We start from the raw sequence: 57671 nt of genomic DNA on the forward strand, positions 1-57671 counted from the left end.
TGGCATGGGTGAAACCATCACTGGAAAAACACATATCCGTCCCAGCCAACAAAATCTGTGAGAAGCCTGCTGCAATGGCAAAAGACAATGCCGTATTGGTTACAGTGGGGCCTGCGGAGTTGAAATTAGTTACGTTGAGCTGGCTATGCCAAGGAAACCTTACTCCGAGATACATGCTGGGGCCATGCCATTGACCCAGCAACTTAGGTGCTACATGATAGGAATTAACAAACACCACTGAGGAAGGCCACAGCAACATTTCTTTGCTGACATCAAAACTATCATCAAATGGATCGACAGATACCACCACATCAGGCACCAGTCCCACTTGTTGCAAACGCCGGGCGATACGAGATACCGCAATCACTACCAGATTTTCCCGATGAGTTTGCACCCAACCCAAGCAGTTATCCAAAGAAGGTCCGCCAGCGAGAATGACGCAACTACAATCTCGGAAAATACCTTCCAATCCTTGAGCTGGCAAGCGGTTTTCACATACATTCTGCATCTGGCGGATCACGAAATGCTCACTGCCCAAAGTCACCTTATTGTAAAATGAAAGACGCTCCATAGTTGCGTGACTGTCATACTTGAGCTTATGGTAGGCTGGAAAATGTTCGAAACGAGCTCCGAGTGACTCAAAGAATTTCAGTTTATTCTTGTAGATAAACTTCATCAGCTGGAAATCATCCAGCCTTTCTTGCCACTCATCTGCGCTGAATATCACTACTTTAGGATCTGTCGAAGTATCCACCTTGGCACGGATAACATCCACTAACTCGGGCAATTCGATGAAGAAGAATACAGAATCATCTTTCTTACGGTGTTTGAGCACATAATCCACCAGTAGCCCAGAATCTGTTCCTATTATGACGTTGAAACAATCCTCATCCCACAACTCTTGCTCAAAATGCCCCTTAAACACGGACGCCGAATCATAGCGATCAAAAGCAATCTGATTCACTTCAAACAGATAACTTTCACCATAAATATTGGTGCAAAATTCCAACTGCGCCTCTTGCGTTGCTTGCTGCATTAATTATTTGTCCTTCTGTCTCAATAACAGTGTCAAGGCAGTGTTTATCCTTTGGCAACTATAAGTTGGGCCAGTTGAAAATCCATCCAGGTATCTATGTCTACCGAGTTTTCCTGGTGCATTGGAAAGCCGTACACGTCTGGCTCCAGAAACAACTGCTGCCGTTCACGCAACGACTTGATGTCATATAGATAGATAGCACCATTGAAACGATAGTACTGAGGCAAATCCTGGCTTCGCAAACCTGCGATCTCCGGACGAAGAAAACCTTCAAGGGAGCCTGACTCCGGTAAGGTGTTTGCCCATAATGGTGGATGTTCACAGGGGCTTATGGAAACTACCCCTTTGGCTTGTTTTTCAATAAACAGCTCAATCGCACCTTCAATGTCAGCCACTCCACGCAGGGGCGAAGTGGGCTGCAATAACAAAAGACAATCGTAATATTCGCCATCTGTTGCTAATGAGTCTATTGCATGCAATATCACCTCCATTGAGGAAGTGGTATCTCCAGAGAGTCTCTCTGGACGCATAAAAGGTACTTTTGCCCCATGATTCAATGCTACTTGGGCTATTGACTCGCTATCGGTACTGACCACCACGTCATCCACATTTTGTGAGCCGAGCGCCGCATCTATGGTCCATGCCAACAGCGGCTTCTCTCCCAAAGGTAGGATATTCTTATTCGGTAAACGCTTACTTCCGCCCCTCGCGGGGATAAGCGCCAAGATCCGAGGTTTATTTGTCATGCTCAAATCCCCAACCTGACTATATCTGCCTGGGCACGGTCGAAATCATCCAAGCGCCCTATATCAAGCCAGTATTCGTGTATGGGGAACATGAGTACATCTTGCTCTTTAGCCAATGCCTGTTCCAACAAAGTCGGCATATCTATGCGGGTGCCAGGCAGCACTGTCTCAACCAACGCCGGGGACAATACATAAATACCGGCATTTACGAAGAAGCGCTGTATTGGCTTTTCTTCCATGGACAGTATCTTGTGACCTTTGCCATTAATGACACCAAATGGCACTTGATACTCATACTCACGTACACACATGGTGGCGGTAGCGTTGCTTTCATTGTGAAAGGCCAGTAGACGCTCAAAATCGACGTTGGTCAGTATGTCACCGTTCATCATGATAAGCGGTAGCTTAGGTAAATCCTCAGGAAGAAGTCCCAAGGCACCTGCCGTGCCTAGAGGCGAGTCTTCTTGTACATATTCAATCTTAACGTTCCAGCGACTACCATCACCAAAATAATTTTTTATCAATTCCGGTTTATAAAAAACTGAGATATAAAAATTAGTAAATCCAGCTCGAATGAAACTGAGGAGAATTGTTTCAAGTATCGGTCTGCCCCCAACGCTCAACATCGGCTTGGGATAGTTGTCGGTCAAAGGTCTGAGTCGTGTGCCAAATCCCCCCGCCATCAGGAAAACGGGATTGTCATAATGGTTATGTTCCGTTACTGATTTGAGGGTGCGCAAATCCACTACTACCTTGTCTCGCAACAGTGGAACAGAGCCTATACTTCTTGACTCCATTAGGGCCGCCAGCGCCTTTTTCGATGTACCCCAAGATGCTGTTACCGGGTTTCGGAACATGATTTCACTGACGGGGGAAGTTAATGGTACATTTCGTAATAGTCCACGACGTATATCACCGTCTGTAATAGTGCCGAGCAGATGCTTGCTCTCATCGACTACCAGCACCAATCGGAAGACCTCATTGTTGAGTATTTCAATGGCCTCAAGAATGGTCTGTTGCGGCGAAATCAAAGATCTTTCCCAACTGTTGTCCATGTAAACTCCTCGTAGAGGTATCCAATCCAGCGCAAACCAGGAATACTAAATTTTGACGCTATTCATAAAGTTAAAATTTAGCAAATTTCGCGCCAGCTTACATTAAGTACGACCAAAGATGAGCGCAAAGCCAGCTAAAGTAATTCCCCAAAGATGCGAGGTCAGATAAAAAATGGTATTTTCTCATTTCACTTTCAAGCATTACACGTACCAAGGTCTAATTTTTGAATACGACGCACAGTTATATTCCGCTCGACCAATACCGCCGCAAATGGATCTTCAATCACAAGGATCTGCCCGTCAGCGATGAAGACAAGGCCAGGATCCGTCCCCTGGATGACAAGAGCGCCATGGTGGTGTGGAAGGAGCTGGTCAGCAATCAAAGCAGCCATGCTGAACAATTTGGCAAGGGTGATTGGCAGACACGGGCCAAGACCTGGGTCAAAACCGATTTCTGGCAGTCTGCCTGGGATTCGGAAGCCGCCGAATTGCCAGCAATGCTGGCGGAGTTTATCCATTGGCCGGACGATACCCGGGTGTATTTCTGTTATGAAAAATATCAGGTAATAGAGACCTGCTGGGACGTATACCGCCGCAACTGGAAATGCTTCCTGTTTTTCGATGATGGTCCCCTGCTGCTGAGTGACAGCGCCAAACAGGCGGTGTGGTTCGAGCAATCGGGCAAGTATCATCTGGGCACCCGCCCCTGAATCCGGCTTGAACCTGAGCCACCGAAAGGACATTTCATGAAATTTTGCTTTGCCATACTCTTGGCTCTGGGGCTGTGCGCGTCGCTGCCGACCCAGGCCACCACAACCCCTTACGAGATAGGCGGGATCTCAATTCCGACCGAACTGACCCAACAGGGCATCCCATTGCAACTTAACGGCGCCGGCGTGCGCAGCAAGTTCTTTATGGATCTTTATGTGGGCGGCCTTTACCTGCCAAACAAGGCCGATACCGCCGCCAATGCCTTACAGCAACCGGTTGCGGCTGTGAGTTTGCACATTATTTCCGGCCTTATCACCGCCGACAAAATGCGCGCCGCCATCAGCGAAGGATTCAATGAGGCAACCGCTGGCAACACAGAGGCGATCCAGGCCGATATCAGCCGCTTTATGGGCTTGTTTGAGGAAGAAATAAAGGAAGGGGATCAGTTTCTGCTTTATACCAGTAAGGAAACCGGGGTCAGTGCCTATAGAAACGGCCAGCTGCAGGACACCATCGCCGGAGAGGCCTTTCGCCAGGCCTTGCTGAACATTTGGCTGGGTGACGCACCGGCCCAAGGCAGCCTTAAAAAGGCCATGCTGGGACGCTGACACTCAAGCACCATGCCCATCGCGGCCATGGTGCTAAATAGATTGAACGGATGTTGGCAGCGATAGCGGCTCAGCCGCGTTAGGGTGTTAGAAGCGATAGCCCAGATGCAAGGCGCCCGCCGGATAACTGTCCAGTTCCCTGACCCTGTTGGGCTCACTCAACTCCAATTCGGGGTTAATAAAATACCCCAGATAGGCATTGAGATTGAAACCCATACCCAGTTGCCAACCCAGGCGGACAAAGCTGCTGGTTTCTGTCAGTTCCAAGGTCTGTTCATTGGCCCCCACCAAAAAGCGTTCGGTACGGTAGGCTGCCCCCAGGCCCAATTCCAGCCCGGGTGACATGCGGTAGCTGAATTCAATCCCCGCCGGACCGCTGAATCCCGTCTGGAATGGGTTGGCCACCCGCCATTTATCACTTAATTGCCAATTGATAACCAGATAAGGGATGGTTCTCACCTCGTTGATATCATTGAGATAAGCAATACCAAAACCCAGGATGTTACCGGAATCAAATCTGTGTACTGCGGCGCCGACAACTCCGTAGCTGGCCGCATCAGCCGCAGATACCTCATCGCTGTAGGCGTATTGCAGTTGCGGAGTCAGCATCACACTCCAGTGGCGATTGAGGTTATAAGTCAGACTGATAGCCGCACCATAGCGTGTGGCTGAATCGAATTGGGCGGCAGTCAATGCGGGGTCTGTGGCAACACTGTCCGCCGCTCCGGAAAAATCCCAGTCCAGTTTATCGGCCCCCAGGCGCAGTCCCAGCCCCCAAGTGTCGTCCAGTTGCCAATTGGCCCTGGCTCCCAGGAGATAGCTTTGGCGACCAAGCTCGCCACCGCCCTGCAGATCCGCATCGGCCGTATCTATGGCGGTCAAACTCAGGCTATAACTGTCGCCCCGACCTTCCCCGGCCAACACCCAGTGACTGGCAGACAGACACCCGAGTGCCAGCAATGCTGCGAACTTTTTCATCCAATGTCCTTAATGCCATCATCAAAAGCGCAAGTATAACCACAGCTTAATCCAGGCGGTGGGCCCGGAGAAACAACTCAGCACTCTGAATGCAATACTGCCTGTGCTCCTGTTCAAGCTCCCCGGTATCCAGCCCCAGCTCCTTTCTGAGCCGCAGTTCGCCGAACAACATTAAACAGAAACGGATGGCTGCCTGGCGCTTGTTGCCAAAGCTATAACGTCCATGGGTCTCAACCCGGGTAAAAAATTCCACCAGCAGGCCCAACATGTGCTCCGGGCCGGCATCAAAATACAACTGTGCCGTGTCGGGATGGCTTTCTACCTGAGAAACACAGGCACGATAGACAGTGATGGCGTCGTCGCTGACTATCAGTTCCCCAAAATGAACCGCAAACAGGGTCAGGGCCTTTTCCGGCTGCGCCGCATCGGCAAGCAACACATCCGTCAGCTGATACACCACACATTTGGATTCAATGGAAGCCACAAAAAGATCATCTTTACTGCCAAAATGAGCATAGACGGTTTGCTTGGATACACCGGCTTTTTTGGCCACCTCGTCCATGCTGGTGTTGGGAAATCCCTGGCCGCAAAACAAGGCTATCGCCGCCTCAAGGATCTGGGCGCGCTTCTGTTCGCTGCGACTCATGGGGGCTTCTTTGGCTGCCATGCACAACTCCGGTATGGGTGGTAATTTCTGCATTGAACCACAAATTAGACTAGACAGTCCAGTCTGACCACCATAGACTGGGTTGGCTGACCTTATACTGGCAGGGTTGGCTCGTTTTCAGGATTGTCGAACAGGATAAGCGCCCATGGATAGACTCAGCCGTTCCCGCCGTATTCACTCAATCTCAGTGCTGCTGGGTTTGGCCCTGCTTGCCGGTTGCGACGGTGACCCCGACAGCAAACAGTCCAAACAGCTCCCAAGCGTAACCACCCAGGTGCTTGAAGCCCAAAACCATTATGAACAGACCCTGGAATTCAGCGGCACTGTTCGGGCTGGTAACACCACGGGGGTCGGTTTTGAGCTCGGCGGCAAACTGAGCCAGCTGATGGCCGACTCCGGTGACAAGGTGCAGGCCGGTCAGGTATTGGCCAGGCTGGATACCCAGCTGTTGGACGCGGAACTCAGGGAACTGGAAGCCAGCCTGGCCCAGAACAGCGCCGATCTCGCCCTGGCGCAGGCAACCTTGAAGCGCAGCGAAACCCTGAATGAAAAGGGATACGCCTCGGGCCAGCAGCTGGATGAATTGCGCGGCCAATTGGCCAGCCTCGAAGCCGGTCGCGCCCGTTTACAAGCCGCCAGAGATGCCATCAAACTCAAACTCGACAAGTCCAGTCTGATAGCCCCCTTTGAGGGCACTATCTCCATTCGTCACTTTAACCTGGGCGAAGTCCTGCCACAGGGGCAGCCGGTATTTACCCTGATCCAAAGTGGCAATCCCCAGGCCCATGTGGGGGTACCGGCGGAGCTGGCCCGCAGCCTGAGTGTCGGTTCAGCTTTGGATGTCCGCGTTGGCAACACCCATTACCAGGCCAGGCTTGAAGGGATCAGCGCCGCCCTCAATCCCCTGACCCGCACCGTGGGTCTGCGCCTGGCACTGCCCGGCGATGTGGCCCTGCTCAATGGTGAAATTCTCTATCTCAACCTCAGCCAACAGATAAATACCCCCGGCTACTGGGTGCCCATGTCGGCCCTCACCGATGGCCTGCGCGGTCTGTGGAACCTGTACGTGGTGGTCAGAAATGACCAGGGGGAATACCGGGTCGAACGCCGGGACGTGGAAATCCTCTACACAGACAAGGACAGGGCTTATCTGACCGGTGCCCTCGGCGACAAAGAGGCCTACATTCCCCAGGGCCTTCATAAACTGGTGGTTGGCCAGCAAGTCTCCCCCATCAGCCAACTCGCGACGAGGTAAGTCATGATCAAGGCCTTTGTCGAAAACGGCCGCCTGGCGGCCCTGCTGATCGCTTTGTTGATCGTGGCCGGTCTGGGGGCCATCCACAGCCTGCCACGGATGGAGGATCCCCATATCACCAACCGCTTCGCCTCGGTGATAACCCAGTATCCCGGCGCCCCCGCCGAACGGGTTGAAGCCCTGGTGACCGAGGTACTGGAAAACCAGCTCCGTCGTCTCGAGGAACTCAAGCTTATCCAGTCCACCTCCAGGCCGGGGATCTCGGTTATCCAACTGGAGCTGAAAGACGATGTGATGGAAACCGATCCCGTCTGGTCCCGCGCCCGGGATCTGCTTGCCGACAGCCGCCAGGCCCTACCCGGTGGCGTCAACAACCCTTTGCTTGACGATCAGATAGGTTACGCCAATACCGCCATATTGGGTCTTGCCTGGCGCGGAGACTCGCAGCCCAGGCTGGATATTCTCGGCCGTTATGCCAAGGAATTGCAAAGCCGGCTGCGCCTCTTGCCCGGCACCGACTTTGTGCGCCTGTATGGCGAGCCTGCCGAAGAAATTCTGGTGGAACTGGATGGGCGCAAAATCAGCCAATTGCAGCTAACCCCGGGCGCCATAGCCCAAATCCTCAGTGCGGCAGACAGCAAGATTGCCGCCGGCGAGCTGCACAATGATCAATTTCGCGCCCTGGTGGAAGTGTCCGGTGAGCTGGATTCCCAGACCCGAATTCGCCAGGTGCCGCTCAAGGTCGATGCCCAGGGCGAAATCGTGCGCCTGGGCGATGTGGCCAGCATCAGCCGCCAACCCAAGAGCCCTGCGGCAACCGAAGCGCTGCTGCGGGGTGAACAGGGGGTGATGGTTAGCGCCCGCATGCTCAACAACACCCGGGTAGACCAATGGATGGCCCAGGTCCGGGAAACCGTGGCCAACCTAGAGGCAGGTATGCCGGCCAACGTGGAAATCCAATGGCTGTTTGAGCAGGAAAGTTACACCAGTACCCGACTGGGGGAGCTGGCAGTCAACCTGTTACAGGGCTTCGCGATCATATTGCTGGTACTGATGCTGACCCTGGGTCTGCGCAACGCAGTCATAGTGGCCCTGTCCCTGCCGCTGACGGCGCTGTTTACCCTGGCCTGCATGAAATATATAGGTCTGCCCATACATCAGATGTCGGTCACGGGTCTGGTGGTGGCGCTCGGGATCATGGTGGACAATGCCATTGTGATAGTCGATGCCATTTCCCAACGCCGCCAGGCGGGACAGGGGAAACTGCAGGCCGTAACCGAAACACTCAAGCACCTCTGGTTGCCGCTGGCGGGCTCAACCATTACCACCATACTCGCCTTCGCCCCCATAGTCTTGATGCCGGGCGCCGCCGGTGAATTCGTCAGCGGTATCGCCATTTCGGTGATGTTTGCCCTGCTGGGTTCATATCTGATTTCCCACAGCCTTATCGCCGGCCTCGCCGGCCGTTTCAGTCCCAGTCACGAGCACGACTCGGTATGGGCCCACGGCGTGCGTATGCCCAAACTCGCCAGTCGCTTCAACGCCACCCTAGTCCTGGCGCTGAAACGCCCTGTCTTCAGCGCTTTGGTCATTGGCCTGCTGCCGCTGCTGGGCTTTCTTGCCGCCGGACGCATGACGGAGCAATTTTTCCCGCCATCGGACCGGGACATGTTTCAGATTGAGCTGCATCTTGCCCCCCAGGTCAGCCTGGCCCGCACCCGGACCGAAGTGGAAAAGCTCGACAAGGTGCTGGAAGAAACCGATGGCATAGAGCGCATAGACTGGGTTGTGGGCGGCAATATTCCCTCCTTCTACTACAACATTACCCAGCGCCAGCAGGGGGCAAGCAACTATGCCCAGGCCATGGTCAAGACCCGGGATTTTCGCAGCGCCAATCGCCTGATCCCCGAATTGCAGCGCCGCTTTGACAGCGAATTCCCGGCGGCCCAGATCCTGGTCCGCAAGCTGGAACAGGGGCCGCCGTTCAATGCTCCGGTGGAAATGCTGGTCTACGGTCCGTCACTGGAACAGCTCAATGAACTGGGCGAACAGGTACGGGCGATTTTGGCCAGCCATCCGGATGTGATCCATACCCGCAGCACCCTGAGTGCAGGTGCCCCCAAGGTCTGGCTGGAAGTGAATGAGGACGCGGCGCTGCTCAGCGGCCTGTCGCTGTCGGACATAGCCAATCAGGTGCAGATGGCCACCAGCGGCCGCAGTGGTGGCAGTTTGGTGGAGCAGACCGAGTCATTGCCGGTGCGGGTGCGTTTGGATGACAGTCACCGCCAGCAGCAACAGGACTTGGGTGAGCTGCAACTGGTATCGGGTGCCGCCGGCGGTATTCCGCTGTCCGCCCTGTCCAGCAGCCATTTAAGCGTCAGCCGCGGCGCCATCCCCAGACGCAACGGTCAGCGGGTCACCACCCTGGAAGCCTATATTCGTGCCGGCGTACTGCCCGGCAAGGTGCTGGCCGATATACGTGCCGAAGTGGATGCCCTGCCCCTGCCACCTGGCTACCGCATTGAGGTGGGCGGTGAGAGCGCCAAACGCAACGAAGCGGTCGGCAACCTGTTGTCGAACATAGTGCTGGTGATCACCCTGCTGCTGGCGACCCTGGTGTTATCGTTCAACTCCTTCCGCCTAACCGGCATTATCTTGCTGAGCGCAGTGCAATCGGCGGGGCTGGGGTTGCTGGCTGTGTACCTGTTCGACTATCCCTTCGGCTTTACCGTGATCATTGGCCTGCTGGGCCTGATGGGATTGGCCATTAACGCCGCCATAGTGATACTCGCCGAACTGGAGGATGTGCCCGAAGGCCGCGCTGCCGACAATGATCTGATAGTACGGACCGTCGCCAGTTGCACCCGCCATATCAGCTCCACCACCATCACTACAGTGGGGGGCTTCCTGCCGCTGATCATTGCCGGAGGTGGCTTCTGGCCGCCCTTCGCCATCGCCATCGCCGGTGGTACGGCCCTGGCAACCCTGCTGTCACTGTTATGGGTGCCGGTAATGTACAGGTTATGGATGCGCCCCAAGGCCCAGCCACTGTTGTGCGCCGAGGCCTGAGTCTGCTCAAGATAAGGAAAAGGCGCTCGATGGCGCCTTTGCTTCTATTGTATGGCTTTCAGATCAGGCCCCGGCAGCGGGCAGCAAAAAGCCGGAGATAAACTCCGGCTTCCCGACCATGGATGTCAGTGCCCCTTGGACACCAAAATACGATACAGCTTGTCTTTCAACTCGGCCCGTTCCAGTTTGAGCGTACCGAAGTGCTCATCTGTGGTGGGGACCTTATTGAGTTCCAGACCACGAATTTTGTGGTCCAGTTGGTGATAGCGTTTTGACATGCCCATAAATTCAGGATCGGTGGATTTCAGATCCTGAATAACCGCACTGTATTCAGGAAACTCTGTAGACAGAAGATGCTTTTCACCCAGCATGCATGGCCCTCCCTTGGTTAATTTGCAGCCATAAATTAACCATAATCCCTGTCGGCCACATTGGCAAATTCACCCATGCAACTTGCTGCAATTCCCGTCTAAAAAGGCGACTTTAGCCGCCATTGCGCCACAAAAAAGCCGCTTCATTTGAGCGGCCTTTTTTAAGAGTCACAGCCTGTCAAAGGCCAGGGCGGCATCCAGCGCCAACAGCAGTTCCCCCTTGCGGCTGCGGGCCACCTGCTGCCAATGGCAATCCGTGATGGCCCCTTCCAGGGCATACAGCAGGTTCAGATTGGGCTTGTGCCCCAGTCGCTGCAATCGCAGCATGACATTAATGGCCCCCAACTCCCGCAACTGTGCCAAATTGCAGACACCCACCTCAGCCAGCAGGGCCGCCGACTTGGGCCCCAGATTGCGACAATCAACTATGGCTGTCATGGCGAAGCGCAGGCTCAGTCGGTTTCCGTTTTGCGATCCATGTTCTCGGTATGCTCAAGCCACAGGGCGTTGATGATACCAAAGGCACAGGCCAGCAATACGCCCAAAATCCAGGTGAAATACCACATAGGGCCTCCTAGTAAAGTGATGTCTTATTGGAATCGATAAACTGGCGATTAAGCCGGCCATACATTTTCAAATAGGTCCAAGTGGTATAGCTCAGCACTATGGGCACAAACACCATGGCGGCCAGAGTCATAACTGTCAGACTGGTGGCGCTGGCGGTCGCATCCCACATGGTCAGGCTGGCGTTGGGCACCAGTGACGAGGGCATCACAAACGGGAACATGGCGGCGCCGCAGGTCAGGATCACCCCGCTACTGGCCATTGAACTGGCCAGGAAAGCCAGACCGCTGCGATTAAGCAGGCTCGCCAAAACCACCAACAGCGGCATAAAGAGTCCCAGGGCCGGAAATATCAGGGTCAGCGGCCAGCTCTGGTAGTTGGCCATCCAGGCACCGGTCACGGTTGCCACCGTCTTGTTGAGCGGATTGGAGGCGGCGCCGTGATCAAGCACAGAGGTCAGCACGTAACCGTCTATACCATTGGCCACCCAGAAACCGGCGGCGGCAAACAACAGCATAAGCACCAGGGCTACCGCCACAGAAACCTTGGCTGCGCGAACCCTGAGTTCCCCTTCGGTCTTCATCTGCAACCAGGCCGAGCCCTGCATCATGAACATGGAAACACAGATAACACCTGACAACAGGCCAAAGGGATTGAGCAGCCCCAGCAAACCGCCGTGATAGGTGGCGCGCAGGTATTCATCGAAGTCGAAAGGGACGCCCTGCAACAGGTTGCCAAAGGCCACGCCTATGATGAGCGGCGGCACAAAGGAGCCGATAAACAGCGCCTTGTCCCAGGACTTGCGCCAGCGGGGATCTTCAATTTTGGAGCGATAGTCAAAGCCTACGGGGCGCAGGAACAACGCCAGCAGCACCAGCACCATGGCGAGATAAAAACCGGAGAAGGACACGGCATACACCATGGGCCAGGCGGCAAACAGGGCGCCCCCTGCGGTAATGAGCCACACCTGGTTACCGTCCCAGTGGGGGGCGACCGAGTTGATCATGATGCGCCGCTCTGTGTCATCTTTGCCAATCACGGGCAGCAGCATACCCACGCCCATGTCAAAGCCATCGGTAACGGCAAAGCCGACGAACAATACGCCAATGAGCGCCCACCAGATAAATCTTAATGTCTCGTAATCAAACATAGGTCAATCCTCAACTCAGGCCTTGTGGGTCTCGAAATGGTAGCGGCCGGTTTTCAGGCTGCTGGGGCCCAGGCGGGCAAACTTCTGCATCAGGAACACTTCTATCACCAGCAGCACAGTGTAAAACAGACTGATGGAGATAATGCTGAACCAGATATTCCCCGGCGTCAGGCTGGAAGCGGACATAAAGGTCGGCAGCACCTCGGAAATGGTCCAGGGTTGGCGACCGTATTCGGCCACAAACCAGCCACACTCTATCGCCAACCAGGGCAACGGCAGGCTGAACAGCGCCGCCCGCAGCACCCACTTGTTTTCTTCAATCCGATGGCGGGTGCTTTGCCAGAAGGCGGCGGCAAACACCAGCAACATAATCATCCCAAAGCCCACCATAACGCGGAAACTCCAGAATACAGGTGCTACCCGGGGAATGGAGTCCAGGGCCGCGGCCTTGATCTGCTCTTCACTGGCATCGACTACCTTGTCGGTGTAGCGTTTGAGCAACAGGCCATAGCCGAGATCGCCCTTGGACGCCTCGAATTGTTCGCGCAGTTCCGGCGAAGTATCACCGCCGCGCAGGCGCTCCAGCATGGCGTAGGCCTGCATACCGTTACGAATGCGCAGTTCGTGGCCAGCGATAAGATCTTTAAGGCCAATCACTTCTTCATCCAGTGAGCGGGTGGCGATAATGCCCATCGCATAGGGGATCTTGATGGCGTAATCTGTGTGCATTGTGTCCTGGTTGGGCAAACCCGCCAGGGTAAAGGCCGCCGGTGCCGGCTCGGTATGCCACTCGGCCTCAATGGTGGCCAGTTTGACTCTCTGCACCTCACCTACGGTGTAACCGGATTCGTCACCCAGCACTATCACAGACAAGATGGACGCCATACCGAAACTTGCAGCTATGGCGAAGGAGCGACGGGCAAAAGGCAAATCGCGCTTCTTGAGTATGTAATAGGAACTGATGGCCAGTACGAACATGGCGCCGGTCACGTAGCCTGATGCAACTGTATGGACGAATTTCACCTGAGCCACAGGGTTGAACAGCACCTCTGCGAAGCTGGTCATCTCCATGCGCATGGTTTCATAGTTGAACTCGGCGCCCACGGGGTTTTGCATCCAACCATTGGCCACCAGGATCCACATGGCCGACATATTGGTGCCCAGGGCCACCAGCCAGGTCACGGCCAGATGCTGGCGCTTGCTGAAACGATCCCAGCCAAAAAAGAACATGCCGACAAAGGTGGACTCCATAAAGAAGGCCATCAGGCCCTCAATGGCCAGCGGCGCCCCGAACACATCGCCCACATAATGGGAGTAATAGGACCAGTTGGTACCAAACTGGAATTCCATCGCCAATCCTGTGGTCACCCCGAGGGCAAAGTTAATGCCGAACAGCTTGCCCCAGAACTTGGTCATGTCCTTGTAGATGGGGTTATCCGTCATCACATAGAGGGATTCCATGATGGCCAGCAGAAATGCCATGCCGAGGGTCAGGGGAACAAACAGGAAGTGATACATGGCCGTCAGCGCGAATTGCAGGCGCGATAGCTCGACAACCTCTTCAACTATCATCAGAGACTCCTTTAATGACATCTCCCCGGGAGACATCAGGTCATACCGTGCAGGATTGGGGGCATAAGTGCCACAGCGCCGCCGAGTGATACCTGGAAACCTGCGTTACTTGGAAAGGCAACCCGACTCATTAGCTTATTTATCAATCTCTTAATTAAATAAGCCCCATTGGCGACAGCGAGTTTATACCACCGCAAATTGATCCAGATCAATGTAAGGTGATTTTTTATGCCAAATTTGCGGACCACAGCACGTTTGCGCAGACAGGCCTTGACCGCAGCTGTTGGCCATGGCCACGCCGGTTGAGGAACATAGGAACTACAGCATTAATAGCAGATTATTCACTAATTATGCTCTAACCCTGAATTTTCATTAAATTCGATACAACTTCATTAAAATAGATAAGCATTTAGAATGACAAATAACACTAAAAAATCTCAACGCGTTATTTTTAAATGGTTTTTTTTCGTACACATAAAAACACCACATATCATTGATTAGTTTTTCTTATATTTAATTCAAGTTTTTCTCGTTTGAAGCGAAGATTGGCTGCGGCTAATATATGCCCAGTGTTAAGGAGACGGTTTTTATTGCCATCTGTGCTGTAGGCGCAACCCAACTCCGCGTGATTCAACAATTTTTGTGGAGAAGCCCAAATGAAAAACTTACTCGATCGTCTGGTTAACCGCTATAAGCGTGTCTTTGTTGAACTCTACACAGCCAAGGAGCTGTAAGAGTAAAACTTTCCCTTTTGAAGTGATTTATTGTTTTGTTAGCGCAAAACCGCCCCGGCCCACCCCGGGGCTTTTTTTTTGCTTGCGCAGCAAGCTTCCCGCCCACCTAATTACAGATCAGCAAGCAATAAAAAAGGAGCACCGAGGCGCTCCTTTTTTATTGCTAAAGACAATTAGCCGCTTTTGATTAGCCTATCTTGACCCGGGCGTTGCGGAACATGCGCATCCAGGGGCTGTCTTCACCCCAGTTGTCCGGATGCCAGGAGTTGGCCACGGTACGGAATACCCGCTCAGGGTGCGGCATCATGATGGTGACACGGCCGTCCAGAGTAGTAATACCGGTCAAGCCGTTTGGCGAGCCGTTGGGGTTCTGCGGATACTGGGTTGCTACCTGGCCATGGCCATTCACATAACGCAGGGCTATGGTGCCTGTGGCTTCGGCGCGGGCCAGGGCCTCGGCATTGGCAAACTCGGCAAAACCTTCACCGTGGGACACGGCGATTGGCATGCGAGAGCCTTCCATGCCGCTGAAGAACAGCGATGGGCTCTGCTGCACTTCCACCAGGCTGAAGCGGGCTTCAAAACGCTCGGAGCGGTTACGCACGAAGCGCGGCCAGTGCTCTGCACCAGGGATGATGTCTTTGAGGTTCGACATCATCTGACAGCCGTTACAGACCCCGAGGGCAAAGCTGCTGTCGCGCTCGAAGAAGCGGCTGAACTCGTCGCGGGCACGGCCATTGAACAGGATGGACTTGGCCCAGCCCTCACCGGCACCCAGCACGTCACCGTAGGAGAAGCCACCACAGGCCACCAGGCCCTGGAACTGCTCCAGACTGATGCGGCCCGAGAGTATGTCAGACATGTGCACGTCGTGGGCTTCAAAGCCGGCGCGGTCGAAGGCGGCCGCCATCTCCACATGGGAGTTCACGCCCTGCTCACGCAGGATAGCCATCTTGGGCGCCACGCCCTTGAGTATATAGGGTGCAGCCACATCTTCACTGGGGTCGAAGCCCAGCTTAACTGTCAGACCCGGCTCATCGGCGCGCTGCTTGAGTTCGAACTCTTCGCGGGCACACTCAGGGTTGTCGCGCATGGCCTGCATGCGATAGGTGGTCTCGGACCACAGGGTGCGCAGGGCCACGCGGCTGTTGCTGTATACGGCACGCTCACCGTCACGGATGCTGATCTTGTCTTCGTTGACCAGCTCGGCAACCTGATGGCAGGCCACACCGGCGGCGCCATAGGCAGCTATGATGGCATCGGCATCGGCCTTGGCCACCTGGATAACACCACCCAGCTCTTCGTTGAACAGGCGCTCCAGAACCGTGCCAGGCAGTGCTGACAGGTCGATATCCAGACCCGTGTTACCGGCGAAGGCCATTTCCACCAAGGTGGTGAACAGACCGCCGTCACTCTTGTCGTGGTAGGCCAGCAGCTGACGGCTTGCCACCAAAGACTGGGTCACTTCGAAGAAACCGCGCAGGCTGGCGGCATCGTCGAGATCCGGTGCCACATCACCCAGCTCACCGTAGACTTGGGCCAAGCAGGAGCCACCGAGGCGGGCCTTGCCCTTGGCGAGATCGGCCAGCAGCAGCACGGTTTCACCCTTGTCGCTGCGCAGCTCGGGCGTCACTGTATTGCGCACATCGCGCACCGCACCGAAGGCGGAGATCACCAGCGACATGGGCGCGGTTACAGTCTTCTGCTCACCGGCCTCTTCCCAGGCGGTCTTCATGGACATTGAGTCCTTGCCCACGGGAATGGTCAGTTGCAGCTCTGGGCACAGCTCTTCGCCCACGGCCTTGACCGCTTCGTAAAGACCCGCGTCTTCACCGGGGTGACCGGCGGCAGACATCCAGTTGGCTGACAGCTTGATACGCTTGAAGGAACCAATATCGGCACCGGCTATGTTCATGATGGATTCAGCCACCGCCATGCGGGCAGAGGCGCCGAAGTCCAGCAACGCCAGCGGAGTACGCTCGCCCATGGACATGGCTTCACCGGCATAGGTGTCGAAGGTGGCGGCGGTCACGGCGCAGTCGGCCACGGGCACCTGCCATGGACCCACCAGCTGATCCCGGGCCACCAGACCTGTCACGGTGCGGTCGCCAATGGTGATCAGGAAGGTCTTGTCGGCCACGGTCGGCAGGTTCAATACCCGCTTGACGGCTTCATCCACCGTGATGGCGTCCTGGTTCAGCGCGGGCGATACCGCCTTCTTACTGACCACGTCACGGCTCATCTTGGGTGGCTTGCCCAGCAGCACTTCCAGCGGCAGGTCGATGGGCTTGTTGTCGAAATGGGTATCGGACAGGCTCAGGTGACGTTCTTCGGTCGCCTCACCCACCACGGCAAAAGGTGCGCGCTCGCGCTCACAGATGGCGGCAAAGCGCGGCAGATCTTCGGCGGCCACGGACAGCACATAGCGTTCCTGGGACTCGTTACACCAGATCTCCAGCGGGCTCATGCCGGGCTCATCGGAAGGCACGTTGCGCAGCTCAAAGCGACCACCGCGACCGGCATCGTTCACCAGCTCAGGGAAGGCGTTTGACAGACCGCCGGCGCCCACGTCGTGGATAAATTGGATTGGGTTCTCGTCGCCCAGCTGCCAGCAGCGGTCGATCACTTCCTGACAGCGGCGTTCCATTTCCGGGTTTTCACGCTGCACTGAGGCAAAATCCAGATCTTCGCTGGATTGACCCGAGGCCATGGAGGAGGCGGCGCCACCACCCAGACCAATGTTCATTGCCGGGCCACCGAGGACGATAAGCTTGGCGCCGAGGGAGATCTCGCCCTTCTGCACATGCTCTTCACGTATGTTACCCAGACCACCGGCCAACATGATGGGCTTGTGGTAACCACGCACTTCGACGCCGTTATGGCTGCTGACCTGCTGCTCATAGGTGCGGAAGTAACCCAGCAGAGCGGGACGGCCGAATTCGTTGTTGAAGGCGGCGCCACCCAGTGGGCCGTCGATCATTATGTCCAGGGCGCTGACGATACGCTCGGGCTTGCCGTAGTTGCCTTCCCAGGGTTGCACGAAACCGGGGATCTTGAGGTTGGACACGCTGAAGCCTGTCAGACCGGCCTTGGGCTTGGAGCCGCGACCCGTTGCGCCTTCGTCACGAATTTCACCGCCTGAGCCTGTGGCCGCACCCGGATAAGGGCTGATGGCGGTCGGGTGGTTGTGGGTTTCCACCTTCATCAGGATGTGCATGGGTTCGGTGTGATAGTTGTAAACACCGTCAGGGTCGGGGAAGAAACGACCGGCCACTGAACCTTCCATCACGGCGGCGTTGTCCTTGTAGGCGGACAGCACGTGATCCGGAGTCTTCTCGAAGGTGTTTTTGATCATCTTGAACAGCGATTTTGGCTGCACTTCGCCGTCTATGGTCCAGTCGGCGTTGAAGATCTTGTGACGGCAATGCTCAGAATTTGCCTGGGCAAACATCATCAGCTCGACGTCGTTGGGGTTGCGTCCCAGGCGGACAAAGTTTTCCACCAGGTAATCGATTTCGTCTTCCGCCAGGGCCAGACCCATGTCGCGGTTGGCGACTTCCAGGGCACGGCGGCCCTCACCCAGGATATTGACGCTGGTGAAGCGGGCGGGTTCGGTACGGGCGAACAGCACTGTGGCAGACTCGAAGCTGTCGAGCACCACTTCCACCATGCGATCGTGCAACAGGCCCTTGAGCTGCTTTTGCTGCTCGGCGCTGAGCGCATCAGCCTCAACGTAATAGGCCACACCACGCTCGAGGCGTTTTATCTTGCCAAGACCGCAATTTTGGGCGATATCTGTTGCTTTGGAGGACCAGGGGGATATGGTACCGGGGCGGGGAGTCACGAACAGCAGTTGACCTGTGGGGGCATGCGCTTCAATGGCAGGGCCGTAGGTCAGGATCTTGCCAAGCTGCTCGGTTTCATTGGCGTCGAGCGACTCGCTAAGATCGGCCAAATGAACGTATTCAGCGTAGATTTGGCGTACCGGAAGCGCTGCTTGTTGACAGGCCTCCATCAGCTTTTGCACCCTAAACGCCGAGAGTGCAGGGGCTCCGCGGATGATCTCCATCACGTCTATTCACCTTATTTTTTATAATTACAGGGTCAGAGGTGGCGCTATTATAGGGAAATGTGCCCCGTAAATCACCTGCAAAGGAGTGACAAAACAGTGTTTCTCCTGTGGCGGCTGGGACCTGAGAAAGACTTTTAGCAGGCTGTTCAGCCACACCTCAGCCATGGACGCTTAAAATCGGGTTCAACTTGCCGTTCAGTCTCTGCCGAACTGGCTAATTAACAAGGCTATTTTATTGAAATGCATAGATATTGGCTTATCTCATCCCTGCTGCTGATGCTGAGTGCCTGTCAGCCGGCGGAGCATGAGCCAATGCCGGTGGAACCCGAACCCCGGCAGGAACTCAGGGTTGGCACCCTCTATGCCCAGCAGATTTACATGAGCTCGGGTCAAGGCCTCAGCGGCTTTGACTATGAAATGGCGACCCGCTTTGCCGATTATCTGGCGCTGCCGCTCAATATGAAGGCCTATTCCAGCAGAAGTGAGCTGTTCGATGCCCTCGCCCGCGGCGAGCTGGACATTATTGCCGCCGGAATGACAGAAACCCCCGTTCGCCGCGATCGCTTCCGTATGGGGCCACCGCTGTATTATGTCAACGAGGTGGTGGTTTATCGCGAAGGCAGCCCGGAACCCTTGAGCGTCAACGAACTGAGCGGCCAGATCACAGTGGTGGCCGACTCCGCCTTTGTCGAAAGCCTCACCCGCTTGCAACAGAGCCATCCCGAACTGCAGTGGGAACAGGCCGCAGACAAGGACAACGACGAACTGCTGGCCCAGGTGGCCCAGGGGGATCTCAAATACACCCTCAGTCATTCCACCAGCTTACAGATTAACCGTCGCTTCCTGCCTGAGCTGCGGGCCGGACTGGTGCTGGCCGAGCATCAGCCCGTGGTCTGGCTGCTGTCAGCCACAGGCACAGACGAGCTGATGAGCAAGCTGCTGAGTTTCTGGCACCAGGAGCGCCGGGCCGGCACCCTGGATCACCTGAACGAGAAATACTTTGGCCACGTCAAACGCTTCGACTATGTGGACACCCGCGCCTTTATCCGCGCCATAGATGCCAAGCTGCCCCGCTATCGGCCCTTGTTCGAGGCCTACGCCGGCGAACTGGATTGGCGCAAATTGGCCGCCACCAGCTATCAGGAATCCCACTGGAATCCCAATGCCCTCTCTCCCACAGGCGTGCGCGGCATGATGATGCTGACCCTGAATACCGCGGCACAGCTGGGAATAGACAACCGATTGGATCCCGAGCAGAGCATTCGCGGCGGTGCCGCCTACCTTAAAGATCTGCTGACCCGCCTGCCGGAGTCGATTCCCGAGAATCAGCGGATGTGGTTTGCCCTGGCGGCCTACAACATAGGCTTGGGGCACCTTGAGGATGCCCGCAAATTGGCCGAGGCCCAGGGACTCAACCCCAGTGCCTGGCGTGATGTGAAACAAACCCTGCCCTTGCTGCAAAAACGCAAATACTATCAGGGCACCCGTTACGGCTACGCCCGTGGCGGCGAAGCGGTGCATTACGTGGACTCCATCCGCCGCTACTATGATACCCTGGTGTGGCTCGACAACCAGAATAGCCCGGAGCAACCGCTGGCCCAGGAAACGCCCCCGGACAGCGATACCGTAACGGACCAGGTCACGGCCCCCAAATAGTCCCCAAAGACAATCCTTTGGGGACAAATACCCTCAGAGATCAAATTTCCCGCTTATCTGCCCAAGAAACAGCCAGGCAGCGCTTTGCCACCCTATTGCCAGTAACGGCCGTCGCTGTTAATGTTTTTAAAACAGAGAATTCTGAAAAACACCCTAGTGGTCACAGGGACCCGGGAAAAAGGAGTACCCCAAATGAAACGCAAGATATTCAACAATGCCGCCGCGCGGCGCCGCACAGTGCTGAAGGCCCGTCACAAACAACTGCTCAACCGTCAAAAGCTGTTCTTCAACTTCATCCAGGCCGAGGACTGATCAGTCCTGCGGTTTCGCCGCCTGTTTCAAGGCTTTTTTCTCCTGCCGGCGACGCCGAAAAAACTCACTCAGCTGCGCCGAGCATTGCTCGGCCAGGACGCCGGCGCTGATCTCCACCTGATGATTGAACGCCGGGTGCTGCAACAGGTTAACCACGGTTCCCGCCGCCCCCGTCTTCTCATCCCTGGCACCAAACACCAACCTTTGGATGCGACTGTGCACCATGGCACCGGCACACATGGCGCAGGGTTCCAGGGTCACATAAAGCGTGGTGCCCAGCAGGCGGTAGTTATCCAGTAACCTGCCCCCCAGGCGTAAACACTGCATCTCGGCGTGGGCGCTGGGATCGTTAAGGCCTATGTTGTGATTGAAGCCAGTGGCAATCAGCTCACCATCCTTCACCAACACCGCCCCCACAGGCACCTCCCCCTCGGCCTCGGCCAAGGCGGCCTGAGCCAGCGCCTGACGCATCCAGTGTTCATCATCATCTATTGGGTTCAAGCTAAATCCTGTCGATTCTGTCGATTCTGTCGATTCAAAAAACGGGGCGCCCATTATAGCCAGTCACCCTGCCAAGCCGCAAAAAGAAAGGGTGTCATACGTATCTGTCCAACTCCAAACGAGCAACCAGAAATTAAGTACTCACTGCCACATTTTACTCAGGTAACACCCTTGAATTTAAACTAATTAAATCTGCCAAACCTATACACCGATTTCCCCGTTCCGATGCTGCCGAGGACGTTGCTGAAAATGGCGTGGCAAGGCATGGATGCCGAAGCAGCGTCAGTCGAATCAGGGATGAGCGTCTGACGCGTTAGCCAATTTTCAGCATAAGGGCGAGGGGCTGTCAGCATCGGTGGGGTGTCCTTGGGGATGCAAGGGGTATTGGACAAGCAATACCCCTTGCCCGGAGGTGGGCTGGAAGGCCGCGACTTTGAAGTTCTTAAACAGACTAGGTAGTCACATGCTGGTATTGCAGGGTGGAAATAGACCTGATAAAAAATAAAGCCCATGATTTCATGGGCTTTATTTCATCTAACTCAGGCTAATTGCGACAATGGAATAACCCGCAATTATTCCCACTCAATGGTCGCTGGTGGCTTACCGGAGATGTCGTACACCACGCGGGAGATACCGTTGATTTCGTTGATGATACGGTTGGAAACCCGACCGAGGAAATCGTATGGCAGGTGGGCCCAGTGGGCGGTCATAAAGTCGATGGTTTCCACCGCACGCAGGGACACAACCCAGTCGTACTTACGACCATCGCCCATCACACCCACGCTGCGTACCGGCAGGAATACGGTGAAGGCCTGGCTGACCTTGTTGTACAAGTCGGCCTTGTGCAGTTCTTCGATGAAGATGGCATCGGCGCGGCGCAGCAGGTCGCAGTATTCCTTCTTCACTTCACCCAGCACCCGCACACCCAGGCCTGGGCCGGGGAATGGATGACGGTAGAGCATGTCGTAGGGCAGACCCAGTTCCAGACCTATGCGGCGCACTTCGTCCTTGAACAGTTCACGCAGCGGCTCCACCAGACCCAGCTCCATATCGTCCGGCAGACCGCCGACGTTGTGGTGAGACTTGATCACGTGGGCCTTGCCTGTGGCACTGCCGGCGGATTCAATCACGTCCGGATAGATGGTGCCCTGGGCCAGCCACTTGGCATTGACGCATTTTGAGGCTTCTTCGTCGAAGATTTCCACAAATACGCGGCCGATGATCTTGCGCTTGGCTTCGGGGTCATTTTCGCCCTTGAGCGCGTCGAGGAAGCGGGCTTCGGCATCCACATGGACTATGTTGAGACCGAAGTGGTCACCGAACATCTCCAGCACCTGATGGGCCTCGTTGAGACGCAACAGGCCATTGTCGACAAACACGCAGGTCAGCTTGTTGCCGATGGCGCGGTGCAGCAGCATGGCGGTCACGGAGGAATCCACACCACCGGACAGGCCGAGGATCACTTCATCGTCACCCACCTGGGCCTTGATGCGCTCGACCGCATCTTCGATGATGGAGGCAGGTTGCCACTTGGCATCACAGCCACAGATATCCAGGGTGAAGTGTTCCAGCATGCGCTTGCCCTGACGGGTGTGGGTCACCTCGGGGTGGAACTGCACGCCGTAGAATTTCTTGTCTTCGTTAGCCATCACGGCAAAAGGACAGGTTTCGGTCTTGGCCACGGCCACGAAGCCCGCAGGGATTTCCGATACCTTGTCACCGTGGCTCATCCACACGTCCAGCAGCGGTTTGCCGGAGTCGGACAGGCCGTCTTCGATGTGGCGCAGCAGGGCGCAATCGGCCAGCACTTCCACCTGGGCATAACCGAACTCGCCCTCACCCACGCCCTGGATAACCTTGCCACCGAGCTGCTCGCTCATGGTCTGCATGCCGTAGCAGATCCCCAGCACAGGCACTCCGGCGTTGAACACGTACTCGGGGGCGCGGGGGGAATTGTCGGCGGTCACAGACTCGGGGCCACCGGCCAGAATGATACCGTTGGGGGCGAATTCACGGATCTGGGCCTCGGTCACGTCCCAGGCCCAGAGTTCGCAGTACACGCCGATTTCGCGGACACGGCGGGCGATCAGCTGGGTGTACTGGGAGCCGAAGTCGAGGATCAGTATCTTGTGCTCATGAATATTGCTCATGGGTAACCTTTATCTCATCGTTAAGCGAATTTTTTGGCCGGACCCACAAGCATGGGCCAGACCAACAGGTACAGCAAGGGCGACTCTGGGCCGCCCTTGTTATTGTCAGCCGCCGGTACGGTAGTTCGGGGCTTCCTTGGTAATGGTCACGTCGTGCACGTGGGACTCGCCCATGCCGGCGGAGGTCACCTTGACGAACTGGGCCTTCTCACCCAGCTCCTTGATGGTGGCGCAACCGGTCAGGCCCATGCAGGAACGCAGGCCGCCCATGTGCTGATGGATAATTTCCTTGAGCTTGCCCTTGTAGGGTACACGGCCTTCGATGCCTTCGGGTACCAGCTTGTCGGCGGCGTTATCGCTCTGGAAGTAGCGGTCGGAAGAGCCCTGGCTCATGGCGCCAAGGGATCCCATACCACGGTATGACTTGTAGGCACGGCCTTGATACAGCTCGGTTTCACCCGGGGCTTCGTCGGTACCGGCAAACATGGAGCCGGCCATCACCACTGAGGCACCGGCGGCCAGCGCCTTGGCCAGATCGCCGGAGAAGCGGATACCGCCGTCGGCAATCACAGGGATGTCCAGGTGCTTAACGGCAGCGGCGGCATCGGATACGGCGGTGATCTGCGGTACGCCCACACCGGTCACGATACGGGTGGTACAAATAGAGCCGGGGCCAATACCCACTTTCACCGCATCAACACCGGCTTCCACCAGTGCCAAGGCACCTTCGGCAGTGGCCACGTTGCCACCTATGATTTGCAGATTGGGATGTCTTGCGCGGGTATCACGGATACGCTGCAGCACGCCTTCGGAATGGCCGTGGGAGGAGTCAATCAGCAGCACGTCCACACCGGCCTTGACCAGGGCATCGACACGCTCTTCGTTGCCGGCGCCGGCACCGACAGCAGCACCGACGCGCAGACGACCCAATTCGTCCTTACAGGCGTTGGGTTTGCGCTCGGCTTTTTCGAAATCTTTAACTGTGATGAGACCCTTGAGACGGAAATTGTCATCCACCACCAGCACCTTCTCGATGCGGTTGGCGTGCATCAGCTTCTGCACTTCGTCGAGCTTGGTGCCTTCAGGCACAGTCACCAGACGCTCTTTCGGTGTCATGACCTCAACAACCTGGAGGCTCCAGTCGGTCACGAAACGCACGTCACGACCTGTGATTATGCCCACCAGTTCATTGGCCTGGTTTACCACGGGATAACCGGCAAAGCCGTTGCGCTCTGTCAGTACCTTGAGCTCGGCCAGGGTAGTTTCCGGTGTCACTGTCACGGGTTGTTGTACCACACCGGCTTCGTAGATTTTGACCTTGCGGACTTCTTCGGCCTGGGCCTCAATACTCATGTTTTTATGGATAAAGCCAATACCACCTTCCTGGGCCATGGCGATCGCCAGGCGTGCCTCGGTCACAGTGTCCATGGCAGCAGACACCAGAGGTATATTGAGCTCGATTTTTTTGGTCAGACGAGTTTTGAGGATCGCGGTATTAGGGAGTACGGTGGAGTGCGCTGGCACCAATAACACATCGTCAAAGGTAAGCGCTTCTTTAATCAAACGTAGCATTGCAACATCTCCCCATGTGTAGGATATAAGAGGTGAAATATTGCGGCGGCATTATACCTTGCAAGCTGGCACTGGTAAATGGAAAATACATAAAAATTCGCGTTTGTCCGGAAAAATCCATGCAAGTCCCTAAAAACTCGATTTATACCGTTTCCCGCCTCAATGGCGAGGTACGGCAATTGCTGGAAGGACAGCTGGGCAAGATCTGGCTCAGCGGCGAGATCTCCAATTTCTCCGCCCCCGCCTCCGGCCACTGGTATCTGACATTGAAGGACAGCCAGTCGCAGATCCGCTGCGCCATGTTCAAGGGTCGCAACGGCGCCGTCAGCTTCCGGCCCCAAAACGGCCAGCAGGTGATAGTTCACGGCGGGATCAGCGTCTACGAACCCAGGGGCGACTATCAGCTGCTGCTGGACGCCATGTTACCGGCCGGTGATGGCCTGTTGGCCCAGCAATACGAGGCGTTGAAATTAAAGCTGGCCAGTGAGGGCCTGTTTGCCGCCACCACCAAAAGGCCGCTGCCGGCCCATGTGCAGCGCATAGGGGTTATCACCTCCCCCACAGGTGCCGCCATCCGCGATGTGCTCAATGTGCTGAAACGGCGCGATCCGTCTCTTGAGGTGATCATTTATCCCACAGCCGTGCAGGGCACAGGTGCCGACAAGGAGATTATCCGCGCCATAGAGCTGGCCAATCAGCGGCTCGAGGTAGACGTACTGCTGCTGACCCGGGGTGGTGGCAGCCTGGAAGATCTCTGGTGCTTCAACAGCGAAGCGCTGGCACACGCCATCTACAACAGCGCTTTGACAGTCGTCAGCGCCGTTGGTCATGAGGTGGATACCACCATCGCCGACTATGTTGCCGATGTGCGCGCCCCCACCCCGTCCGCCGGTGCCGAGCTGCTGTCCCAGGATCAGGACTACAAACGCCAGCGCCTGAGCGCCCTGCTGGCGCGCCTGGGACAGGGCTGGCGCCATTACCGCTTGTCAAAGGCCGAACGCCTGGCAAGGCTTCAGGCAAGGCTCGACAGACAGGATCCCAAGCGGGCTCTGGAGCGGCAGATGCAGCGGGTGGATGAGCTGGCACTGCGGCTGGAAGCGGCCCTTGAGCGCAAACTCGCCCATGCCACCCTGACACTGGAGCGCCTCGGAGCCCGTCTGAGCCGTCAATCCCCCGCCCAAAAGTTGGCCCTGGCACGCCAGCGCCTTGGCTATCTCGACAACCGCTTGCATGATGCCATGGCGGACGGCCTTGCAGACGCCAAACAGCGGCTGGCGGCCAATGCCCACAGATTGGAGAGCGTAAGCCCCCTGGCGACCCTGTCACGGGGTTATTCCATCACCAAGGACAGCGAGGGCCGGGTGCTGGAGCAGGCGCAGGACGGTGCCGTTGGTGAGCTTATTCACAGCCGGCTCAGACAGGGGACCCTGGTATCCCGCATCGAGGCTATTGACCCCGAGGCGAACTCAAACGGCTAAAACTTCCCATAAACGGACAATTTCGGGTTTCAGAAAACAAAACGCCAGGCACTGCCTGGCGTTTTACTGTTTGTGGTACGAAGCGCGGGGCCCGGATCAGGCCTTTTTGTTTTTAATGTGGGTCATCATGCGCTTGCGGCGACGCTCCTGACTCAGGGTCAGCTTTTCCACCTTGCCTTCGAAGGGGTTGTCCCCTTCCTGGAAGCGCAGCTGGATGGGCGTACCTATCACCTTCAGCGAACGGCGATAGTAGTTCATCATGTAACGCTTGTAGGAGTCCGGCAGCTTGCTCACCTGGTTGCCGTGCACCACCACGATCGGCGGGTTGTAACCACCGGCGTGGGCGTACTTGAGTTTCACCCTGCGACCGTTGACCAGCGGTGGCTGGTGATCGTCCTGGGCCATCTGCATGATGCGGGTCAGCATTGAGGTGCTGACGCGGCGGGTAGCGCTGTCGTAGGCCTCTTCGATGGACTCGAACAGGTGACCCACGCCGGTGCCGTGCAGGGCGGAGATAAAGTGAATACGGGCAAAGTCGATAAAGCCCAGACGGCGGTCCAGTTCGGTCTTGACCCTGTCCTTGATATCGTTGTCTATGCCGTCCCACTTGTTGACCGCAATAACCAGGGCGCGACCGGCGTTGAGGGCAAAGCCCAAGAGGCCCAGATCCTGCTCGGCAATACCTTCGCGGGCATCGATAACCAGCAGCACCACGTTGGCATCTTCAACCGCCTTGAGGGTCTTGATCACAGAGAACTTCTCAATGACCTCGTGCACCTTGGCACGGCGACGCACACCGGCGGTGTCGATGATGATGTACTCACGTCCCTCGCGCTGCATCGGGATATAGATGGAGTCGCGGGTGGTGCCGGGCTCGTCGTATACCACCACCCGCTCTTCACCCAGAATACGGTTGGTCAGGGTCGATTTGCCCACATTGGGCTTGCCTATGATGGCCAGCTTGATGGGCAGGTCCTGCAGGCGCTGCTGCTCGGCCTCGGCCTCTTCCTCTGTGTACTGACGCTCGTCGGCTTCTTCCTCGACCTCACCGTCACGGCTGATCCCCATAGCCTCGGCATAGGGCGCCAGGGCATATTCGATCATATTGGTCACGCCACGGCCCTGGGCGGCAGCCATCTGATACACCTCACCCAGGCCCAAAGACCAGAACTCGGCACAGGCGGAGTCGGCATCTATGCCATCAACCTTGTTGGCCACCACGAAGGTGGTTTTCTCGCGGCTGCGCAGATGCTGGGCAATGGCCAGATCGGCGGCGGTCAGACCGGCACGGGCGTCGGTCATAAACAGCACCACATCCGCTTCCTCGATGGCTGCGAGGGATTGCTCGGCCATCTTGGTTTCAATGCCTTCTTCTGTGCCGTCGATACCGCCGGTGTCCACCACGATAAATTCATAGCCGGACAAAAACGCGCGGCCGTACTTACGGTCGCGGGTCAGGCCCGGATAGTCAGCAACCAGCGCATCCCGGGTACGGGTGAGACGATTGAACAGGGTCGATTTGCCCACATTGGGACGACCCACCAGGGCCACTACAGGGATCATGTTTTTGCCTCTATTACAAACTTTTCAATAAAAAGCCCCCGGAAGCACTTCCAGGGGCTTGGCAAGGTTCAACCTTGACTTAAGGAAGTGTGACTATGGCCACCTTGCCGCTGCGGCCCTGGACATAAATCTTGTTGTCCACCACCAGCGGTTGGCCATACAGGCCGCTGCTGTCTACCTCGATGCGACCCACCAACTTGCCATCGGCACGGTCGATAAAGTGCAGATAGCCTTCGAAATCACCAACCACCAGGTAATCACCGAACACCTCAGGTGATGTCACGGCACGGTTGCTGAGCTCTGAGTTGCTCCACATTTCCAGACCGTTGCGCCTGTCGATGGCGTAGATGCGGCTGTGGTCATCCACCAGATACAGTTGCACCCCGGAGCTTGCCAGCTCGTTGAAGCTGGAATACTTGCGGGTCCACACCACACGGCCAGTGCGGGCTTCCATGGACACCAGGTTACCGTTATAGCTGACAGCGTACAGGTTATCACCTATCAGCAGCGGGGTCATATCCACGTCGGCCATGCGGCTGAATTCGTTGCCACCGCTGGGGCTGTAGATGGCCTGTTCCCAGGCGGGCTGACCGTTTTGCTTGATAACCACGGCCACCTTGCCATCGGCGGTGCCGACAAAGAAGCCACCACCTTCATAGGCTGCGGCACCTGTGCCACGCAACGTCAGATTCGGCAGACCGTTATCATAGCTCCAGACCTTGGCGCCTGTGTCTATGTTGAAGGCCTCAAGGGCACCGGCGCCGGTATTCACCACCACCAGATCCTCGGCCACGGTCGGTGCCGACAACAACTCGCCTCCGGCCAGGGCATACCACACCACCTCGCCGGTATTGGCATCCAGGGCACCCAGAAGGCCGCTCTCGCCGCCAATGAACACCTTATTCTGGGCCACAGTGACACCGGCCGCCAGACGGGCGCCCTTGTTCTTGGCCAGCACATTGTCACGGAACAGTTCGCTGAAATCCTGGGACCAGACCTTGTCACCGCTGGCCTCATCAAAGGCCGTCACCTCACCGTAGCGATCGGCAACAAATATTTTGCCGTAACGCACTGCAGGGCGCAGGCGGGAGTAATAGTCACCAACACCACTGCCGACCTTTTCATCCCAGTTGATCTGGGGGAAAACGGTGGCATTGATTTCCTTGAGCTCACTGACGGGCTCTTCTTCCACATCGTTGGAAGAACAGGCCGACAGGGCAGCCAGGCTCAGCCCGGCTACGAGCAGGTTTTTGCACCAAGACTTCATCGGCCCTTCCTTATGCCTGATTCAGGTTGTCGAGCTTCATACGCAGCATGGGTGACGCACCCACACCGCTCTTGTCCAGCGCGCTCTGATAAGCGGCCTTGGCCTTGTCGTTCTCGCCCTGGCGAGCCAGGAAATCACCCTTGAGTTCTTCACGCTGGGCTTCGAAGGCAGGCACAGTTACCGCATCCAGAGTGGTCAGCGCCGTGGCCAGCTGGCCTTGCTCGGCCTGTACCCGCGCCAAACGCAGGGTGGCCACCATGGCCAGCTCACCGGCGGCCTTGTTGGCAATCACTTGCTTGAGCAGTTCTTCGGCCTTGGTGTAATCCTTGGCATCCACAGCAGACTTGGCCATCATCAGCGACAGCAGGGTTTCATAACCGGCCTGATCGTGCTCGGCCTTGAAGTTTTCGGCGGCCTTGAGCATGGCGGCTTCATCACCGGCCTGACTGATGGTTTCAAATGCCTGACTGGCGGACTCGGCCTTGGCCAGTTTCATGTCGGAATAAGTATTCCAGCCATAGAGGCCACCCAGGCCCACCACGGCGCCCACCAGGATAGAGGTACCGTATTCCTTCCAAAACTGCTTTATCGCCTCGACCTGTTGTTCTTCGGTGCTATAAATATCCACGCGCACGTCCTCTTGTTGTTATCAGCGCTTGCCTGTGCAGTGCTAGATCAAATTCTTCAGATAATCGGCCAGGGCTTCACGGGCCACCAGCTGTTGTTCGTTGTCATTGCGCAGCGGTTTGACCGCCACCTGGCCCTGGGCCAGTTCGCTCTCCCCGACAATCAGGGCGAACGCTGCGCCGCTCTTGTCGGCGCGCTTGATTTGCTTCTTGAAGTTTCCACCGCCGCAGTGGCTCATGATGCGAGCCCCCGGCAGCGCGTTGCGCAGCTCCTGGGCTATGCGCAAGGCTTCAACCTCACAGTCACTTCCCATGGCGGTCACATACACATCCACTGCCGCCGGAATGTCCTTGGTCAACTCCAGGGTTTCCAGCAGCAGCACTATGCGCTCCAGGCCCATGGCAAAACCCACGGCAGGGGTGTCTTTGCCACCCAGCTGGCCCACCAGACCGTCGTAACGACCGCCGGCAAGCACAGTGCCCTGGGCACCCAGGCTGTCGGTGACCCACTCAAATACTGTGCGGTTGTAATAGTCCAGACCGCGAACCAGACGGGGGTTAACCCGGTATTGGATGCCAACGGCCTCCAGGAGTTCACACAGACGGGAAAAATGTGCCCGGGACTCATCGCCCAGGTAGTCCATCATGGCCGGGGCATCGGCCAGCAGCGCCTGCACCTGGGGATCCTTGGAGTCCAGTACCCGCAGCGGGTTGGTGTACATGCGGCGCTGGCTGTCTTCGTCCAGCTTATCCTTGTGTTGCTCAAGGAAGGTCACCAGGGCCTGACGATAGTCGGCGCGCTCGTTGCTGTCACCCAGGGTATTGAGTTCCAGGGTGACCTGCTCGGTGATGCCAAGCTTTTCCCACAGACGGGCCGACAGCATCAGCACTTCGGCATCAATGTCGGCCGAGCCTATGCCATAGACTTCCACGCCAAACTGGTGGAACTGACGATAACGGCCCTTTTGGGGACGCTCGTGGCGGAACATGGGGCCCATGTACCACAGGCGCTGTTCCTGGTTGTACAGCAGGCCGTGCTCGTTGCCGGCACGCACGGTGGAGGCCGTGCCCTCGGGACGCAGCGTCAGGCTGTCGCCGTTGCGGTCCTCAAAGGTGTACATTTCTTTTTCAACGATATCAGTGACTTCACCAATAGAGCGCTTAAAGAGATCGGTACTTTCCACTATGGGAGTACGGATTTCGCTGTAGCCATAGGCTGCTACACAGTCACGCAGAACCCCTTCGAGCTTTTGCCACAGGGGAGACTGGGTGGGCAGAATGTCGTTCATTCCGCGAATCGCTTGGATCTGTTTTGCCACGGTATTTGACTCGTTGGATAAGCTGTAAATTCAAAAAATGTCCCGCATTATAGGCAATCGGGCACCAAAAATAAAACAGCGCCTGGAGAGCGGCTCTCCGGGCGCGGGTCACCTCAGTCTGTGGTGTCCTTGATGTCGATGCGGCTCTCCATCAGGGTCGCCTTGGCGCGGATCTTGGCTTCCAAGGCATCGACCAGATTGTCGTTATCGAAACGCTCCTTCTGCCGCACGCCGTCATCGTAGTAACCGCTCTTGTTGTGGCCGCCGGCCAATCCCAGGTGGGACACCAGCGCCTCGCCGGGACCGTTGACCACGCAGCCTATGATGGACACGTCCATGGCGGTGGTGACGTCTTCCAGACGGCGCTCCAGCTCATTGACTGTGCCTATCACATCGAACTCCTGCCGAGAGCAGGAAGGACAGGCAATAAAGTTGATGCCGCGGGAGCGAATACGCAGAGATTTGAGGATATCAAAGCCGACCTTGATCTCTTCCACGGGATCGGCTGCCAGGGAGATCCGCAGGGTGTCACCTATGCCCTCGGCCAGCAACATGCCCAGACCCACGGCCGATTTGACCGAACCTGAACGGGCACCACCGGCCTCGGTGATCCCAAGGTGCAGCGGCTGCTTAATTTGTTTTGCCAGCAGGCGATAGGACTCCACCGCCAGGAACACGTCCGAGGCCTTCACGCTGACCTTGAACTGGTCAAAGTTGAGCCGGTCGAGTATGTCCACATGGCGCATGGCAGACTCCAGCAAGGCTTCCGGGGTCGGTTCCTTGTACTTGTCCATCAGGTCTTTTTCCAGCGAGCCGCCGTTGACGCCGATGCGGATGGGGATATTGCGATCCCGGGCCGATTCGACCACGGCGCGAATACGCTCTTCATTGCCTATGTTGCCCGGGTTGATACGCAGGCAATCGGCGCCGTATTCGGCCACCTTGAGCGCAATGCGGTAGTCGAAGTGAATGTCGGCCACCAGCGGCACCTGCACCTGCTGCTTGATCAATTTGAACGCCTCGGCGGCATCCATGGTCGGCACAGAGACCCGCACTATGTCGGCTCCCACCTTTTCCAGGGCACGAATTTGCGCCACGGTCGCGGCCACATCTGTGGTGCGGGTGTTGGTCATGGACTGCACAGCAATCGGCGCGCCATCGCCTATGGGCACCTGACCAACATAAATACGGGTGGAGGGACGACGTTTGATGGGGTTTTCGTTGTACATCTCAGCTCTGCTCTACAAAAGACGTGCTCTACAAAATGGCCTGTGCCGTTAACCGGCCATGGGCAGGCTGAACCTGGCCACCCGGTTTTTGGGATACTGTTCCAGGCTGACGTGGGCACCGTTATATTCCAGGCTCACGGCCTGGGGGGCGCCGAGGATCAGCTTGAATGGCCCCTGGCCTTCCACCAGTACGGCCTGACCGGGCTTTTTAACATCGCTCAGCAGCACCTTGCCATTGGCATCTGTCACCTGGATCCAACAATCGGCATTCAGGGTAAAGCTGATGCGATCCACCCCCTGGGCGGTGGCGCTGATTTGGGTATCCTGCAGCGGCGGCTCGGGTTGAGTCTCATCCAGCACTTCCATGGAAGTACTGGCACTGCCGGCGGTGGTTTCTGCGGCCAGCATGTCTGCCGCGCTCTGTTGGTCAACAGCCTGAGCACCTTGTTCTCCGCCTGGCTGTTCCGAGCCCATTAGCATCGAGCCGCTTTGCTCCTGGCCCGTTTGTTCCAAGTCGGTTTGTTCCAAGTCGGTTTGTGGCGAAATCACTTCTGGCTGCGGCATTCTTGCCTGCTCCCGCAGCGCTTCCACCTCTTCCACCGTGGGCTTGGAGAAATCGACACCGGTAAACAAGGTCGCCTTTTGCACCCACCAGAGCACCAACAGCGCCAGCAGCACTATGACTATCAGGTAGGTGACCAGAGTCAGGCGACTGTCCCGTGCCTGGCGAGTGGTCTTGCGGGAAAAACTCTGCATCAAGGGAGCGCCGGGCGTCGGCACCTGCTGTTCAAGGCAGGCATCGATCAGGGCCCTATCGGCCTCCACCAAACGGGCATAGTTTTTAACATAGCCACGCACATAGGTGGACGAGGCAATATTGGAAAAATCGTCCGCTTCTATGTCGCTGACAATGGACGGCCGTAAATGTAATGCGGTTGCCACGTCGGCCACGCTTTGTCCCCTGGCCTCGCGTGCGGCCTGGAGTATGGCCCCTAAACTGGGGCGTGTTTCAATCTGCTGTTCGTCCGTGTGCAGTTGCTTTTCTTCATCGTTCATCAATGTAAACTTGCCCGGTATTGCTTGGCTTCAGGGGAAGCGGGAAATTTGGCCAACAGCAAAATTACGAAATGCTTGGCCGCTTCACTGTCGTTGAGGCCTCGCTCAATTTTTATTCCCAACGCCAGACTTTGTGGCGATTCGGCAGCCACATTGTGATAACGCGCCAACTGGGTCTTGGCCGCGGCAAAATCCTTACCTTCGGCTTCCATTTCCGCCAACTCCAACAGTGAGGTGGCACGGCGCGGGTCATACTTTAGCGCCATATCAAAATAGTGTCGCGCTTTTTCTATATGACCGGCATCACGGCTACAAATTCCCAGGTTTTCATAGCTTGCTGCGGTACGGGTGTACTTGGGCTGCTCTATGGCCTTGAGGAACATTTTTTCCGATTCATCAAACTCTTTTTGCTGACACAAAAACACGCCAAAGTTATTCATGGAATCGCCGCTGGCATCGCGGGTATTGATGGCGCGGCGATAAGCCTCGGCAGTGCGAATAAGATCGCCCACGGTCTGATAGTAATAAGCCATGGCAATATGCACCTCTTCCAGTTCGGGGGCATAATCCATGGCTTTATCCAGATTGAATTTGGCTTGTTCTGTGTTGCCGCGCTTAAGGTAAGTCAGTCCCAATTGCATGCGTTCACGGGCCGCCGCCAGTTTGTCGAACTGGCGTTCGGTGACAGGAGTATCGGTCCCGCTATAGGTACGCTCGGTCACGCAAGCTGTCAGTGAAACCGACAGAAGTGCCATCAGGGAAATCGCAGCCAATCCTTGCTTCATGTGCAAGCCCATTAATCTGTGCAAACAAAGAGTTATTCCATTGTGACTGAAATCTGGGATTCTTGCATGCGTTTTTTTGCCAGTCGCTTGGTGCGATCCCTGATGTCACCGGCCAATTGACCACAGGCGGCATCAATGTCGTCACCACGGGTTTTGCGCACTATCACGGTCAGGCCATAGTCCATCAGCACCTTGGAGAAACGGTCGATGCGGGAATTGGAGGAGCGGCCATAGGGCGAACCCGGATAGGGGTTAAATGGTATCAAGTTGATTTTGCAAGGGGTATCCTTCATCAACTCGGCCAATTCATGGGCCTGTTCGGTGCTGTCGTTGATATGATCCAGCATCACGTACTCCACTGTTACCCGGCCACGGTTGGCATTGGATTTCTCCAGGTAACGGCGGATCCCGGCGAGGAACTCCTGCAATGGGTACTTCTTGTTGATTGGCACCAGCACATCGCGCAGCTCATCATTGGGGGCGTGAATGCTCACCGCCAGGGCCACATCGAGGGCATCACCCAGCTTATCCAGCGCCGGCACCACACCCGAGGTGGACACAGTCACCCGACGTTTGGACAGGGCAAAACCGAAATCGTCCAGCATGATATCCATGGCGGGAATAACATTGGCCAGGTTCAGCAGCGGCTCACCCATGCCCATCATCACCACGTTGGTGACGGGGCGCTCGCCGGTTTCCTTCTGGAAACCGAGGAAGTGGGACACGCGCCAGATTTGACCAACGATTTCAGATACCGTCAGGTTACGGTTAAAGCCCTGCTGGGCCGTGGAACAGAAGGTACATTCCAGGGCGCAACCCACCTGGGACGAGACACACAGGGTGGCGCGGTCGTCTTCCGGAATATACACGGTTTCCACTTCCTGCCCCTGACCCACGTTAATGGCAAACTTGATGGTGCCATCCTTGGACTTCTGGAAGCTGGAAATTTCCGGCGCCACAATCTCGCAACGGGCCGCAAGTTTACCCCGCAGCACCTTGTTAATATTGGTCATCTGTTCGAAGTCACTGACGCCAAAGTGATAAATCCACTTCATCAACTGATCGGCACGAAATGGCTTCTCGCCCAGTTCGGCAAACAGCGCCCGCATCGCCTTGCGATCCAGGTCCAGTAGATTGATTTTCTTTTCACTCATTCGTCTAACCTCAAACAGTCATCCCCGGAACGGGGGCCGCGAATTATACCGATCCAGCGGGATTTTGACCAGCAGCGATAGCAAGACTGTGTTACCATCTGCCGCTCATTGCTGCAAGGCAAAGACACAGGTCAGCCCTTCCTTTCATATTATCTGCCTTGGGCCTATTTACCGCCATGGCAAAGCATCCGGACTGGCCCTCGCCCGCAGACAATGGCTCCCGTTCAGACAGCACATGGCCACCTGGCCAGGAATTTGAGATTTGCAGCATTCAAGCAGTTACCGGCTGACCCTAGCCCACATCAATGACACCCATTCCAATTTCGACCCCAGCATGCAGCAATTTCAGCTGCAATTTGGGGGGAAGTCACTGCGCGTGCGCAGTCACAGCGGCGGCTATGCCCGCATTGCCTTTCAGATAAACCAAGCCAGGGACGCCGCCCTCGCCCGCCAAGAGTCATTTTTGTTTTTGCACGGCGGCGACAGTTTCCAGGGCACCTTGTACTTCAGCCAGTTCAAAGGCAAGGCCAACGCCCACCTGCTTAATCTGCTGGCGCCGGACGCCATGGTGCTGGGCAACCACGAAATTGATGCCGGCAATGGCCCGGTGCGCAGTTTTCTCGACCGCATCGACTTTCCACTGCTGGCCGGCAACATGGATTTAAGCCAGGAAGTCCCCGGTAAGGCAGCCGCCCTCGCGGGACACCCGCAACTGCTTGATTACGACAATGCCAGCGGTTGTGCCAAGGTGCTGCTTAAGCCACTGGGCGATCGCACCCTGGCTATTTTCGGCATCACGCTCGACCAGATGGCGATTATCGCCAGGCCCGATCCAGACACCCTGTTTGTCAATGCCATCGACTGTTGCCGCCGCACCGTCACTGCGCTCAAGGCCAAGGGCATAGACCACATCATAGTGCTGAGTCACCTGGGGCTGGATCAGGACAGGGAGCTGGCCGCCGCCGTGCCAGGCATCAGCCTGATAGTGGGCGGTCACAGCCATACCCTGCAGGGGGATTTCAGTGAGTTGGGCTTGGGAGACATGACCTATGGTGAGCGCATTAATGGCTGCCCCATCGTCCATGCAGGCAAGTATGCCGAAACCCTGGGATTGGCCAGCATCAGTTTCGATGCCAACGGCCGGGTTGAGCTCCTTGAAGGCAACAATTTCTTTATGCTGGATGAGCAATTGATCGTCGAAGCTGGAGACAGTGAGTTCGACTACCACGATGTGCTCGCCCACCTCAAGCGCCATCCGGGGATCCTCTGGTCAGAGGAAGATGCCGGGGTCAAACGCGCAATTGAGGAAAACTACCACCCGGCCATCCATGCCATGGAACACCAGGTGCTGGCATTCGTCCCCCGGGAATTGGTGCACAGCCGCTTGCCCAGTAAAGTCCTGCCCCACGGCAGTGAGCTGGCTCCCTGGGTCAGTCGCAGCATGTACGAGGAATCCAGGCAACTGGATGCCAGGGTGCAGTTTGCCCTGCACAATGCCGGCGGGGTGCGCCAGTCCCTGTCCCAGGGACAGGTGACTGTTGCCGACGTGCTCGGCCGCTTGTTACCCTTCGAGTTGCCCCTGGTCAAATACGCTATCGAAGGCCGCTTTCTGTACCAGGCGCTGGAATCGGCCATCAATGCCGCCACCAACAACAGCGTGATAGGCACGGGCGCCGGCAGTTTTCCCTATACCTACGGACTCAAATACCATTACGACGGCCGCAAACCCTTGGGGGAGCGAATTCTGTCACTGCATCTGCAGCATGACGGCCAATGGCGTCCCCTGGAAGCACATGAATTGGTGATTGGGGTATCCACTGCCTATACCGCTTCCGGTAAAGAGGGTTACCAGGCGCTGCAGTCCTGCGCCTGGCAGGAAACCGTGGCGGAACTCACCCTGCCCGGCGCCTTTATGGGCTTTATCCGGCGCCACGCCAACCTCGACGAACCTCTGGCACCTCAGCTGCACTATATCAGTCACAGATAGGGTCTTAGCCACAGCCGGTTACTGACCGACTGACTAGAGGCCCCAATCCAAATTGGGCAGGCGCTCGACAAACCAGTTCAGCGCCTTGCCCACCTCGCCTTTACGCCAGGCCAGATACAAGGTCTGCGCCGGCCTTGGCAATTCCACCCTGCGATCCACCAGATCCCCGTGGGCCAGCTCATGGCGGATCAGATGTCTGGGCAAAAAGCCGGTGCCGAGCCCCATGCGCTGGGCCTTTATCTTGGTGGCCATGCTGGCCACCCGAATAAGCTGACGGCTGTCAAACAGGCCACTGGAGCGCTGTGCCAGTGACTGGGAACTGTCAGCCACCACCACCGCCGGCCAGGCCGCCAGGGCCTCTATGTCGATGGGCTCGGGCAAGAGCGCCAAAGGATGGCTGGGGGCCAGGGCAAAGACAAACTCCAAATCCCCCAGCGCCTGCAAATGGTAATGACCACGGGGCAGCTCTCCGGACACACCTATGGCCAGATCCGCCCGTCCGGCATACAGGGCATCCCAACCGCCACCAAGCGACTCCTGAATGAGGTTGATCTTCACCTGTTTGCCAAGGGCCACAAACTCGCCTATCAGAGCCAGCAGCGGCTCTTCCGGGATCACAGTATCCAGTGCCAGGGTCAGCGACGGCTCCCAACCGGATTCAAGCTGCTGTACCGCCTCTTCCAGGCGTGCCGCGGCCAGCAGCAACTCACGCCCCTGATTCAGCACCAGCAAACCAGCCTCGGTCAGTCGCGCCCGCTGACCGCGCCGGTCAAACAATTGGCTGCCAAGATCGCTTTCCAGCTTTTGCATTGTGTAGCTCAGAGCCGAAGGCACCCGGTGCAGGGCTTCGGCCGCAGCGGAGAAACTGCCTTTTTGATCAATGGCATCCAATACCCGCAGGGCATCCAGGCTGATGGCGTGGGCCATGACACCTCCAAACTTCAAATTATTTGAACATTCATTTCAAAATGTTCCGTTTTTCATTTGCCAAGGTCAAGCATAGACTCATCATCAGTCGCTCGAAAAGGTATCTACCCTTAGAGCCAATCATCAAAAACATTGAGGAAACTGAAATGAAAGCATTAGTCACCAAATTGATACACAGCGATGCCGGATTTGCCCCCTTGGCCCTGCGTATTCCCATTGGCATCACCTTTATGGCCCACGGCGCACAAAAGCTGTTTGCCTGGTTTGGAGGTTACGGCCTTGAGGGTACTGGTCAGTGGATGGATTCCATAGGTTTGAGCCCGGGTTACCTGATGGCGCTGCTGGCCGGCTCCAGCGAGTTTTTCGGCGGTCTGCTGCTGCTCGTTGGCCTGCTGCTGCGCCCCACAGCCGCGGTACTGGCGGTCACCATGCTGGTAGCCATTTTTGCGGTTCACATAGGCAATGGCCTGTTCATGGCCAACAACGGCTACGAATTTGGTTTGGCCCTGTTGGCGGCTTCCGTGTCCCTGGCCATCAGCGGTGCCGGCAAGCTGTCGCTGGATGAATTCATCAGTCGCCGTTTCAAGTAAGCCGCTGTGGTGTAAAGCAGAAGCAATCCATTCAATGAACGCCGGGCCCAGCGCCCGGCGCCGGGAGAAAGACATGATCCAGGTACGCAAGGCCAATGAGCGTGGCCGCGGCTTTTTCGGTTGGCTCGACAGCAGACACAGCTTCTCATTCGGCAATTATTACGATCCCGAGCATATGGGCTTTTCGGCCCTGAGGGTTATCAATGATGACTGGGTGGCGCCGGGCGCCGGATTCGACACCCATGGCCACAGGGACATGGAAATCCTCACCTATGTGCTCAAGGGGCAAATCAACCACAAGGACAGCCAGGGCAACATCAAGGCCCTGCCCGCAGGTGAGTTTCAGCTGATGTCCGCCGGCAGCGGTATCTTCCACAGTGAATTCAACGCATCGAAAGAGGAGGAGTTACGGTTTTTGCAAATTTGGATCCAGCCCTCAGCCAAAGGCGGCACTCCCGGGTACCAGCAGCAGAATATAGTCCAGACAGCCGCCCTGACGCCCGTGGTCACCTCTGACGGCCGAAGCGGCACCATGAGCATCAAACAGGACGCCACCGTCTATCAGCTTTCGCTGGCAATCGGTGATGAGCTGAATTGGCCTTTAACGGCGGAGCGGCACTATTACCTGCATCTCATATCGGGTGAACTGCAACTGGGTGATGTGACCCTGTTGCCCGGAGATGGCGCCAGAATAAGCCACGAACAGCAGCTGATAGCCAGTGCCAGCGCTCCGGTATCCGGCCTGCTGTTTGATTTACCCTGATCCTTTTCAAGCCTCTTTTCAGGCAAGGGGCTTTTCAATCCAACGCCAGCGTCATACTGAAATTCACCAAGGTTTCGCCGCCACGGGAATGCTCGTTGCGGCTTAACACCTTAAAACCCTGTTTTTCAAAAAACGGCTTGGCGTAAAAAGAGGCCTCAACCCTGAGACACTGCAATCCTCTGTCCCTGGCCTCGGTCGCCAACACTTGATACAGGGCCGAGGCAATTCCCCGCCGTCCGGCGCCGGGGTGGGTGAACAGGCAATCGATTTCGCCCTCGCCCGCCCCCCTGGGTAAAAGGTTGATAAAGCCAAGCACGGCCTCATCTTCCACAGCCACCCATACCTTGGTTGGTGCCAATCTGGCTTGCCATACCGCCAGCGAGCGCAGCTCTGGAGACCAGGCCTGGCGCTCGGCTTGACTGTAGTGTTCCCCGGCACCCTCGGCAGCCGCGTGAAACAACTCGGCTATCTGGCCGAGATGCTCCTCATCGGCCTCAATTACTTTGATGGTCATGGATGTGTTCAATTAGTTGCTTTACCCCAGATGTGGGGCAGTTACCTTTTGTGTGGGCAGCGCTTTCTGTGTAGGCAGCGCCTTTTGCGTGGGCAGAGTCAGTGAAAAATTGAAACTCTCAAATACCAGCCCGGCCCGGCGTTGATAGCAGCGTCCCTGATATTCAAACCCCAAAGCGGCAAACAGGGGACGGGAATGATGGGACGCCTGAGTGCTCAGCTCACTCCAATGCTGCTCTCGGGCCCAGGCCAGCAGGTGCTGCACCAGTGCCCGGGCTATCCCCCGCCCCTGAGCCTCGGGCGCCACATATAAATAGTCCAGCTCGCCCCGCTGCGGAAATCGCGTCTGACAAGCGATAAAGCCCAGTACCGCATCGCGCTCACAGCAGACAAATACCTGATAGCCCCGCAGCCGGGCACGCCAGTGACGACGATCCCGCACCCTGGGTGACCAGATGTGTTTGTGCATAGCGCTGTAAGATGGGTGCATGCTTTGCTGCACAGCGGCATGGTAAATCTCTGCCAGCTGCGGCAGCATGGCAGGCGTCAGCGGCATGATAGCTGGTTGTGGGACTGGCATGGGGTCCTGCTCACTCGTCCAGCAAAGGCCTGAGCATGGGCTCCAGGCCATTGAGTTTGACCTCATACATCAGGGCCAACTGCTGTCCCAGCAGCCCGGGAGGAAATCCCTGGCCATGGAACCATACCAGGTAAGGCTCGGGTAAATTCAGCAGCGGCCGTCCGGCATATTTGCCAAAGGGCATTTTCTGATTGATGGCGAGTTTGAGAAAGGCGGGATCCAAACTGAACTCCGGCAAAGATCTGATGGGCTATTGTCCCTAAAGCCCATCACAGTGACAAGCTTCCATGATCACTGTGGCAAGGAGCCGGATTCAGCCGCGCCACACCATGTCCAGACCAAAGGCACCGCACTGCTCGGGTTCAAAGCCAAACTCACTGCAAAGCCTGCGATATTCAGTGCCCGCCAGGATCCCCAGTTTGGTCCCTTTAGGACAGTGAGCCGAAACATGTTGCAGCAGTTGCTCAAGCAGCACCCGGGCGAGCCCATAGTGAGCAAATTCCGGGCGGATAATGAAATCCTGAATCAAAAGTCCCCAATCGGGCACCTCGACAACCATGGCAACACCGATGAGCTGGCCGCATCTGAGGCCGGTCGCCACCGGCACAGCATCTTCGGCCGTCAGGCGTATGCTCATGGCCAGTGCCGGAGTGGCAATATCATCGGCGATCAAGGTGCCCGCTTTTTCCTTTATGGCAATTAATTCATGCTGTTGTGGCACAACTCTTTCTATGGTGAACCAGGGCCTTTCGATAATGACTTGATCCATTCCTTGCTTCCCTTCGGTTTGCGGTACGCTGGCTGAAGTCCAAGCTTAGTGGAGCCATTTGGCAAAAAAATGACAGCCGCTTTAACCGACGAAATATCGACTCCCCACTCGCATATACTATTTTTTCATTAATTATCTTTTTTATATTCCATTTCCGCTTCACATGTATCCGCCCGCACCCAAGCTCCCCAGCCGCGGGCTCAACTTTAGCGGGACAAATTGTACAAACCAGTAAGTCATACTGTTGATTATTAATATTTTTTTACATTTACACCCAACAAACGCGCCCCGGGTCAATAATTTGTCATTTACCCCTTAAACGCCAATTTACCGTCAGGGTGTCGAATATAAAAAAACGTCAAAAATCAGGTAATTGACCTATCAAAGCACAGTTACTAGAGTAGGTTCACGGTCGAGCATTTCCAAAGAAAACAGCAGGCTCGTTTAGCTCATCTGCAAGGACAGGGGTACAAACAATGATCATCTTGGTTGGTGGTGAAAAAGGTGGCAGTGGCAAAAGCTGCCTGGCCCAAAACATCGCGGTATTCCTCACCAAGGAATGCGGGGCCTCAGTGATTATGGTGGACTGTGATCCTCAGCGAACCACATCGGATTGGATCCAGGCCAGAAACAATAACCCCAAGCTTCCTGCCATCAACTGCGTGCAGCTCTATGGCAAGATCCGCAACGATCTGCTCAGCCTGGAACAACATTACGATTACGTCATAGTGGACTGTGGTGGTCAGGACAACCTGGCACTGCGGGCGACCATGTCGGTTGCGTCCCACATTCTGATGCCACTGCGTCCCAAGCGTCGGGATCTCAAAACCGTCAGTCATATGGATGACGTAGTCGCCACCTGTATGATGATTAACCCCAAAATGAAGGCATCTTTTGTTATTACCCAGTGCCCCAACCTGCCGAGCCAAGCCAATCGCATTGTCGAAGCCAAAGAGGTCTGCCGCACCTACGATATCAATGTGCTCGATGCCATCACCTATAGCCGCAACATTTATGACGACAGCGAAGAGTCGGGTTTGTCTGTCATAGAAATCGAACCCAAGGGCAAGGCGGCCGGCGAGATCCGCGCCATTGCCTGCGAAATGCTGGAAGTCAAAAATGCCGTTGAGATCCGCAATCAACTGCAACAGGCACATATGAGCAAAATGCGAGGTAATTATGGGACTGGCAGATCTCAAGAAAAACTCTACGCCATCTGAGTTGACCCGGGCTGCCGAGCTGCAAGCCCAACTGTCGCTGGATGACTTTATCGACGGCGCCAATCTGTATGCCATGGGACTGACGGGCCGCAAGGCAACGATCATCGATTTCAGCAGCAGACGTCAGCCCCAGGTTGTGGCAAACACAGAACTGAACATAGGCAAGACAAGACACGAACCTTTTCGCAAGGCGACCTTTACCCTGAGCGAGAACGCCATCGGTCATCTTGCCGAAATGGCCCGAAATTGTGATTGGGCAAAATCCAAACTGGTGCGCCTGTTGATAGAGCACCATTACAGGCTCACCCCCAAGGAACGTCACCTGATTGAGGCCGGGTTAGACATAGATTAACAGACTTATCATCTCCCACCCTTCAGGCTGGCAGCACCGGCTAATACTCCTTACTTCAGCTGTCGGCCTTTTTTTATTTCCAACTGACCCAGGTTACTGAACCCAAAGCCGGCATCTATCACCGCCTCCAATTACAACTCGCCCGGCATTCTTTCTGCCCCTCTTTCAAGACCCGGCTTGATATCCATCCCTCCTACCCCCATTACCTGATACAGGGAACAGACAACGACACACAGCACAACGGGAGCGCGGATGCTGGCATTGATTTTGGTAAGTCTGGCGGGAGCCATCGCCATCGGCTGGATTGTCAGCGGTCGCTGGCGCAGCTCAAGGCGCCGGGCAGCCGTTGCCGCCAGGCCCTTCCCCAAAGCCTGGCGCGCCACACTCAAGCGGCGTCTGCCGCTGTACCAGACATTGCCGCCCCATTTGCAGCTGCAACTCAAGCGCCATATTCAGGTATTCCTCAGTGAAAAGCAGTTTATCGGTTGTGGCGGATTGGAAATCACAGATGAAATCCGGGTGGCCATTGCCGCCCAGGCCTGCTTGCTGCTGCTGAACCGCAAAACGGATTTCTATCCCGGGCTGAGACAAATACTGGTGTATCCCGATGCTTTTTATGTGGACAGGGAGCACAGGGACGACATTGGCCTGGTGAGCGAACAACGCCACCTGCTGGCGGGTGAATCCTGGCAACAGGGCCAGGTATTGCTGTCATGGCAAACCCTGCTCAATGACGCCGATGCGCCCGGCTCGGGTCACAACCTGGTGATCCATGAATTTGCCCACCAGTTGGATCAGGAAGACGGCATTGCCGATGGGGCGCCGCTGCTGTCGTCAATTACCGACTATCCGTCATGGTCTGCGGTGTTAAGCGAAGAATATGCGGCTCTGAGACGCTGTGCCGCCGAGGGGCTTCCCAGTTTGTTTGACTACTATGGCGCCAGCAATCCGGCGGAATTTTTTGCCGTTGTCAGTGAAGTCTTTTTTACCCGGGCAGCGGAATTCAAATTACTGCACCCGGCCCTGTATCACGAGCTGGAACGCTTCTACCAACTGGATCCGGCAAGCTGGCAGTGATAGCGTATGCTGAGTGCAAATTTAGCGAGATCAAGACCATGCGATTTATAGCCCTGCTGTGTTTATTGCTTAACTTCGCCCTGCAGGCCGAGGAAGCGCCCGAAGCCGTATTGGATAAGCTGCACGAGTATGCGGCCAGCGCGGATTGGGACAAGTATTTTGCCCTGTACACCGAAGATGCGCTGTTTCTGGGGACAGATGCCGGCGAACGCTGGACCATGGCCGAATTTGCGTCCTATGCCAGGCCGACCCAGGGCTGGCGTTATCTGCCGACCCAAAGGCACCTGCTGCGTCACGGGGATATCATAGCCTTCGACGAGCTGCTCGACAGCCCGGCCTACGGCCAGTCCAGGGGCAGCGGAGTCCTGGTTAAAACGGCCGGGGGCTGGCGTATATTGCAATACCATCTCAGCTTTCCCATCCCCAACGACATCGCCAAGGAGATCACCGGCCGCATTCGGGCGGCGGCCGGTAAGGATTCAGGGGCGCATTGACGTTGAGAAACAGACGTTCGCCAATTGGGTGAAATGGGTGAAGCTGTCAAACTCTTCCCCAGTAAAACTGCGGTCGGAAATGCCCCGGTCCGCATAAAACATGCCGATCACCTTGTTTTCCACCACCATGGGAGCCATCAGAAACCCCTTGCTTGACAGGCGCTTGCGCATTGATTCCGGAATACTCATGCGCCAGCGGGCCGAGTCCGGGGCATCAATCCACATGGGAGTTTTGAGCTCCACCGCCTGGCGGAACAGGTTGTCCTCATCCAGTTCGATGACAAAATCACGCTTCATATCATCGGCATTGTCCCCAAGGACGATTCGGGGTTGGAGCATCTTGCGACTGGGAGAGAGCAGCAGCACGGCGCAGCGGTCCACCCCAACGCCATCGAGGATCCCTTCCAGCGCAGTCAGCATCACCTGATTGATTTCGGTTTTGCTGACGGCAAAACCGGTGAGTTCCTTGAGCTTCTTCAGTTGTAACACCAAATCCGGTTCGCGGATGGTGATTTGGATCTCTTCCTCTTCCGGTGGCAGAAACTTGCCCGGCTCCGGCAGAAAATCCACCAACACCTTGGCACCATAGGCTTCTGCCAATTTGTGGGTCGAACGGGCACACATAAAGGCCTGATTGCGGAATTCATCGGGTTTTATCCCCAACAGATCCGCCGCCTGCTTGATGCGTTTTTCCATCTCAACCGGATCGGGACGCACTTCCGCCAGGGCTTCGCTGAGCTTGTTGGCAAGAAATATTGCCCGGATCTCCGGAGTACGTTCATCGGGGTTATTAAGGGATTTAAGTAATACCTCCCCCAGTCCCCAGTTGCGCGCCAGTCCCTGGGTCAATTGGGTAAAAGAAGCGCCCAGCAAATCCCTCACCCGCGACAAGGCAACCAAGCCATCGTCAACCCCTTCAAGCTGCCTGTCCAGCTCAATGGCCAGCTCGCCGCCCATACTCCAGAAGGCGCTTTCACCCAGGTGATATAGCAGGGCCGCAATAAAGGCTTCTTCCTGTATTTCCTCCTCATAGCCCGACAACATCATCCGGGCCAGCATGGCAGCCTGGAACGACTTGGCCATAAGCTTGAGCAAGCGCTGATAAACCGCAGGAGTCAGGTTTTTGTTTTCCAACAGGCTGGAGAGCAATTTGGCTGTGATACAAATATTGCGGATAGTGTCAAACCCCAGCACCACAGCGGCTCGACTGACCGTGGTCACCTGACTGATCCCTTTGTTGTAGGTGGCACTGTTGGCGACCCGCAAAATTCTCGAAGTCAAAGCATTGTCGTGCATGATGCTGCGACCGAGGATAGTCATGGAGGAGACGTCATCCTTGGCCAGTCTTTCGAGAGTTTTTACCGTGGAGCAGAGGGCCGGCATTTCCTGCTCACTGATCCTCTGGGTCCAATAGTCGACGCCTTTGGCGCTGCTCGCTTGTGCTTTCAAAGTTAACCCGATGTAATTGATGGCTGTTGCGATTATAGACAAGGGAGCGCCCCGCAGGCGACCTCCTAAAACACATCTGTTGCATAAATCATCAATAAATCAAAAAAAATGCGGCCCGAAGGCCGCCAAACACAAGCACGTTGGTTGAAAGCTCCCCGGCACAGGGAGAAAAAACCGAACCCTGCGTAGGAAACAGGGTCCGGGGGAACTGCTGCCGAAGCAGCGGGACAACTCAGTGGAACTGTTCCTCCTCGGTGGAACCGGTCAGGGCCGTCACCGACGATTCGCCGCCCTGAATAATGTTGGTCATCTTGTCGAAGTAGCCTGTGCCCACTTCCTGCTGATGGGCCACAAAGGTGTACCCCTTGCCGGCGGCGGCAAATTCGGCTTCCTGCACCTTCTCGACATAGTGTTTCATCCCTTCACCGCGGGCGTAGTCGTAGGCCAGATCAAACATGTTGAACCACATGTTATGGATGCCCGCCAGGGTGATGAACTGGTACTTGTAGCCCATATCGGACAGCTCCTGCTGGAAGCGCGCTATGGTGGCGTCATCCAGATTCTTCTTCCAGTTGAAGGAGGGAGAGCAGTTGTAAGCCAGCAGCTGATCCGGGTACTTGGCGTGGATTGCCTCGGCAAAGCGACGGGCCTCCTCCAGATCCGGTTTGGCGGTTTCACACCAGATCAGATCCGCATAGGGCGCATAGGCCAAACCGCGGGCGATGGCTTGGTCAAGGCCGGCGCGAACCCGGTAGAAACCTTCGCTGGTTCGCTCTCCGGTGACGAAATCCCTGTCATAGGGATCACAATCCGAGGTCAGCAAGTCAGCGGCGTTGGCATCGGTACGGGCGATCACCAGGGTTTCAACACCGGACACATCGGCTGCCAGACGGGCGGCCACCAGTTTTTGTACCGCTTCCTGGGTTGGCACCAGTACCTTGCCGCCCATGTGGCCACATTTCTTCACCGAGGCCAGTTGGTCTTCAAAATGCACCCCGGCGGCACCGGCGTCGATCATGGCCTTCATCAGCTCGTAGGCGTTGAGCACACCACCAAAACCGGCTTCGGCATCGGCAACGATCGGCAGGAAATAGTCGACAAATTTGTCATCTTCGGGCCCCACGCCATTGCTCCACTGGATCTGATCGGCACGGCGGAAGGAATTATTGATGCGCCCCACGACCGCAGGCACAGAGTTGGCTGGGTATAGGGACTGATCCGGATACATGGTGCCGGCCAGGTTGGCGTCGGCAGCCACCTGCCAACCGGACAGGTAAATGGCTTCAATACCGGCCTTAGCCTGCTGCACCGCCTGACCGCCGGTCAGAGCGCCAAGGGAATTGACATAGCCTTTCTTGGCGCCACCGTTAACCAGCTCCCATAACTTGGCGGCTCCACGCTGGGCAACGGTATTTTCGGGCACGAATGAGCCGCGCAATGACACCACTTCTTCGGCGCTGTAGGGACGGCGAACCCCTTTCCAACGTGGGTTTTCGGCCCAGTCCTTTTTGAGGGCGTCGATTTGTTGCTGACGGCTAATGTATTTGCTGCTCATGGTGTGGCTCCTTTTTCGGGGTGTAGGGGTCCAGCCCGCCACTTGGGTGGCGGGAGAGAGTTCCTTATTTATTGGTGTTTAGTGTTCGCTGCGGGTCAGCAGTTCGTAGCCGGGTAAGGTGAGAAAATCCACCAGCTCATCGGCGGTAGTGATCTCTTCCAGTAGCACGGCCGCCTCGGTAAATCGGCCGTGGCTGAAGCGCTCGCTGCCGACTTCCTCTTTGACGTTGGCGAGTTCCTCCACCAACATCTCGCGGAACAGTCCTTTGGTAACGGCCTTGCCGTTGGCCAAACTCTTGCCATGGTGGATCCACTGCCAGATGGAAGCCCGTGAGATCTCGGCTGTCGCGGCATCCTCCATCAGACCGTAGATGGGTACGCAGCCATTGCCGCTGATCCAGGCTTCCAGATATTGCAGGGCGATCCGTATGTTGAGCCGCATACCGCTTTCTGTCCGCTCACCATCGCAGGGCTTGAGCAACTCACTGGCCAGAATCGGCGCATCGACATCCCGGGTAATATGCAATTGATTGACATGGTCTTCCCCGATAAAGCCGTTGAATACGCTCATGGCGGTGTCGGCCAAACCGGGATGCGCCACCCAGGTACCGTCATGGCCGTTACGGGCCTCCAGTTCCTTGTCACGGCACACCCGGGCCAATACCTGACGGTTGGCTTCTTCATCCTTGGCGGGAATAAAGGCTGCCATCCCGCCCATGGCCAGTGCGCCACGCTTATGGCATGTTTTGACCAGCAATCGGGAATAGGCACTGAGGAACGGCTTATCCATGGTCACCTGCTGGCGGTCGGGCAAGACTCTGTCGGGATGGTTTTTCAACGTTTTGATATAACTGAAGATATAATCCCAACGACCGCAGTTGAGTGCCACAATGTTCGAGCGCAGCTCAAACAGGATCTCATCCATCTCAAACACCGCAGGCAGGGTTTCAATCAGGCAAGTGCATTTGATGGTGCCAGGCGCCAGACAAAAACGCTCTTCGGTGAAGGCAAACACCTTGGCCCACCAACGGGCTTCCAGATGGCCCTCCAGCTTGGGAATATAGAAGTAAGGTCCACTGCCCTTGGCCAGCAACTGATGATGGTTGTGATAGAAGTAAAGAGCGAAGTCCAGCAGCGCACCGGGAATGGGCTTGCCGTTAAACAACACGTGTTTGTCTTTCAGGTGCAGTCCCCTGACCCGGGCGATAAGCACGGCCGGATCTTCCTTTAAGCGATACTCTTTGCCGGTATCCGGTGCGGTGTAGCTGATGGTGCCACGCACCGCATCACGCAGATTCAGCTGGCCCTGTACCACTTTTTCCCAACTGGGGGCCAGCGAGTCCTCAAAATCCGCCATAAACACTTTCACATTGGCATTGAGGGCGTTGATGATCATCTTGCGATCTACCGGCCCGGTGATTTCTACCCGTCGGTCCTGAAGGTCGGCCGGAATGCCGCGAATCGTCCACTGGCCATCTCTGATGGCACGGGTTTGCGGCAAAAAGTCAGGAAGCTCTCCGGCGTCAATGCGTGATTGACGCTCCCGGCGCTGCTCAAGCAGTTGCTCCACCTCGTCTGCATATAAGTCACACAGAGTATGCAAGAAAGCGACTGCCCCCTCGGTGAACACAATTTCCTGACCCGCAATATCAGGTCCGGTAATTTGCAGTGACTGCTGTTTTGATTCTGTAGCCAAGCTCTGCTCCATGATTTTACCTCTTACTTCGAGAGCGTAATGCCAAAACATTACAAACTCGATTTTGACCACCAAATGTTCGTTTTCAACAAAAAATTAACCACGTTCTTTTGTAATTGCAACAGTCAGGAAGTCTAAGAATTAGTCGAAAACAGGTACCAAAGAAACATAAAAATTGGTCTGACCAAGAACGACAAACCCAATTTAATTGTTGTTTTTAGAGCTCTTTTAAAGAGATCGCAGTAAAGAGTAAGTACTTATGGAAAAATTTGTCTTACCAGTTAACCAAGAGTGAGCCAAAGAAATATATTACGTAATTTGTTTACATATCGTTACTTATTAAATACGGTATTTTACCCATTTGACTTTAGTATAATTCTACTTATTTGTTTTGAACTGACCCAAGGGTTAATGCGATATATACTTATTAATCATTTAGTTAAGTCTCAGCCACAACAAGATGAATTCAAACAGCCGTTTAATTTTTACCTTTACGTAATGGTCAACTATATCGCGTTTGGAGAAATGCAATCATGGCTTTACGTTGCCCGATCAACAGCCAGATGGGATTTGGTTTACAGCTTGGGTTTTAAAAAATTTTTTAAAATTTTTTCACAAAAAGGCAAAATTTGACGTTACTGCCAGGGAAATAACTGAAATGCCGTCCAAAGAAACAGGATAAAGACCTGAAACTGGAGGACAGAGAAAAGACTAAAAGATATTGTCAGGTATGCTTGTCAGGCACAGGGCATCCAATTGCACTGGCAGAAGTACGCAGGAGGGTAGTATTCGGCAAGGGGATTCAGGGCTTATTTCTCTCTCTATCTCCCTTCAACAGGGATGCCAATTCGGCCTTACCCTCATTGGATATTCGGATAAGCGCATCAAGATCGTGATGGTGAGCAGCGCCGGCAAGTACCAGCGCCTGGTCATGTTCAGCAAAGGTTCGCGCCATATCAGCGGCCTGAACCTCGGATAACCCAAGCCCCTGTAAAACCTGCTCGGCAGCGTTCAATGCCGAACCGAAAGTTTCCCTGAAGACTTGCTTTACGCCCAGAGCCAATAACCGATAGGCGTGATTTCTGTCCCTTGCCCTTGCTATCAGGGTGACATGGGGAAAATGCTGTTGCACCAGAGAAGCAATTGCCAACGAATCCTCAACGCCGTCCACCGCAAGCAACAAGACCCTCGTCCTGGCGATGCCCGCGGCCATCAACATATCCAAACGGGTCCCGTCCCCAAAATACACTTCGCCACCGAACTGGCGCACCACATCCACATGGCGGGGATCCTTATCCAGCGCCACAAAGGGTATACCGGAAGAGGCCAGCAGTCGGCCACTGATTTGCCCTACCCGGCCAAAACCGCAGATGATCACTTCGCTTTGTGAGGCCTCTATGGCATCAGGCTGCCTGTTATCCTGTTGCTTGCGCCTGGTGGCCCTGAAGGCAGTAAACAGCAATGGCGTCAGGGCCATGGACAGACCAATGGCCAACACCAGAGCATTGACTATGTCTTCATCCAGCAAGCCGCCGAGCTTTGCCTGGGTCAGGAGCACAAAGGCAAACTCACCACCTTCCGCAAGAATAAGGCCCATGGCAATGCTGGAACGCCAGCCATGATGGCGCAGCTTGCCCAGCAGCCCTATCACCAAGGCCTTGGAAAGCAGCAGAGTTGACAACAATCCCAGTAACAACAGGGGCTGACTTAGCAGCAGCCCCAATTCCATACTCATGCCGACAGCCATAAAAAACAGCCCAAGCAGCAGACCTTTAAAGGGCTCGATATCCGTTTCAAGCTGATGGCGATAGCTGGAGTTGGCGAGCATAATGCCGGCAACAAAGGCGCCCAGTCCGGCAGATAACCCGAGCCAATTCATGAGTTCGGCGCTGCCGATAACCAGCAGCAAGGCAAATGCGGTAAGCACTTCGCGAACACCGCTTTGTGCAACCAGGCGCAAAAACAGCGGCAAAATGAATCTGCCGACCAATAAAAACAGCCCAAAAGCCAGCAAGACCCCATACCAAGGCAACACCTGCTCCTGTGACGCTTGAGCCGGTGCCAGATAGCCGGTAAGTAACAGTATGGGGATTACCGCCAAGTCCTGTAACAACAGGATACCGAATACATCACGACCCAAGGGGGTGGTCAGCAATCGATGTTCATTCATTAATTGCACCGCAAACGCGGTAGAGGACAGTGACAAAGCGGCACCAATCACCAGGGCGGCTTGCCAAGACAAGCCAACGAGCCAGGCCAATGCCCCCAGCAATGTCCAGCACAGCAATAACTGACTGCTGCCCAAGCCAAAGATAGCACTGCGAAGCTCCCATAATTTGGCGGGATGGAGTTCAAGCCCGAGCACAAACAGCATCAGAATGACCCCGAGCTCGGCAAAATGCAGTACAGCTTGAGGGTCCGATATCAGCCCCAAACCTCCTGGGCCGAGGAATACGCCGGCGGCGAGATAGCAGAGAATAGGCCCCAGTCCGAGCCTTTTACCCAAAGGGATCACAAGCACAGCGGCCAACAGGAAATACAACACCGAAGGAAGCAGATCTGAGTTTTGCATATCAGTGTCTTTTCAGAAGTGACAAGAATTATTGAGTTATTATTGCCCGGTTTGGGCCAAAGATTGTGCACTGGGTGTATGGGCAGACTTGGGGCTTCCCTTCTTGCCCAATTCAACACAGATTTGGTTTCTGCCACTATTTTTGGCTTGGTACAGTGCCAGATCGGCTCTGTGCAGCAGCGGGTCCAAACTCAAATCATCTTCCATAAGTGAGGTCACTCCAAAGCTGGCCGTCAGCTCAAATGTATGACCTGAATAGTGGGTGTCTATACTTTCAATGGCAAGGCGGCATCGCTCCGCTACTTCCAAAGCCTTGTCCACTCCAGCACCGGGTAAAGCGATAAAAAACTCCTCGCCACCAAACCGCGCAAGAATATCGTCTGGGTGCAGCAGAGGAATTAACACTTCCACCACCTTCTTCAGGGCCCAATCGCCGGTACCGTGTCCAAAAGAATCATTGATTTGCTTGAAGCTATCCAGATCCAAGAGGATAAGTGAGAAAGGTTGGTTCCTTGCCATCAGCTGTATCAGCCGATTCTCGGCAAACTCTTGGCCGGTACTGCGATTGAAGACGCCTGTCAGGCCGTCTCTTTGTGACAAGCGTTTGTACTTATTGCGCTGTATACCACCCGCCAACAGCATGATCAGTAAAAACAGGCTACTGCCAAAAAAGATAATCGAGAACATCAGCGAATTGGAACGCTCTCTTTCATTGATGTTCTGCTGGGCCAGATATTGTTCACGTTCCTTATTGAGCAAGGCAATTTCTCGCTGTTGCTCAACGGCGTTGAATTTCGCCGCCTCGTAGGCCTGCGCCTTAGCCTTGGTACCATCAAGCAATTCCTGGCGAAATTTCTGCTCCAGTGTCTGAGCAGAATAGGCCTTGGCATAATCGCCCGAATCTGCGTAAAGGGACGCCAGTACTTCATAGGCCATTTGCTTAGCCCGGACGTCGCTGGCATTTGTTTCAATGGTCATGTTGGCGTGGTACTTGGCCTTTTCAAGATTTCCGCTTTTCCAGTAATTCTTTGCCAATAGGCTGTGGGCACTGCCCATTTCCATTTGATAGCCAAACTTGGTGTACCCAGCCAAGGCTTGCAGCAATAATCTCTCAGCCTCATCAAAATCACCAAGTTCTGATCTTGCTCTGCCTTCGCCCTTTGACGCCATCGCAACGACCAATGGCAGTGCATGGCTCCCACAATAGGCTCTGGTATCAGCAAAAGCACTCAGTGCTTGTTGCAATTGGTTGGTTTCTATCGCATAAGCGCCTACATACAGCTTGGCATAGCACGTATTCTTGGTGTCATCTTCGGAAACCAGCTTCAAGGCCCTATTGGCAAACAGACCGACATCTTCATAAAGCTCCATCTGATAGTACAGACCTGCCAATCGCACATAAGTTGATGTCTGTATGCCTCTGTCTTTCAGGTTTTCTATCAACGACAAGTTTTTCTGCAACTTATCCAAAGCGCTTGAAAATTCGCGCTTAAGGATATAACCGGTTGCCTGATACACCAAAATTTGTGATACCAAAGGCAAGGAGTTGGTTAAATTAAGGGCACTATTGAGGCTCTCGAGAGAGCGTTGGTAATCACCACCAAACAAATCTTTCATACCACTGAACATCAAAAAGCGCGCTTTTTGGTCGGCAGTCATTTTGGCGTAATCAGCCGCCAAGTTGTCGAACAGTATGTCCACATTGCCCTGTTGCGATTGCAAAGCCCCCTCAAGCTCATCCAAAGCCTGATCGTAATTCTCAGCGGCGACACAGGTCGATACCAGGAGCGCCGCAATAAAAAAAAGATACTTAATCAAGAGTGCAATTTTTAATTATTCCCGTGATTTATAACCACAAACATCTGGTAGTCCGCATCGCCGGTCAAACTTTTTAGTTTCTGCATGTCTCCGGCCATAATGGCGGCGATCTCTTCATCCGTCAGACCATGCTGACGCATGACACCTTCAGGATCTTTTTTGTACGCCTCTAAAAGGGTAGCATCCTCACCCAACTTTTTTAGAAAGTCCGTTAACTTTGACATAATACAGTTCCTTTTATGTTGATAAGAGCATGGTTTAAAAAATCTGCTTCACTTCGGAGCACAATTTATCAGGCCAAATCCCCCGGGGTTAACCCAAGACGTTGCAGCACTTCCATGTTGTACTCCAGCTTTCTCGCCGGAGGTATCAATAAGGTACTTGCCGGCGTTAATTTTACCCAAGGCAACTGACTCAAGGGCACTCGAGTAATTCTGGGCGCCTGAACAGGCAAGTTTGCAGCTTCATATATAATCACTTCATGTTCAGGGCGATACCATTCCTGAAGTTGCTCCACCAGCACCTGCAACCTATCAGACGAGGTATGAAACTGAGTGAGCGTATGCTCACCTGCCAAAGCTATCTGCCAAAGCAACAAATGGCAACTTGGGTCTGGAACGTGTCTGAAAAACATAAACTGGCTGGCTTCAAAACTTTGATGGCCAGAGGTACCGGGATCAATACCGAGATCAGCCCAAAGGCAAGCCTCGGCTGAAATCCCGGGCTCCATCAAAGCTTCAAAACCTTCTTCACGAGCCTGTTGAATTGCCATATGGGGTACGCAAGCAAATACACCGGGATGACCGTAAAATGCACCCACTACTTTTTTGCCATTCCGGACTTGTTCAAGCATGGCTGCAACCATTTGTCGGTATGTGATACGACGATTCTTGACCTCACCATTCCTGCCATAAAACTGTTGCAGATTAACGACATTGGGATTAAGCCCTTCAACCCAGCGCTGATGAAAACCATCGGGCATTAAGCTAAATACAACATCAGCATGTTCAAGATAGCTCCTGGCAATCACACTAACCTGCCCCGCAAGTTTCAATCCCGTTCCCACACATACCAAAGAGCCATTTTTAATCACCTGGATATCCTTCCCAACTTCAGGCAAACATTGCCATAGATGTATACGATGTTAACCCCAGTTAGCAATCGGCCAAGCGGACAAATTTTCAAACTGCCACAATGAATAATCAAGTTCCACAAATTCTGAATCTTTAATGTACTTTGGCCTCGTAGAACCACATTTATCCATCATTAGTATGAAGACTATTTTTCACCCCACAGTGGAACCCGGCGCCCTCACGGGAGTCGAATGCCTAAATTGACCGCCAGATAATGCCGGCGCTTGTCAGTTAACCCATAGCTTGGGTATGATGGCCGGCAGTTTTTATGGAAGTAGCCTGAATAATGTTGATTAAAAAGCAAAGTCTGACCCTGTTGGGGGCCGTTGCGCTCTCGCTGTCCCTGAGCGCCTGCAGTGCATTTGACTGGCTGGTGTACAAGCCGGATGTGCCGCAAGGCAACTATATGGAAACCCAGCAGGTTGAAAAGCTGCGTATCGACATGACCAAAGAGCAGGCTGAATATGTGCTCGGACGTCCTGTGTTGCGGGACAGTTTTTCCGATGACACCTGGTATTACGTGTACCACTTCAAGAGCGGTCGTGACGCCAGTATCATTCACAAAGAGCTGATCCTGCGCTTCGTTGATGGCAAGTTGGCCAAGGTCGATGGTGACTATGAGCTGAGCCCTGAATTTAACACGCCGCTGGAAAAAAGCAGCTTACCTACAACTAGTCAGGATGTGGGTGAGCCTCTGGTACCAGCCGCCCGAGGCGATGAAAAGCCCCTGGTACAAGAAAAAAATAATGCGCCTAAGCCAATGAAAAAATTCTGATAGCTGATTAGTCAAATCAATAAATAAAAAAGCGCCCAAGGGCGCTTTTTTATTTGGATTCTGTTCCTGGGGTAGAGGAATAACTAAAAAAGTATCAGGAAACCCGGCCGCCAGTCACCTTACTGGCCCGGCCTTCGTCCTTGGCCTTTTCCGCCCGCTTGCGCCGCACATCCTTGGGATCGGCAATCAGTGGCCGGTAGATTTCCACCCTTTGCCCCGGTTGCAATACCTCATCATGTTTGGCTATTCGGCTGAATACCCCGAGCTTTACCGTTTCCAGCTCTATCTCGGGAAAGAAAGCACAGATATTACTTTGGCGCACAGCCTCAATAAAGGTGGTGCCCGGCGTCACCATGATATGCACCACTTTCTGCTGTTGCGGTAAGGCATACACTACATCGACCGGAAATTGTTCTTGTTCATTACTCATGGGGTATATACCACCTTTGCCCGACTGGTAAACGCAGTCACCATGGACGCGGCCAAATCTTTAAAAACCTTGCCAAATGCCAACTCGGTCAGACCGTTGGAAAACTCAAAATCCAGTTCAAACTCCACCTTGCAGGCATCTTCCGCAAGTTCGGTAAAACGCCAGTGACCGGTCAAATGTTTGAAGGGACCATTTTCCAGCTGCAGACTGATCTGCCTGTCCGGTACGACCTGATTGCGGGTGGTAAAGGTTTTGCTTATGCCGGCCTTGCTGACATCAACCGAAGCCAACATGGTCTGACCGTCAAATTCCAGCACCCGACCACCAACACAGCCTGGAAGAAATTCCTTATATGATTCAACATCATTAATAAGTTCGTACATCTGTTTGGCGCTGAACCTGACCAGCACACTGCGGGAGATTTTCGGCATCCGTCCTGACTTCACTCTTCTGCGCTTAAAACTTAGGTGCGGAATTTTACCACGCCAGCCCTAAGATCCTGCAAGATTAAAGCCGTTTATCGGCGGACAAAAATGCAACAACAAGCAACCGCACCTCGCAAAGCCACTAAATAATCCCGGTCTGGCAATTCCAAATTGGCGGCCCGTGGGTATAATAGCCGGCCTATGGTAAAGAAAAACTCCAAAAAATCCGCCACTCCGGCGCAAATCGCGAAAAATAAACGCGCGACCTTTGAATACCGTTTCGACGAAAAATTCGAGGCCGGCCTGTCCCTGATGGGCTGGGAAGTCAAATCCATCCGTGTCGGCAAGATAAACCTGTCGGACAGCTTCGTACTGCTCAAAAACGGTGAAGCCTTCCTGCACAACTGCCACATCACCCCGCTGAACACGGCATCCACCCATGTGATCTGCGATCCGACCCGGCCGCGCAAGCTGCTGCTCAATCGCAAGGAACTCGACCGCCTCGCCGGCCTGGTGGAACGCCAGGGTTATGCCATAGTGCCGATTTCCATGTACTGGCGCAAAGGCGCCTGGGTCAAGGTAGAGATAGGTCTGGGTAAAGGTAAGAAAGAACACGACAAGCGCGAAGACACCAAACAGCGCGAGTGGGCCATCGAAAAAGCCCGTGTCATGAAGAACAAATAAGCTGTTTATTTTCGAACGTAAAACAAACAGTTGATTGGTACTGCCAAATAATGCCTTGGTAAACCGGGCGCCATGGGAGTACAATCAAACCATCTTGGGGGCGATTCTGGATTCGACGGGATTCGCGAAACTCCGGGAGCATGCCGAGGGGCGGTTGGCCTCGTAAAAAGCCGCACAGTTATAGTTGCAAACGACGATAACTACGCTCTGGCCGCTTAATTAGCGCCAGCCATCTACCACAGGTCTCGCACATGGGCAGTGGATTTGATGGTCACCTTACATAGTGCTAGCGAGGGAACCTTGTCTGGGGGTGAACCGCGAAACAGTTCCAGGCTCACCGTTAGGAATCCTGTCTTTCGGAGTTCGAGCGGTTAAACAATAGAAAGACTAAGCATGTAGCGCCTTGAGCGTAGGTTTTTCGGACGCGGGTTCAAGTCCCGCCGCCTCCACCAAAAACCAGAACTAAGACGTCCTAGGACGTCTTTTTTCTTGTCCTTAAAAACATAAAATCAATAACTTACAGAAAATCAGCGTCTTTTACTGTCCGTTTTAGTCCGAAGAAAACCGCTTGTCAAAGGTACACGAATAGGTACACTGGATAAAATTC

The 57671-nt window shown here is 55.2% G+C and carries 51 protein-coding genes and 1 other RNA gene (1 of these 52 only partly in view); 16 read left to right on the forward strand and 36 right to left on the reverse strand.

The window, feature by feature from the left end:
- The 3 genes in view from JYB84_RS11945 to JYB84_RS11955 are tightly spaced (at most 44 nt apart) and all read right to left on the reverse strand, a layout consistent with a single transcriptional unit that may run on beyond the window.
- Positions 1-1036 carry the beginning of a 6-hydroxymethylpterin diphosphokinase MptE-like protein gene (locus JYB84_RS11945; RefSeq protein WP_207320294.1) on the reverse strand. It extends 1436 nt beyond the left edge of the window, so only the first 1036 of its 2472 coding nucleotides appear in the window; it begins with the start codon at positions 1034-1036; its stop codon lies off the left edge, out of view.
- A gap of 44 nt (positions 1037-1080) precedes the next feature.
- A complete protein-coding gene (locus tag JYB84_RS11950) occupies positions 1081-1782 on the reverse strand; it encodes an acylneuraminate cytidylyltransferase family protein (RefSeq protein ID WP_207320295.1) in 702 nt (233 codons plus the stop codon).
- 2 nt (positions 1783-1784) lie between these two features.
- Positions 1785-2837, reverse strand: coding sequence for a nucleotidyltransferase family protein (locus JYB84_RS11955; protein ID WP_207320296.1), 1053 nt, complete (start codon positions 2835-2837; stop codon positions 1785-1787).
- Between the two features lie 224 nt (positions 2838-3061).
- Here JYB84_RS11955 and JYB84_RS11960 point away from each other — a divergent pair, with 224 nt between their 5' ends.
- Both JYB84_RS11960 and JYB84_RS11965 read left to right on the forward strand, forming a co-directional pair.
- A complete protein-coding gene (locus JYB84_RS11960; protein ID WP_207320297.1) occupies positions 3062-3547 on the forward strand; it encodes a DUF2947 domain-containing protein in 486 nt (161 codons plus the stop codon).
- A 36-nt stretch (positions 3548-3583) separates the two neighbouring features.
- On the forward strand, positions 3584-4156 hold the full coding sequence (locus tag JYB84_RS11965; protein ID WP_207320298.1) for a chalcone isomerase family protein: 573 nt from the start codon (positions 3584-3586) through the stop codon (positions 4154-4156).
- 87 nt (positions 4157-4243) lie between these two features.
- On the opposite strand, the gene JYB84_RS11970 is transcribed toward JYB84_RS11965, so the two are convergent.
- Both JYB84_RS11970 and JYB84_RS11975 read right to left on the reverse strand, forming a co-directional pair.
- Positions 4244-5134, reverse strand: coding sequence for a DUF6268 family outer membrane beta-barrel protein (locus JYB84_RS11970; RefSeq protein WP_207320299.1), 891 nt, complete (start codon positions 5132-5134; stop codon positions 4244-4246).
- A gap of 46 nt (positions 5135-5180) precedes the next feature.
- Entirely contained in the window at positions 5181-5801 is a 621-nt protein-coding gene (locus tag JYB84_RS11975; protein ID WP_207320300.1) for a TetR/AcrR family transcriptional regulator, read from the reverse strand.
- 145 nt (positions 5802-5946) lie between these two features.
- On the opposite strand from JYB84_RS11975, the gene JYB84_RS11980 reads away from it, so the two are divergent.
- Positions 5947-7056 (forward strand): efflux RND transporter periplasmic adaptor subunit, encoded by a 1110-nt coding sequence (locus tag JYB84_RS11980; RefSeq protein ID WP_207320301.1) that lies wholly within the window; start codon positions 5947-5949, stop codon positions 7054-7056.
- 3 nt (positions 7057-7059) lie between these two features.
- The gene (locus tag JYB84_RS11985) at positions 7060-10125 is read left to right on the forward strand and encodes an efflux RND transporter permease subunit (RefSeq protein WP_207320302.1); all 3066 of its coding nucleotides are present in this window, start codon (positions 7060-7062) and stop codon (positions 10123-10125) included.
- A 125-nt stretch (positions 10126-10250) separates the two neighbouring features.
- Here JYB84_RS11985 and JYB84_RS11990 read toward each other — a convergent pair whose 3' ends face one another.
- The 6 genes from JYB84_RS11990 to purL all read right to left on the reverse strand — a co-directional run bounded on the left by JYB84_RS11990 (position 10251) and on the right by purL (position 18585).
- Entirely contained in the window at positions 10251-10496 is a 246-nt protein-coding gene (locus tag JYB84_RS11990; protein WP_207320303.1) for a YdcH family protein, read from the reverse strand.
- A 168-nt stretch (positions 10497-10664) separates the two neighbouring features.
- Entirely contained in the window at positions 10665-10934 is a 270-nt protein-coding gene (locus JYB84_RS11995; protein ID WP_207320304.1) for a TfoX/Sxy family protein, read from the reverse strand.
- A 14-nt stretch (positions 10935-10948) separates the two neighbouring features.
- Positions 10949-11062, reverse strand: coding sequence for a cytochrome bd-I oxidase subunit CydX (gene cydX / locus JYB84_RS12000; protein ID WP_207320305.1), 114 nt, complete (start codon positions 11060-11062; stop codon positions 10949-10951).
- A gap of 8 nt (positions 11063-11070) precedes the next feature.
- Positions 11071-12210, reverse strand: a complete 1140-nt coding sequence (cydB, locus tag JYB84_RS12005) for a cytochrome d ubiquinol oxidase subunit II (protein ID WP_207320306.1) — start codon at positions 12208-12210, stop codon at positions 11071-11073.
- A gap of 15 nt (positions 12211-12225) precedes the next feature.
- A complete protein-coding gene (locus tag JYB84_RS12010; RefSeq protein WP_207320307.1) occupies positions 12226-13782 on the reverse strand; it encodes a cytochrome ubiquinol oxidase subunit I in 1557 nt (518 codons plus the stop codon).
- 921 nt (positions 13783-14703) lie between these two features.
- Positions 14704-18585, reverse strand: a complete 3882-nt coding sequence (purL, locus tag JYB84_RS12015) for a phosphoribosylformylglycinamidine synthase (protein ID WP_207323208.1) — start codon at positions 18583-18585, stop codon at positions 14704-14706.
- Positions 18586-18828: 243 nt separating this feature from the next.
- On the opposite strand from purL, the gene mltF reads away from it, so the two are divergent.
- Positions 18829-20244: a membrane-bound lytic murein transglycosylase MltF gene (gene mltF / locus JYB84_RS12020; RefSeq protein ID WP_207320308.1), complete on the forward strand. Its 1416-nt coding sequence runs from the start codon at positions 18829-18831 to the stop codon at positions 20242-20244.
- A 312-nt stretch (positions 20245-20556) separates the two neighbouring features.
- Here mltF and tadA read toward each other — a convergent pair whose 3' ends face one another.
- The 3 genes from tadA to guaB all read right to left on the reverse strand — a co-directional run bounded on the left by tadA (position 20557) and on the right by guaB (position 24779).
- Positions 20557-21027, reverse strand: coding sequence for a tRNA adenosine(34) deaminase TadA (tadA, locus tag JYB84_RS12025; protein ID WP_407696035.1), 471 nt, complete (start codon positions 21025-21027; stop codon positions 20557-20559).
- A 602-nt stretch (positions 21028-21629) separates the two neighbouring features.
- On the reverse strand, positions 21630-23207 hold the full coding sequence (gene guaA / locus JYB84_RS12030; RefSeq protein ID WP_207320310.1) for a glutamine-hydrolyzing GMP synthase: 1578 nt from the start codon (positions 23205-23207) through the stop codon (positions 21630-21632).
- Between the two features lie 105 nt (positions 23208-23312).
- The gene (gene guaB / locus JYB84_RS12035) at positions 23313-24779 is read right to left on the reverse strand and encodes an IMP dehydrogenase (RefSeq protein ID WP_207320311.1); all 1467 of its coding nucleotides are present in this window, start codon (positions 24777-24779) and stop codon (positions 23313-23315) included.
- Positions 24780-24898: 119 nt separating this feature from the next.
- Here guaB and xseA point away from each other — a divergent pair, with 119 nt between their 5' ends.
- Positions 24899-26257 carry an exodeoxyribonuclease VII large subunit gene (xseA, locus tag JYB84_RS12040; RefSeq protein ID WP_207320312.1) on the forward strand — a complete coding sequence of 453 codons (1359 nt, stop codon included), beginning with the start codon at positions 24899-24901 and terminating at the stop codon, positions 26255-26257.
- A 96-nt stretch (positions 26258-26353) separates the two neighbouring features.
- Here the strand turns inward: xseA and der are convergent, their stop codons facing one another.
- From der to JYB84_RS12080, 8 genes are all read right to left on the reverse strand, one after another.
- Positions 26354-27820, reverse strand: a complete 1467-nt coding sequence (der, locus tag JYB84_RS12045) for a ribosome biogenesis GTPase Der (protein ID WP_207320313.1) — start codon at positions 27818-27820, stop codon at positions 26354-26356.
- Positions 27821-27899: 79 nt separating this feature from the next.
- Positions 27900-29087 carry an outer membrane protein assembly factor BamB gene (gene bamB / locus JYB84_RS12050; RefSeq protein ID WP_207320314.1) on the reverse strand — a complete coding sequence of 396 codons (1188 nt, stop codon included), beginning with the start codon at positions 29085-29087 and terminating at the stop codon, positions 27900-27902.
- Between the two features lie 10 nt (positions 29088-29097).
- Positions 29098-29715 (reverse strand): tetratricopeptide repeat protein, encoded by a 618-nt coding sequence (locus tag JYB84_RS12055; RefSeq protein ID WP_207320315.1) that lies wholly within the window; start codon positions 29713-29715, stop codon positions 29098-29100.
- A gap of 42 nt (positions 29716-29757) precedes the next feature.
- Entirely contained in the window at positions 29758-31032 is a 1275-nt protein-coding gene (gene hisS, locus JYB84_RS12060; protein WP_207320316.1) for a histidine--tRNA ligase, read from the reverse strand.
- 113 nt (positions 31033-31145) lie between these two features.
- Positions 31146-32261: a flavodoxin-dependent (E)-4-hydroxy-3-methylbut-2-enyl-diphosphate synthase gene (gene ispG, locus JYB84_RS12065; protein WP_207320317.1), complete on the reverse strand. Its 1116-nt coding sequence runs from the start codon at positions 32259-32261 to the stop codon at positions 31146-31148.
- Between the two features lie 48 nt (positions 32262-32309).
- Positions 32310-33317 (reverse strand): RodZ domain-containing protein, encoded by a 1008-nt coding sequence (locus JYB84_RS12070; protein WP_207320318.1) that lies wholly within the window; start codon positions 33315-33317, stop codon positions 32310-32312.
- Complete coding sequence (gene pilW / locus JYB84_RS12075) at positions 33317-34102, reverse strand: type IV pilus biogenesis/stability protein PilW (RefSeq protein ID WP_207320319.1); 786 nt, start codon at positions 34100-34102, stop codon at positions 33317-33319. Before pilW ends, JYB84_RS12070 begins: the two co-directional genes overlap by 1 nt.
- Positions 34103-34134: 32 nt before the next feature.
- Entirely contained in the window at positions 34135-35256 is a 1122-nt protein-coding gene (locus JYB84_RS12080) for a bifunctional tRNA (adenosine(37)-C2)-methyltransferase TrmG/ribosomal RNA large subunit methyltransferase RlmN (RefSeq protein WP_207320320.1), read from the reverse strand.
- Positions 35257-35518: 262 nt separating this feature from the next.
- On the opposite strand from JYB84_RS12080, the gene JYB84_RS12085 reads away from it, so the two are divergent.
- Positions 35519-37243 (forward strand): bifunctional metallophosphatase/5'-nucleotidase, encoded by a 1725-nt coding sequence (locus tag JYB84_RS12085; protein WP_228290763.1) that lies wholly within the window; start codon positions 35519-35521, stop codon positions 37241-37243.
- Between the two features lie 33 nt (positions 37244-37276).
- On the opposite strand, the gene JYB84_RS12090 is transcribed toward JYB84_RS12085, so the two are convergent.
- On the reverse strand, positions 37277-38170 hold the full coding sequence (locus JYB84_RS12090; RefSeq protein WP_207320321.1) for a LysR family transcriptional regulator: 894 nt from the start codon (positions 38168-38170) through the stop codon (positions 37277-37279).
- A 146-nt stretch (positions 38171-38316) separates the two neighbouring features.
- On the opposite strand from JYB84_RS12090, the gene JYB84_RS12095 reads away from it, so the two are divergent.
- Both JYB84_RS12095 and JYB84_RS12100 read left to right on the forward strand, forming a co-directional pair.
- Positions 38317-38760, forward strand: coding sequence for a DoxX family protein (locus JYB84_RS12095; RefSeq protein WP_207320322.1), 444 nt, complete (start codon positions 38317-38319; stop codon positions 38758-38760).
- A gap of 73 nt (positions 38761-38833) precedes the next feature.
- A complete protein-coding gene (locus JYB84_RS12100; protein ID WP_207323210.1) occupies positions 38834-39523 on the forward strand; it encodes a pirin family protein in 690 nt (229 codons plus the stop codon).
- Between the two features lie 34 nt (positions 39524-39557).
- Here JYB84_RS12100 and JYB84_RS12105 read toward each other — a convergent pair whose 3' ends face one another.
- From JYB84_RS12105 to JYB84_RS12120, 4 genes are all read right to left on the reverse strand, one after another.
- Positions 39558-40037 carry a GNAT family N-acetyltransferase gene (locus tag JYB84_RS12105; RefSeq protein ID WP_207320323.1) on the reverse strand — a complete coding sequence of 160 codons (480 nt, stop codon included), beginning with the start codon at positions 40035-40037 and terminating at the stop codon, positions 39558-39560.
- Positions 40038-40058: 21 nt separating this feature from the next.
- Positions 40059-40616 (reverse strand): GNAT family N-acetyltransferase, encoded by a 558-nt coding sequence (locus JYB84_RS12110; protein ID WP_207320324.1) that lies wholly within the window; start codon positions 40614-40616, stop codon positions 40059-40061.
- 10 nt (positions 40617-40626) lie between these two features.
- Positions 40627-40839, reverse strand: coding sequence for a DUF3820 family protein (locus JYB84_RS12115; protein ID WP_207320325.1), 213 nt, complete (start codon positions 40837-40839; stop codon positions 40627-40629).
- A gap of 90 nt (positions 40840-40929) precedes the next feature.
- Positions 40930-41385, reverse strand: coding sequence for a GNAT family N-acetyltransferase (locus JYB84_RS12120; RefSeq protein ID WP_207320326.1), 456 nt, complete (start codon positions 41383-41385; stop codon positions 40930-40932).
- Positions 41386-41861: 476 nt separating this feature from the next.
- Here JYB84_RS12120 and JYB84_RS12125 point away from each other — a divergent pair, with 476 nt between their 5' ends.
- From JYB84_RS12125 to JYB84_RS12140, 4 genes are all read left to right on the forward strand, one after another.
- Positions 41862-42605 (forward strand): AAA family ATPase, encoded by a 744-nt coding sequence (locus JYB84_RS12125; protein WP_207320327.1) that lies wholly within the window; start codon positions 41862-41864, stop codon positions 42603-42605.
- Complete coding sequence (locus JYB84_RS12130) at positions 42565-42957, forward strand: CopG family transcriptional regulator (protein ID WP_207320328.1); 393 nt, start codon at positions 42565-42567, stop codon at positions 42955-42957. Before JYB84_RS12125 ends, JYB84_RS12130 begins: the two co-directional genes overlap by 41 nt.
- 252 nt (positions 42958-43209) lie before the next feature.
- A complete protein-coding gene (locus JYB84_RS12135; protein WP_207320329.1) occupies positions 43210-44034 on the forward strand; it encodes a M90 family metallopeptidase in 825 nt (274 codons plus the stop codon).
- Positions 44035-44072: 38 nt separating this feature from the next.
- A complete protein-coding gene (locus JYB84_RS12140) occupies positions 44073-44528 on the forward strand; it encodes a nuclear transport factor 2 family protein (RefSeq protein ID WP_207320330.1) in 456 nt (151 codons plus the stop codon).
- Here JYB84_RS12140 and JYB84_RS12145 read toward each other — a convergent pair.
- The 7 genes from JYB84_RS12145 to JYB84_RS12175 all read right to left on the reverse strand — a co-directional run bounded on the left by JYB84_RS12145 (position 44514) and on the right by JYB84_RS12175 (position 54716).
- On the reverse strand, positions 44514-45977 hold the full coding sequence (locus JYB84_RS12145) for an HDOD domain-containing protein (RefSeq protein WP_207320331.1): 1464 nt from the start codon (positions 45975-45977) through the stop codon (positions 44514-44516). The two genes, JYB84_RS12140 and JYB84_RS12145, sit on opposite strands and share 15 nt — an antisense overlap.
- A gap of 232 nt (positions 45978-46209) precedes the next feature.
- Positions 46210-47532 (reverse strand): isocitrate lyase, encoded by a 1323-nt coding sequence (aceA, locus tag JYB84_RS12150; RefSeq protein ID WP_207320332.1) that lies wholly within the window; start codon positions 47530-47532, stop codon positions 46210-46212.
- Between the two features lie 78 nt (positions 47533-47610).
- Positions 47611-49239, reverse strand: a complete 1629-nt coding sequence (gene aceB, locus JYB84_RS12155; protein WP_207320333.1) for a malate synthase A — start codon at positions 49237-49239, stop codon at positions 47611-47613.
- Between the two features lie 790 nt (positions 49240-50029).
- Positions 50030-51799: a monovalent cation:proton antiporter-2 (CPA2) family protein gene (locus JYB84_RS12160; RefSeq protein WP_207320334.1), complete on the reverse strand. Its 1770-nt coding sequence runs from the start codon at positions 51797-51799 to the stop codon at positions 50030-50032.
- Between the two features lie 39 nt (positions 51800-51838).
- Positions 51839-53617, reverse strand: coding sequence for a tetratricopeptide repeat-containing diguanylate cyclase (locus tag JYB84_RS12165; protein ID WP_207320335.1), 1779 nt, complete (start codon positions 53615-53617; stop codon positions 51839-51841).
- Between the two features lie 11 nt (positions 53618-53628).
- Complete coding sequence (locus JYB84_RS12170; RefSeq protein ID WP_207320336.1) at positions 53629-53841, reverse strand: hypothetical protein; 213 nt, start codon at positions 53839-53841, stop codon at positions 53629-53631.
- Positions 53842-53909: 68 nt separating this feature from the next.
- On the reverse strand, positions 53910-54716 hold the full coding sequence (locus JYB84_RS12175) for an SAM-dependent methyltransferase (RefSeq protein ID WP_407696036.1): 807 nt from the start codon (positions 54714-54716) through the stop codon (positions 53910-53912).
- A 320-nt stretch (positions 54717-55036) separates the two neighbouring features.
- Between JYB84_RS12175 and JYB84_RS12180 the strand changes: the two genes are divergently transcribed.
- Positions 55037-55525, forward strand: a complete 489-nt coding sequence (locus tag JYB84_RS12180; protein WP_207320337.1) for an outer membrane protein assembly factor BamE — start codon at positions 55037-55039, stop codon at positions 55523-55525.
- 94 nt (positions 55526-55619) lie between these two features.
- Here the strand turns inward: JYB84_RS12180 and JYB84_RS12185 are convergent, their stop codons facing one another.
- Together JYB84_RS12185 and JYB84_RS12190 are read right to left on the reverse strand one after the other, a co-directional pair.
- Positions 55620-55955 carry an RnfH family protein gene (locus JYB84_RS12185; protein WP_207320338.1) on the reverse strand — a complete coding sequence of 112 codons (336 nt, stop codon included), beginning with the start codon at positions 55953-55955 and terminating at the stop codon, positions 55620-55622.
- Complete coding sequence (locus JYB84_RS12190) at positions 55952-56386, reverse strand: SRPBCC family protein (RefSeq protein WP_207320339.1); 435 nt, start codon at positions 56384-56386, stop codon at positions 55952-55954. The genes JYB84_RS12185 and JYB84_RS12190 overlap by 4 nt, the downstream gene beginning before the upstream one ends.
- A gap of 195 nt (positions 56387-56581) precedes the next feature.
- On the opposite strand from JYB84_RS12190, the gene smpB reads away from it, so the two are divergent.
- Both smpB and ssrA read left to right on the forward strand, forming a co-directional pair.
- A complete protein-coding gene (gene smpB / locus JYB84_RS12195; RefSeq protein ID WP_207320340.1) occupies positions 56582-57064 on the forward strand; it encodes an SsrA-binding protein SmpB in 483 nt (160 codons plus the stop codon).
- Between the two features lie 96 nt (positions 57065-57160).
- Positions 57161-57516: a transfer-messenger RNA gene (ssrA, locus tag JYB84_RS12200) on the forward strand.
- Positions 57517-57671: the final 155 nt, after the last annotated feature.

The organism is Shewanella cyperi (assembly GCF_017354985.1).
Taxonomy (GTDB): Bacteria; Pseudomonadota; Gammaproteobacteria; order Enterobacterales; family Shewanellaceae; genus Shewanella; species Shewanella cyperi.

What these genes read in the sequence shown, in the direction of transcription:
- aceA (WP_207320332.1), bottom strand. Translation starts at nt 47,532, where the DNA reads ATGAGCAGCAAATACATTAGCCGTCAGCAACAAATCGACGCCCTCAAA.
- JYB84_RS11985 (WP_207320302.1), top strand. Translation starts at nt 7,060, where the DNA reads ATGATCAAGGCCTTTGTCGAAAACGGCCGCCTGGCGGCCCTGCTGATC.
- JYB84_RS12110 (WP_207320324.1), bottom strand. Translation starts at nt 40,616, where the DNA reads ATGCCAGTCCCACAACCAGCTATCATGCCGCTGACGCCTGCCATGCTG.
- guaB (WP_207320311.1), bottom strand. Translation starts at nt 24,779, where the DNA reads ATGCTACGTTTGATTAAAGAAGCGCTTACCTTTGACGATGTGTTATTG.
- JYB84_RS11990 (WP_207320303.1), bottom strand. Translation starts at nt 10,496, where the DNA reads ATGCTGGGTGAAAAGCATCTTCTGTCTACAGAGTTTCCTGAATACAGT.
- JYB84_RS12140 (WP_207320330.1), top strand. Translation starts at nt 44,073, where the DNA reads ATGCGATTTATAGCCCTGCTGTGTTTATTGCTTAACTTCGCCCTGCAG.
- JYB84_RS11965 (WP_207320298.1), top strand. Translation starts at nt 3,584, where the DNA reads ATGAAATTTTGCTTTGCCATACTCTTGGCTCTGGGGCTGTGCGCGTCG.
- cydB (WP_207320306.1), bottom strand. Translation starts at nt 12,210, where the DNA reads ATGTTTGATTACGAGACATTAAGATTTATCTGGTGGGCGCTCATTGGC.
- JYB84_RS12100 (WP_207323210.1), top strand. Translation starts at nt 38,834, where the DNA reads ATGATCCAGGTACGCAAGGCCAATGAGCGTGGCCGCGGCTTTTTCGGT.
- ispG (WP_207320317.1), bottom strand. Translation starts at nt 32,261, where the DNA reads ATGTACAACGAAAACCCCATCAAACGTCGTCCCTCCACCCGTATTTAT.
- der (WP_207320313.1), bottom strand. Translation starts at nt 27,820, where the DNA reads ATGATCCCTGTAGTGGCCCTGGTGGGTCGTCCCAATGTGGGCAAATCG.
- JYB84_RS12010 (WP_207320307.1), bottom strand. Translation starts at nt 13,782, where the DNA reads ATGATAGTTGAAGAGGTTGTCGAGCTATCGCGCCTGCAATTCGCGCTG.
- aceB (WP_207320333.1), bottom strand. Translation starts at nt 49,239, where the DNA reads ATGGAGCAGAGCTTGGCTACAGAATCAAAACAGCAGTCACTGCAAATT.
- JYB84_RS12105 (WP_207320323.1), bottom strand. Translation starts at nt 40,037, where the DNA reads ATGACCATCAAAGTAATTGAGGCCGATGAGGAGCATCTCGGCCAGATA.
- JYB84_RS12160 (WP_207320334.1), bottom strand. Translation starts at nt 51,799, where the DNA reads ATGCAAAACTCAGATCTGCTTCCTTCGGTGTTGTATTTCCTGTTGGCC.
- purL (WP_207323208.1), bottom strand. Translation starts at nt 18,585, where the DNA reads ATGGAGATCATCCGCGGAGCCCCTGCACTCTCGGCGTTTAGGGTGCAA.
- smpB (WP_207320340.1), top strand. Translation starts at nt 56,582, where the DNA reads ATGGTAAAGAAAAACTCCAAAAAATCCGCCACTCCGGCGCAAATCGCG.
- JYB84_RS12130 (WP_207320328.1), top strand. Translation starts at nt 42,565, where the DNA reads ATGGGACTGGCAGATCTCAAGAAAAACTCTACGCCATCTGAGTTGACC.
- JYB84_RS12125 (WP_207320327.1), top strand. Translation starts at nt 41,862, where the DNA reads ATGATCATCTTGGTTGGTGGTGAAAAAGGTGGCAGTGGCAAAAGCTGC.
- JYB84_RS11950 (WP_207320295.1), bottom strand. Translation starts at nt 1,782, where the DNA reads ATGACAAATAAACCTCGGATCTTGGCGCTTATCCCCGCGAGGGGCGGA.
- bamB (WP_207320314.1), bottom strand. Translation starts at nt 29,087, where the DNA reads ATGAAGTCTTGGTGCAAAAACCTGCTCGTAGCCGGGCTGAGCCTGGCT.
- JYB84_RS12095 (WP_207320322.1), top strand. Translation starts at nt 38,317, where the DNA reads ATGAAAGCATTAGTCACCAAATTGATACACAGCGATGCCGGATTTGCC.
- JYB84_RS11970 (WP_207320299.1), bottom strand. Translation starts at nt 5,134, where the DNA reads ATGAAAAAGTTCGCAGCATTGCTGGCACTCGGGTGTCTGTCTGCCAGT.
- JYB84_RS12080 (WP_207320320.1), bottom strand. Translation starts at nt 35,256, where the DNA reads ATGAGTGAAAAGAAAATCAATCTACTGGACCTGGATCGCAAGGCGATG.
- JYB84_RS12070 (WP_207320318.1), bottom strand. Translation starts at nt 33,317, where the DNA reads ATGAACGATGAAGAAAAGCAACTGCACACGGACGAACAGCAGATTGAA.
- JYB84_RS11995 (WP_207320304.1), bottom strand. Translation starts at nt 10,934, where the DNA reads ATGACAGCCATAGTTGATTGTCGCAATCTGGGGCCCAAGTCGGCGGCC.
- JYB84_RS12135 (WP_207320329.1), top strand. Translation starts at nt 43,210, where the DNA reads ATGCTGGCATTGATTTTGGTAAGTCTGGCGGGAGCCATCGCCATCGGC.
- mltF (WP_207320308.1), top strand. Translation starts at nt 18,829, where the DNA reads ATGCATAGATATTGGCTTATCTCATCCCTGCTGCTGATGCTGAGTGCC.
- JYB84_RS11955 (WP_207320296.1), bottom strand. Translation starts at nt 2,837, where the DNA reads ATGGACAACAGTTGGGAAAGATCTTTGATTTCGCCGCAACAGACCATT.
- JYB84_RS12185 (WP_207320338.1), bottom strand. Translation starts at nt 55,955, where the DNA reads ATGAGTAATGAACAAGAACAATTTCCGGTCGATGTAGTGTATGCCTTA.
- JYB84_RS12120 (WP_207320326.1), bottom strand. Translation starts at nt 41,385, where the DNA reads ATGGATCAAGTCATTATCGAAAGGCCCTGGTTCACCATAGAAAGAGTT.
- JYB84_RS12170 (WP_207320336.1), bottom strand. Translation starts at nt 53,841, where the DNA reads ATGTCAAAGTTAACGGACTTTCTAAAAAAGTTGGGTGAGGATGCTACC.
- JYB84_RS12180 (WP_207320337.1), top strand. Translation starts at nt 55,037, where the DNA reads ATGTTGATTAAAAAGCAAAGTCTGACCCTGTTGGGGGCCGTTGCGCTC.
- xseA (WP_207320312.1), top strand. Translation starts at nt 24,899, where the DNA reads ATGCAAGTCCCTAAAAACTCGATTTATACCGTTTCCCGCCTCAATGGC.
- pilW (WP_207320319.1), bottom strand. Translation starts at nt 34,102, where the DNA reads ATGAAGCAAGGATTGGCTGCGATTTCCCTGATGGCACTTCTGTCGGTT.
- cydX (WP_207320305.1), bottom strand. Translation starts at nt 11,062, where the DNA reads ATGTGGTATTTCACCTGGATTTTGGGCGTATTGCTGGCCTGTGCCTTT.
- JYB84_RS11975 (WP_207320300.1), bottom strand. Translation starts at nt 5,801, where the DNA reads ATGGCAGCCAAAGAAGCCCCCATGAGTCGCAGCGAACAGAAGCGCGCC.
- JYB84_RS12090 (WP_207320321.1), bottom strand. Translation starts at nt 38,170, where the DNA reads ATGGCCCACGCCATCAGCCTGGATGCCCTGCGGGTATTGGATGCCATT.
- tadA (WP_407696035.1), bottom strand. Translation starts at nt 21,027, where the DNA reads ATGCGTCAGGCGCTGGCTCAGGCCGCCTTGGCCGAGGCCGAGGGGGAG.
- JYB84_RS12190 (WP_207320339.1), bottom strand. Translation starts at nt 56,386, where the DNA reads ATGCCGAAAATCTCCCGCAGTGTGCTGGTCAGGTTCAGCGCCAAACAG.
- guaA (WP_207320310.1), bottom strand. Translation starts at nt 23,207, where the DNA reads ATGAGCAATATTCATGAGCACAAGATACTGATCCTCGACTTCGGCTCC.
- JYB84_RS11980 (WP_207320301.1), top strand. Translation starts at nt 5,947, where the DNA reads ATGGATAGACTCAGCCGTTCCCGCCGTATTCACTCAATCTCAGTGCTG.